Annotated in this window: 55 protein-coding genes (1 of these 55 only partly in view); 26 read left to right on the forward strand and 29 right to left on the reverse strand. The window is 71.1% G+C overall.

Features of this window, described 5'->3' with window-relative positions; all coding sequences use genetic code 11:
* Positions 1-56: 56 nt before the first annotated feature.
* The 5 genes from BIV01_RS00240 to BIV01_RS00260 all read left to right on the forward strand — a co-directional run bounded on the left by BIV01_RS00240 (position 57) and on the right by BIV01_RS00260 (position 6,728).
* Entirely contained in the window at positions 57-1,028 is a 972-nt protein-coding gene (locus tag BIV01_RS00240; RefSeq protein ID WP_071301561.1) for a helix-turn-helix transcriptional regulator, read from the forward strand.
* A gap of 357 nt (positions 1,029-1,385) precedes the next feature.
* Entirely contained in the window at positions 1,386-2,138 is a 753-nt protein-coding gene (tatC, locus tag BIV01_RS00245; RefSeq protein WP_070419009.1) for a twin-arginine translocase subunit TatC, read from the forward strand.
* Complete coding sequence (locus tag BIV01_RS00250; RefSeq protein ID WP_071301562.1) at positions 2,135-4,579, forward strand: DEAD/DEAH box helicase; 2,445 nt, start codon at positions 2,135-2,137, stop codon at positions 4,577-4,579. The genes tatC and BIV01_RS00250 overlap by 4 nt, the downstream gene beginning before the upstream one ends.
* Positions 4,580-4,590: 11 nt before the next feature.
* The gene (gene lnt / locus BIV01_RS00255) at positions 4,591-6,267 is read left to right on the forward strand and encodes an apolipoprotein N-acyltransferase (RefSeq protein ID WP_254791749.1); all 1,677 of its coding nucleotides are present in this window, start codon (positions 4,591-4,593) and stop codon (positions 6,265-6,267) included.
* A 110-nt stretch (positions 6,268-6,377) separates the two neighbouring features.
* Positions 6,378-6,728 (forward strand): RNA polymerase-binding protein RbpA, encoded by a 351-nt coding sequence (locus BIV01_RS00260; RefSeq protein WP_070419007.1) that lies wholly within the window; start codon positions 6,378-6,380, stop codon positions 6,726-6,728.
* A 63-nt stretch (positions 6,729-6,791) separates the two neighbouring features.
* On the opposite strand, the gene BIV01_RS00265 is transcribed toward BIV01_RS00260, so the two are convergent.
* Positions 6,792-8,021, reverse strand: a complete 1,230-nt coding sequence (locus BIV01_RS00265; protein ID WP_070419006.1) for an SPFH domain-containing protein — start codon at positions 8,019-8,021, stop codon at positions 6,792-6,794.
* Positions 8,018-8,491, reverse strand: coding sequence for an NfeD family protein (locus BIV01_RS00270; protein WP_254789583.1), 474 nt, complete (start codon positions 8,489-8,491; stop codon positions 8,018-8,020). Before BIV01_RS00270 ends, BIV01_RS00265 begins: the two co-directional genes overlap by 4 nt.
* 153 nt (positions 8,492-8,644) lie before the next feature.
* Here BIV01_RS00270 and BIV01_RS00275 point away from each other — a divergent pair, with 153 nt between their 5' ends.
* The 5 genes from BIV01_RS00275 (at position 8,645) to BIV01_RS19560 (ending at position 13,171) form a co-directional block, all read left to right on the forward strand.
* Positions 8,645-9,406, forward strand: a complete 762-nt coding sequence (locus tag BIV01_RS00275) for an SDR family oxidoreductase (RefSeq protein WP_071294704.1) — start codon at positions 8,645-8,647, stop codon at positions 9,404-9,406.
* A 10-nt stretch (positions 9,407-9,416) separates the two neighbouring features.
* On the forward strand, positions 9,417-9,872 hold the full coding sequence (locus BIV01_RS00280; protein ID WP_071301564.1) for an NUDIX hydrolase: 456 nt from the start codon (positions 9,417-9,419) through the stop codon (positions 9,870-9,872).
* A 66-nt stretch (positions 9,873-9,938) separates the two neighbouring features.
* Complete coding sequence (locus BIV01_RS00285; RefSeq protein WP_071301565.1) at positions 9,939-12,305, forward strand: ATP-binding cassette domain-containing protein; 2,367 nt, start codon at positions 9,939-9,941, stop codon at positions 12,303-12,305.
* A gap of 138 nt (positions 12,306-12,443) precedes the next feature.
* Positions 12,444-12,749: a hypothetical protein gene (locus BIV01_RS00290; RefSeq protein ID WP_070419002.1), complete on the forward strand. Its 306-nt coding sequence runs from the start codon at positions 12,444-12,446 to the stop codon at positions 12,747-12,749.
* A gap of 260 nt (positions 12,750-13,009) precedes the next feature.
* Positions 13,010-13,171 carry a hypothetical protein gene (locus tag BIV01_RS19560; protein WP_175473600.1) on the forward strand — a complete coding sequence of 54 codons (162 nt, stop codon included), beginning with the start codon at positions 13,010-13,012 and terminating at the stop codon, positions 13,169-13,171.
* Between the two features lie 24 nt (positions 13,172-13,195).
* On the opposite strand, the gene BIV01_RS00295 is transcribed toward BIV01_RS19560, so the two are convergent.
* Positions 13,196-14,182: a D-alanine--D-alanine ligase family protein gene (locus BIV01_RS00295; RefSeq protein WP_071301566.1), complete on the reverse strand. Its 987-nt coding sequence runs from the start codon at positions 14,180-14,182 to the stop codon at positions 13,196-13,198.
* Positions 14,175-15,305, reverse strand: coding sequence for an alanine racemase (gene alr / locus BIV01_RS00300; protein ID WP_071301567.1), 1,131 nt, complete (start codon positions 15,303-15,305; stop codon positions 14,175-14,177). The genes BIV01_RS00295 and alr overlap by 8 nt, the downstream gene beginning before the upstream one ends.
* Positions 15,306-15,660: 355 nt before the next feature.
* On the opposite strand from alr, the gene BIV01_RS00305 reads away from it, so the two are divergent.
* Positions 15,661-16,254, forward strand: a complete 594-nt coding sequence (locus BIV01_RS00305) for a dihydrofolate reductase family protein (protein WP_071301568.1) — start codon at positions 15,661-15,663, stop codon at positions 16,252-16,254.
* Positions 16,255-16,270: 16 nt separating this feature from the next.
* On the opposite strand, the gene BIV01_RS00310 is transcribed toward BIV01_RS00305, so the two are convergent.
* Positions 16,271-17,302 (reverse strand): alcohol dehydrogenase catalytic domain-containing protein, encoded by a 1,032-nt coding sequence (locus tag BIV01_RS00310; protein ID WP_071301569.1) that lies wholly within the window; start codon positions 17,300-17,302, stop codon positions 16,271-16,273.
* Between the two features lie 209 nt (positions 17,303-17,511).
* Positions 17,512-18,192 (reverse strand): SDR family NAD(P)-dependent oxidoreductase, encoded by a 681-nt coding sequence (locus tag BIV01_RS00315; RefSeq protein ID WP_071301570.1) that lies wholly within the window; start codon positions 18,190-18,192, stop codon positions 17,512-17,514.
* 102 nt (positions 18,193-18,294) lie between these two features.
* Between BIV01_RS00315 and BIV01_RS00320 the strand changes: the two genes are divergently transcribed.
* Complete coding sequence (locus tag BIV01_RS00320; protein ID WP_071301571.1) at positions 18,295-19,128, forward strand: helix-turn-helix transcriptional regulator; 834 nt, start codon at positions 18,295-18,297, stop codon at positions 19,126-19,128.
* On the opposite strand, the gene helR is transcribed toward BIV01_RS00320, so the two are convergent.
* The 3 genes from helR to BIV01_RS00335 form a co-directional block, all read right to left on the reverse strand.
* Positions 19,115-21,244, reverse strand: coding sequence for an RNA polymerase recycling motor ATPase HelR (gene helR / locus BIV01_RS00325; protein ID WP_071301572.1), 2,130 nt, complete (start codon positions 21,242-21,244; stop codon positions 19,115-19,117). The two genes, BIV01_RS00320 and helR, sit on opposite strands and share 14 nt — an antisense overlap.
* 103 nt (positions 21,245-21,347) lie before the next feature.
* Positions 21,348-21,863 (reverse strand): AAA family ATPase, encoded by a 516-nt coding sequence (locus tag BIV01_RS00330; RefSeq protein WP_071301573.1) that lies wholly within the window; start codon positions 21,861-21,863, stop codon positions 21,348-21,350.
* 37 nt (positions 21,864-21,900) lie between these two features.
* Positions 21,901-22,407 (reverse strand): hypothetical protein, encoded by a 507-nt coding sequence (locus BIV01_RS00335; RefSeq protein WP_071301574.1) that lies wholly within the window; start codon positions 22,405-22,407, stop codon positions 21,901-21,903.
* A gap of 194 nt (positions 22,408-22,601) precedes the next feature.
* On the opposite strand from BIV01_RS00335, the gene BIV01_RS00340 reads away from it, so the two are divergent.
* Positions 22,602-23,105, forward strand: coding sequence for a GNAT family N-acetyltransferase (locus tag BIV01_RS00340; RefSeq protein ID WP_071301575.1), 504 nt, complete (start codon positions 22,602-22,604; stop codon positions 23,103-23,105).
* On the opposite strand, the gene BIV01_RS00345 is transcribed toward BIV01_RS00340, so the two are convergent.
* Complete coding sequence (locus BIV01_RS00345) at positions 23,092-24,312, reverse strand: beta-ketoacyl-[acyl-carrier-protein] synthase family protein (RefSeq protein WP_071301576.1); 1,221 nt, start codon at positions 24,310-24,312, stop codon at positions 23,092-23,094. The two genes, BIV01_RS00340 and BIV01_RS00345, sit on opposite strands and share 14 nt — an antisense overlap.
* 56 nt (positions 24,313-24,368) lie before the next feature.
* On the opposite strand from BIV01_RS00345, the gene BIV01_RS00350 reads away from it, so the two are divergent.
* Positions 24,369-24,962: a TetR/AcrR family transcriptional regulator C-terminal domain-containing protein gene (locus tag BIV01_RS00350; protein WP_071301577.1), complete on the forward strand. Its 594-nt coding sequence runs from the start codon at positions 24,369-24,371 to the stop codon at positions 24,960-24,962.
* An 18-nt stretch (positions 24,963-24,980) separates the two neighbouring features.
* On the opposite strand, the gene BIV01_RS00355 is transcribed toward BIV01_RS00350, so the two are convergent.
* The 4 genes from BIV01_RS00355 to dhaK are packed head-to-tail and all read right to left on the reverse strand — an operon-like array spanning position 24,981 to position 27,695.
* On the reverse strand, positions 24,981-25,277 hold the full coding sequence (locus BIV01_RS00355) for a hypothetical protein (protein WP_071301578.1): 297 nt from the start codon (positions 25,275-25,277) through the stop codon (positions 24,981-24,983).
* Between the two features lie 13 nt (positions 25,278-25,290).
* Positions 25,291-26,013, reverse strand: coding sequence for a dihydroxyacetone kinase phosphoryl donor subunit DhaM (gene dhaM / locus BIV01_RS00360; RefSeq protein WP_071301579.1), 723 nt, complete (start codon positions 26,011-26,013; stop codon positions 25,291-25,293).
* The gene (gene dhaL, locus BIV01_RS00365; protein ID WP_071301580.1) at positions 26,010-26,636 is read right to left on the reverse strand and encodes a dihydroxyacetone kinase subunit DhaL; all 627 of its coding nucleotides are present in this window, start codon (positions 26,634-26,636) and stop codon (positions 26,010-26,012) included. Before dhaL ends, dhaM begins: the two co-directional genes overlap by 4 nt.
* A gap of 57 nt (positions 26,637-26,693) precedes the next feature.
* Positions 26,694-27,695: a dihydroxyacetone kinase subunit DhaK gene (gene dhaK, locus BIV01_RS00370; RefSeq protein ID WP_070419595.1), complete on the reverse strand. Its 1,002-nt coding sequence runs from the start codon at positions 27,693-27,695 to the stop codon at positions 26,694-26,696.
* 312 nt (positions 27,696-28,007) lie between these two features.
* On the opposite strand from dhaK, the gene BIV01_RS00375 reads away from it, so the two are divergent.
* Positions 28,008-28,730, forward strand: coding sequence for an MIP/aquaporin family protein (locus BIV01_RS00375; protein WP_070418991.1), 723 nt, complete (start codon positions 28,008-28,010; stop codon positions 28,728-28,730).
* Positions 28,731-28,775: 45 nt separating this feature from the next.
* Positions 28,776-30,287, forward strand: a complete 1,512-nt coding sequence (glpK, locus tag BIV01_RS00380) for a glycerol kinase GlpK (RefSeq protein WP_070418990.1) — start codon at positions 28,776-28,778, stop codon at positions 30,285-30,287.
* An 81-nt stretch (positions 30,288-30,368) separates the two neighbouring features.
* Here the strand turns inward: glpK and trpD are convergent, their stop codons facing one another.
* Complete coding sequence (trpD, locus tag BIV01_RS00385; RefSeq protein ID WP_070418989.1) at positions 30,369-31,424, reverse strand: anthranilate phosphoribosyltransferase; 1,056 nt, start codon at positions 31,422-31,424, stop codon at positions 30,369-30,371.
* Between the two features lie 70 nt (positions 31,425-31,494).
* Between trpD and ctaE the strand changes: the two genes are divergently transcribed.
* The 5 genes from ctaE to BIV01_RS00410 all read left to right on the forward strand — a co-directional run bounded on the left by ctaE (position 31,495) and on the right by BIV01_RS00410 (position 36,878).
* On the forward strand, positions 31,495-32,133 hold the full coding sequence (gene ctaE, locus BIV01_RS00390; protein WP_031260857.1) for an aa3-type cytochrome oxidase subunit III: 639 nt from the start codon (positions 31,495-31,497) through the stop codon (positions 32,131-32,133).
* 21 nt (positions 32,134-32,154) lie between these two features.
* A complete protein-coding gene (gene qcrC, locus BIV01_RS00395) occupies positions 32,155-32,964 on the forward strand; it encodes a cytochrome bc1 complex diheme cytochrome c subunit (RefSeq protein WP_071294687.1) in 810 nt (269 codons plus the stop codon).
* 33 nt (positions 32,965-32,997) lie between these two features.
* Entirely contained in the window at positions 32,998-34,065 is a 1,068-nt protein-coding gene (qcrA, locus tag BIV01_RS00400) for a cytochrome bc1 complex Rieske iron-sulfur subunit (RefSeq protein WP_070418987.1), read from the forward strand.
* Positions 34,065-35,750: a cytochrome bc1 complex cytochrome b subunit gene (gene qcrB / locus BIV01_RS00405; protein WP_070418986.1), complete on the forward strand. Its 1,686-nt coding sequence runs from the start codon at positions 34,065-34,067 to the stop codon at positions 35,748-35,750. The genes qcrA and qcrB overlap by 1 nt, the downstream gene beginning before the upstream one ends.
* Before the next feature lie 168 nt (positions 35,751-35,918).
* On the forward strand, positions 35,919-36,878 hold the full coding sequence (locus BIV01_RS00410) for a phosphodiesterase (protein ID WP_071294686.1): 960 nt from the start codon (positions 35,919-35,921) through the stop codon (positions 36,876-36,878).
* 99 nt (positions 36,879-36,977) lie between these two features.
* Here the strand turns inward: BIV01_RS00410 and BIV01_RS00415 are convergent, their stop codons facing one another.
* The 4 genes from BIV01_RS00415 to BIV01_RS00430 all read right to left on the reverse strand — a co-directional run bounded on the left by BIV01_RS00415 (position 36,978) and on the right by BIV01_RS00430 (position 41,193).
* Positions 36,978-38,531 carry a stealth conserved region 3 domain-containing protein gene (locus BIV01_RS00415; protein WP_071301581.1) on the reverse strand — a complete coding sequence of 518 codons (1,554 nt, stop codon included), beginning with the start codon at positions 38,529-38,531 and terminating at the stop codon, positions 36,978-36,980.
* Between the two features lie 93 nt (positions 38,532-38,624).
* Positions 38,625-39,080 (reverse strand): DUF6804 family protein, encoded by a 456-nt coding sequence (locus tag BIV01_RS00420; RefSeq protein WP_175473601.1) that lies wholly within the window; start codon positions 39,078-39,080, stop codon positions 38,625-38,627.
* Positions 39,080-39,664 (reverse strand): GDSL-type esterase/lipase family protein, encoded by a 585-nt coding sequence (locus BIV01_RS00425; protein WP_071294684.1) that lies wholly within the window; start codon positions 39,662-39,664, stop codon positions 39,080-39,082. The genes BIV01_RS00420 and BIV01_RS00425 overlap by 1 nt, the downstream gene beginning before the upstream one ends.
* A complete protein-coding gene (locus BIV01_RS00430) occupies positions 39,661-41,193 on the reverse strand; it encodes an SDR family oxidoreductase (RefSeq protein WP_070418981.1) in 1,533 nt (510 codons plus the stop codon). The genes BIV01_RS00425 and BIV01_RS00430 overlap by 4 nt, the downstream gene beginning before the upstream one ends.
* A gap of 42 nt (positions 41,194-41,235) precedes the next feature.
* Between BIV01_RS00430 and deoC the strand changes: the two genes are divergently transcribed.
* From deoC to BIV01_RS00445, 3 genes are all read left to right on the forward strand, one after another.
* On the forward strand, positions 41,236-41,967 hold the full coding sequence (deoC, locus tag BIV01_RS00435; protein ID WP_071294682.1) for a deoxyribose-phosphate aldolase: 732 nt from the start codon (positions 41,236-41,238) through the stop codon (positions 41,965-41,967).
* A 128-nt stretch (positions 41,968-42,095) separates the two neighbouring features.
* Positions 42,096-43,043: an ROK family protein gene (locus BIV01_RS00440; protein WP_070419594.1), complete on the forward strand. Its 948-nt coding sequence runs from the start codon at positions 42,096-42,098 to the stop codon at positions 43,041-43,043.
* Between the two features lie 156 nt (positions 43,044-43,199).
* A complete protein-coding gene (locus BIV01_RS00445; RefSeq protein ID WP_071301582.1) occupies positions 43,200-43,817 on the forward strand; it encodes a type IV toxin-antitoxin system AbiEi family antitoxin in 618 nt (205 codons plus the stop codon).
* Here the strand turns inward: BIV01_RS00445 and BIV01_RS00450 are convergent.
* The 9 genes from BIV01_RS00450 to BIV01_RS00490 form a co-directional block, all read right to left on the reverse strand.
* Positions 43,804-46,164 (reverse strand): RelA/SpoT family protein, encoded by a 2,361-nt coding sequence (locus tag BIV01_RS00450; RefSeq protein ID WP_229085942.1) that lies wholly within the window; start codon positions 46,162-46,164, stop codon positions 43,804-43,806. The genes BIV01_RS00445 and BIV01_RS00450 overlap by 14 nt on opposite strands.
* Positions 46,165-46,221: 57 nt before the next feature.
* A complete protein-coding gene (locus tag BIV01_RS00455; RefSeq protein ID WP_071301583.1) occupies positions 46,222-46,569 on the reverse strand; it encodes a rhodanese-like domain-containing protein in 348 nt (115 codons plus the stop codon).
* A complete protein-coding gene (secF, locus tag BIV01_RS00460; protein ID WP_070418977.1) occupies positions 46,569-47,570 on the reverse strand; it encodes a protein translocase subunit SecF in 1,002 nt (333 codons plus the stop codon). The genes BIV01_RS00455 and secF overlap by 1 nt, the downstream gene beginning before the upstream one ends.
* Positions 47,570-49,321: a protein translocase subunit SecD gene (gene secD, locus BIV01_RS00465; RefSeq protein ID WP_071294679.1), complete on the reverse strand. Its 1,752-nt coding sequence runs from the start codon at positions 49,319-49,321 to the stop codon at positions 47,570-47,572. Before secD ends, secF begins: the two co-directional genes overlap by 1 nt.
* Before the next feature lie 87 nt (positions 49,322-49,408).
* Complete coding sequence (locus BIV01_RS00470) at positions 49,409-49,816, reverse strand: preprotein translocase subunit YajC (RefSeq protein ID WP_070418975.1); 408 nt, start codon at positions 49,814-49,816, stop codon at positions 49,409-49,411.
* 95 nt (positions 49,817-49,911) lie between these two features.
* Positions 49,912-50,949 (reverse strand): Holliday junction branch migration DNA helicase RuvB, encoded by a 1,038-nt coding sequence (ruvB, locus tag BIV01_RS00475; protein ID WP_071294678.1) that lies wholly within the window; start codon positions 50,947-50,949, stop codon positions 49,912-49,914.
* The gene (gene ruvA / locus BIV01_RS00480; RefSeq protein WP_071301584.1) at positions 50,946-51,563 is read right to left on the reverse strand and encodes a Holliday junction branch migration protein RuvA; all 618 of its coding nucleotides are present in this window, start codon (positions 51,561-51,563) and stop codon (positions 50,946-50,948) included. Before ruvA ends, ruvB begins: the two co-directional genes overlap by 4 nt.
* Entirely contained in the window at positions 51,560-52,207 is a 648-nt protein-coding gene (gene ruvC, locus BIV01_RS00485) for a crossover junction endodeoxyribonuclease RuvC (protein ID WP_175473605.1), read from the reverse strand. The genes ruvA and ruvC overlap by 4 nt, the downstream gene beginning before the upstream one ends.
* 7 nt (positions 52,208-52,214) lie before the next feature.
* Positions 52,215-52,979 carry a YebC/PmpR family DNA-binding transcriptional regulator gene (locus BIV01_RS00490; protein ID WP_070418971.1) on the reverse strand — a complete coding sequence of 255 codons (765 nt, stop codon included), beginning with the start codon at positions 52,977-52,979 and terminating at the stop codon, positions 52,215-52,217.
* Positions 52,980-53,110: 131 nt separating this feature from the next.
* Between BIV01_RS00490 and BIV01_RS00495 the strand changes: the two genes are divergently transcribed.
* Positions 53,111-54,379 (forward strand): AAA family ATPase, encoded by a 1,269-nt coding sequence (locus tag BIV01_RS00495; RefSeq protein WP_071301586.1) that lies wholly within the window; start codon positions 53,111-53,113, stop codon positions 54,377-54,379.
* Positions 54,379-55,836 carry a tetratricopeptide repeat protein gene (locus BIV01_RS00500; RefSeq protein WP_071301587.1) on the forward strand — a complete coding sequence of 486 codons (1,458 nt, stop codon included), beginning with the start codon at positions 54,379-54,381 and terminating at the stop codon, positions 55,834-55,836. The genes BIV01_RS00495 and BIV01_RS00500 overlap by 1 nt, the downstream gene beginning before the upstream one ends.
* Before the next feature lie 27 nt (positions 55,837-55,863).
* Here BIV01_RS00500 and pdxT read toward each other — a convergent pair whose 3' ends face one another.
* Positions 55,864-56,324, reverse strand: partial view of a pyridoxal 5'-phosphate synthase glutaminase subunit PdxT gene (gene pdxT / locus BIV01_RS00505; protein ID WP_071301588.1) — the 3' portion only. Its footprint extends 136 nt past the window's final position; only the last 461 of its 597 coding nucleotides appear in the window; its start codon lies beyond the right edge, outside the window; the stop codon is at positions 55,864-55,866.

Raw genomic sequence — 56,324 nt, forward strand, 5'->3', positions numbered from 1 at the left:
CGCACCGGCACCCGCCGACCACGCCGAGCCCGCCGCCGACCAGGACGGGAGCCCCCGTGGCTGAGCAGCAACCACTCCAGGCGCAGGACAAGCTCGCGTTCCTGCTCGCCCTCGTGCCGTACCTGATCGACCGCGAACGCGTCTCGGTCGCCGAGGCCGCTCGGCACTTCGGCGTCCCCGAGACCCGGATCCGCCGTGCCGTCGAGCTCATCGCGGTGTCCGGCGTCCCCGGCGAGACGATGCAGTACCAGCACGGCGACCTGTTCGACATCGCGTGGGACGACTTCGACCAGAACGACATGATCGTGCTGACGAACCTCGTCGCGATCGACGACTCCCCGCGGCTCTCGGCGCGCGAGGCGTCGGCCCTCATCGCCGGGTTGCAGTACCTGTCCGCCCTGCCCGAGGCCGCCGACCGCGACGCGATCCGCGCGCTCATGGCGAAGCTGTCCCGCGGTGCCGGTGGCGCGGCCGCGAACGTCGCCGTCGGGCAGGACCTGCACGACGTCGCCCTCGCGGTCATCCGCAAGGCGATGGCCGACGGTCGCGGGCTCGCGTTCGAGTACGCCGGTCCGCGCACGCAGGGGAGCACCCGCCGCGTCGACGCGCTGCGCGTGGAGTCGATCGACACCGACTGGTACCTGCGGGCGTGGGACCTCGATCGCCAGGCCCTCCGGACGTTCCGGCTCGACCGGATGTCCGGTGTGCGGGTCGACGACCGCCCGGCGGAGAAGTCGATCGACGACGTGGTGATCCCGGACACGCTGTTCCAGCAGGCAGCCGAGGACGTGATCGTCACCGTCGAGCTCGACTCCTCGTCGCTGCCGCTCGTGGCCGACTTCCTCGCCGACACGGCGGACGCGCCCGACACCGACGGCCGGGTGCGCATCCGGCTGGCGGCGTCGAACGGCTTCGACGGTGTGGTGCGGCTCGTCGCGGGGCTGCCCGGTCGCGCGGTCGTGCTCGACCCGCCGGCTGCACGGGCCGCGGTGCGCGACTTCGCCGCGGCGGCCCTCGCCGCCGACTGAGCCGCGCGACCGCCGGACCGGCGCTGCGTGTCGCGCACGTCGAACCACGAAACCGACGTCGAACCGGCACCGCGACGTGGTTCGACGTCGGTTCCGTGGTTCGAACCGAGTGCGGACGCCGGACCGCGCGCGACCGCCGGACCGGACGCGCGTCGGCCCCGCCGCCGACGTGCCGACCGACGGACGGGAGGCGCGGTGCGGGCCCGCCCCGCGCCTCCAGGCCCGTGACCCTCCTGTGCGAACGCACGCCGCGGTCGACTGTCGGTCCCGACCCCGTAGGATCGACCCATGGCTTCGACGACCGCGCGCGGGCGAGCGAGGCGGACCGGGCGTCCGACGAAGGACGCCGAAGGCCGCATGTCGCTCGGGCAGCACCTCATCGAGCTGCGCAACCGCCTGTTCCGCGCAGTGATCGCGATCGTCGTCGCCGCGGTCGGTGGGTGGTTCCTCACCCCGTTCGTGCTCGACGCGCTCCGGTCCCCGGTCTCCCAGCTCGCCAAGGTCGGCGGGCACACTGCCGAACTGAACTTCCCGATGATCACGGGCGCGTTCGACCTGAAGCTGCAGATCGCCATCACGATCGGCATCGTCATCGCGAGCCCGGTGTGGCTCTACCAGATCTGGGCGTTCATCGTCCCGGCACTGGTGCGACGTGAGAAGCAGTACGTGTGGGGCTTCCTCGGCACCGCGATCCCGCTGTTCTTCGCCGGCTGCTGGTTCGGGTGGTACATCCTGCCGCACGTGGTCGGCATCCTCGGCAGCTTCGTGTCGAGCCAGGACACCTCGATCGTCGACGCCAAGGCCTACTACGACTTCGTCATCAAGCTCATCGTCGCCGTCGGCATCGCGTTCGTCCTGCCGGTGTTCCTCGTGCTGCTCAACTTCGTCGGCGTGCTGTCCGCGTCCTCGATCATCAAGTCCTGGCGCGTGGCGATCCTCTGCATCCTGGTCTTCTGCGCCATCGTGACGCCCAGCGCCGACGTCATCTCGATGTTCCTGCTCGCCGTGCCGATGATCGTGCTCTACGTCGCCGCGTGCGCGGTGGCCTGGCTCCACGACCGCCGGGTGGCGAAGCGCCAGGCGAAGCTCGACGAAGAGTACGGCCTGTGAGCACGACGGAGCCGAGCGCTGCCGAACGATTCCGGGCGGCGAAGGTCCGGAACCGGTCCCGCAACCTCGAACTCTTCCGCGCCGACCTGCGGTTCGACCTCGACCCGTTCCAGTTCGCCGCGTGCGACGCGCTCGACCAGGGGCGCAGCGTGCTCGTGGCTGCGCCGACCGGGGCCGGCAAGACGATCGTGGCCGAGTTCGCGATCTGGTTGGCGATGCGGCAGCCGACGGCGAAGGTGTTCTACACGACACCGATGAAGGCCCTGAGCAACCAGAAGTACGCCGAGCTCGTCGACGTCTACGGCGAGTCCGAGGTCGGGCTGCTGACCGGCGACACGAACGTGAACCCGCGGGCCCGCGTCGTCGTGATGACGACCGAGGTCCTGCGGAACATGATCTACGCGGACTCCGACCTGCTCGACGACCTCGCGTGGGTCGTCCTCGACGAGGTCCACTACCTCGCCGACCGGTTCCGCGGTGCCGTCTGGGAGGAGGTGATCCTGCACCTCCCGACTGAGGTCCGGCTCGTCTCCCTCAGCGCCACGGTCTCCAACGCGGAAGAGTTCGGCGACTGGCTGCAGACCGTCCGCGGCGACACCGACGTCATCGTCTCCGAGGACCGCCCCGTGCCGCTCGAGCAGCACGTGCTCGTCGGCTCGAAGATGGTCGACCTGTTCGACTCAAGCGGTGCCGCGGCGACGAACCGCGTCAACCCGGAGCTGCTCCGGCTCGTCGGCGGTGCCTCGCGCAGCGAACGGCACGGCGGCGGACACCGCGGCGGCCGGGGGCGCGGGGGCTACCACGATCGCCGTGGTCCGCGCACCGAGAAGCTGCACCGCGAGCGCATCGCCCACATGCTCGACGAGCGGATGCTCCTGCCCGCGATCTTCTTCGTGTTCAGCCGGAACGGGTGCGACCAGGGCGTCCGGAACGTCCTCCGGTCGGGGCTGTCGCTGACGACGGCGCAGGAGCGCAACGAGATCCGCGAGACGGCGGAGTACCACTGCCGCACCCTCCTCGACGAGGACCTCGCCGTGCTCGGCTACTGGGAGTGGCTCGAGGGCCTCGAGCGCGGCGTCGCGGCGCACCACGCGGGGCTCCTGCCGGCCTTCAAGGAGGTGGTGGAGGACCTCTTCCAGCGCAAGCTCCTCAAGGTCGTGTTCGCGACGGAGACCCTGGCGCTCGGCGTGAACATGCCGGCCCGCACGGTCGTCCTCGAGAAGCTCGAGAAGTTCAACGGCGAGGCCCGCGTCCCGATCACGCCGGGGGAGTACACGCAGCTCACCGGTCGCGCCGGGCGTCGTGGCATCGACGTCGAGGGGCACTCGGTCATCCAGTGGTCGGACGGCCTCGATCCCCAGGGCGTCGCGTCGCTCGCGAGCCGCCGCACCTACCCGCTGAACTCGTCGTTCAAGCCGACCTACAACATGGCCGTGAACCTCATCGACCAGTTCGGTCGGCAGCGCACGCGCGAGGTCCTCGAGACGTCGTTCGCGCAGTTCCAGGCCGACCGTTCGGTCGTCGACCTCGCGCGGAAGGTCCGGTCGCAGCAGGAGTCCCTCGACGGCTACCAGCAGGCGATGCAGTGCCACCTCGGCGACTTCACCGAGTACGCGGCCCTGCGCCGCGAACTGTCCGACCTCGAGCGGACGAACGTCCCCGGCGGGCGCGAGGCCTCGCACGGCGCCCGGGCCGAACGGCAGGCCGCCATCACGGACGTCCGACGGCGCATGCGGCGGCACCCCTGCCACGCCTGCCCCGATCGAGAGGCCCATGCGCGCTGGTCCGAGCGCTGGTACAAGCTCAAGCGCGCCAACGACAAGCTCCTGCAGCAGATCCGTTCCCGCACGGGTGCGGTCGCGACCACGTTCGACCGGGTCACGAACGTGCTCCTGCAGCTCGGCTACCTGGTCGACACCGGCAACGGCGAGGCCACGGTCGCCGCTGGCGGGCGTCGGCTGCAGCGGATCTACGGTGAGCGCGACCTGCTCGTCGCCGAGTGCCTCGAGGCGGGCGTCTGGAAGGACCTCACCCCGGCGCAGCTCGCCGCGATGGCCGCGACGATCGTCTACCAGCCCCGCCGAGAAGACGCGCCCGGCACCGAGCACGCCCTGCCCCGCGGGGCGTTCCGTCCGGCACTCGACGAGACCCTCACGATCTGGTCCCGACTCGACGACATCGAGCGTGACGCCCGCCTCGCCGGGTCGCAGCCGCCGACCCCGGCCGCCGCGGTCGGCATGTTCCGCTGGGCGTCCGGCTCCGCGCTCGACGACGTGCTGCGCACGCTCGACCTGCCGGCCGGTGACTTCGTGCGCTGGTCCAAGCAGGTCATCGACCTGCTCGACCAGATCCGGAACGCCGGCGACGACGACCTCGCCCAGACCGCACGGCGGGCGACGGACGCGGTGCGCCGCGGCATCGTCGCCTACGCGGCTGTCTGACAGGAGGCACGGTGCCGGTTCCCGAGTCCGACGTGCGCCCGCAGGGCGCCGCCTCCACTGCCTCCGTCGCCTCTGGTCAGGACGCGACCGCTGGGCGTGGGTCCGCGGCGGGCGGTCGCGGCTCCGCCGTGCGCCCGCCGGCGGGCCGCCGGTCCGACTTCGCCGCCCTGCCGCTCGCGCAGGCGTTCCCGCTCGCCGTCATCGGGGGCGTGCTGTTCGCACTCGCCTTCCCGTCGCCGGGCTGGTGGTTCCTCGCCTACCCCGCACTCGCGTGCATGCTGCTCGCCGCGATGGGCCAGCGTGCCCGGCGCGCCGCCTGGCTCGGGTACGTCTCCGGCGCGGCCTTCTGGATCCCCGCGATCTCGTGGGCCGGCCGCTACCTCGGCCCGGTCCCGTGGTTCGCGCTCGCGCTGTTCGAAGCCGCGTTCTTCGCCCTCGGCAGCGTCGCGATCGCCCTCGCGTACCGCTGGGTGGCGCGTGTCGTGCCGTCCACCGCCGGACGCGTGTGGGGCCTCCCGGCCGTCGTCGCCGCGCTCTGGACCGGACGCGAGTGGTTCTCGGGGAGCTGGCCCTACGGCGGCTTCGCCTGGGGGCGGGTCGGTCTCTCGCAGTCGCAGGGCCCGTTCACGCACCTGGCTGCCTACGTGGGCGTGCTCGGGGTGACGTTCGTCGTCGTGTACTGCGTCGCGGTCGTCGTGTCGCTCGCCCTGGTCGTGCCCCGCGGTCCCGGCCGGGCCGTCCTGGTGCCCGTCCGCGTGGCGACGGCGGGACTGCTCGTCGCCGCCGTGCTCGCCGTGCCCGCGTGGCCGACCGCCACCGACGGCACGATCCGGATCGAGTCGGTGCAGGGCGACGGCCCCGCCGGGTACTTCGACCGGGCGGCGCCGGGCGCGGTGCTGAGCGCGCAGGTCGCGGCGACCGACGTCGAGGCGAAGGGGGTCGACCTCGTGGTCTGGCCCGAGGGCTCCGCCGAGTTCGATCCGCGCCAGCAGCCGGTGATCGCGTCGGCCCTTAACCAGGTCGTCGACTCCGTCGGGGCGCCGATCGTCGCCGGCGCCATCACGCAGACGTCCTCGGGGGTCCTGCACAACACCTCGTTCGTGTGGACGAAGGACGGCTGGCAGTCGTCCTACGACAAGAAGCGCCCGGTGCCCTTCGGCGAGTACGTCCCGGACCGCTGGTTCTTCTCGAAGCTCGCGCCGTCGCTCATCGGGCTGCTGCAGCGCGACTACACCCCGGGGACGAAGCCGAACGTGCTGTCGGTCGCCGGCGTCCGGGCGGGCATCGCGATCTGCTTCGACATCGTCGACGACGGCCTCGCCACCGACATGGCGCGCGGGGGAGCGCAGGTCATCCTGGCACAGACGAACAACGCGGACTTCGACGGCACCGACGAGAACCTGCAGCAGCTGGAGATCGCTCGGATGCGGGCGATCGAGACCGGTCGGTCGCTCGTGAACATCTCCACCGTCGGGGCGTCGCAGGTCATCGACCCGACCGGACGGACGATCGACCGGGTGCCGGCGTACACCGCGACCTCGATGATCACGGACGTGCCGCTCGGGACCACCACCACCCCGGCGACCCTGGCGTCCGGATCGATCGCGCTCCTGCTCTCGCTCGGCGGGCTCCTCACGCTGCTCGCCTGCGCGCCCTGGGGCCGCCGCGGGACTGCTCGCCGCGCCTGACCGCCCCGGCCGCGGCTCCGCACTGGGAGAGGACTGTGAATGCGCCGGTCCGGGAGTGCGGGCGCGTGGGACAGTGTTGTGGAGGGCAGACGAGCGAGAGGAGCACACACATGGCTGATCGGAGTCTCCGCGGCATGCGGCTCGGGAGTCAGAGTCTCCAGAGCGAAGAGGGCGTCGAGCTCTCGGACCGCAAGCGTGCGGTCTACCAGACGGAATCAGGGGAGACGTTCGACATCGTCTTCTCGGCGGATGCAGACGTCCCCCAGACGTGGTCGGAGCCCCGCTCCGGTCGCGAAGGACGACTCCTCGGTGACGACGGCATCCCCGTCGAGGTCGCCGAAGAGGACGTCAAGGCCCCTAGGACCCACTGGGACATGCTGCTCGAGCGACGCTCGCGTGAAGAGCTCGAGGAGCTCCTGCAGGAGCGACTGCAGTTCCTGCGCGCACGACGCGGCGCCTGACCCGCACACGACGACGACGCCCGCTCCGGTCTCCCGGGGCGGGCGTCGTCGTCGTGGTGGCGGTCAGCGGCGGCCGGAGCCGTCGCTCGTGCGGTGCCCGGAGGCGTCGGGGCCGGCGTCGGTCGCGCTCCCGTGGTGCTCGTCCTTCGCTGCGTCGCGGAGCTCGTCGGCCGCGGCCTCGTCCGACGCCGCGAGGTGCGCGTCGACGCTCTTGTTCGACTCGGCGAGACGCTGGTCGAGCTCGGACTCGGGGACGATGTCCGCCGCCGTGGCGTCCGGGCGGGGGACCGAACCGGCCGCGGCGTCGGCGGCCGCGCTGTTCGCCAGGCTCTCGTTCGCGAGCTTGGAGATCCGCGACAGGAAGTCGCCCCCGGCGCCGCCGCCGGCGATCGGTCCGCTGCCGGTGCGCCCGGCGGTGAAGCCCTTCGCGATGCCGGACAGTGCCTCGGTGAACTCGCTCGGGATCATCCAGAGCTTGTTCGCGGTGCCCTCGGCGATCTTCGGCAGGGTCTGCAGGTACTGGTAGGACAGGAGCTTGTCGTCCGGGTCACCGGTGTGGATGGCGTCGAACACCGTGGCGATCGCCTGCGCTTCACCCTCGGCGCGGAGGACCTGGGCCTTCGCGTCACCCTCGGCCGCGAGGATGGCGGCCTGCCGCTGCCCCTCGGCCTCGAGGATCTGGGACTGCTTCGTCCCCTCGGCCTGCAGGATGGCGGCACGACGGCTGCGCTCGGCACGCAGCTGCTGCTCCATGGCGTCCTGGATCGACACGGGCGGCTCGATCGCCTTGAGCTCGACGCGGCCGACGCGGATGCCCCACTTGCCGGTCGCCTCGTCGAGCACGACGCGGAGCTGGCCGTTGATGTTGTCGCGGCTGGTCAGGGCCTCTTCGAGGTTGAGGCCACCGACGACGTTGCGGAGCGTGGTGGTCGTGAGCTGCTCGACAGCGCCGAGGTAGTTGGCGATCTCGTAGGTGGCGGCGCGGGCGTCGGTGACCTGGAAGTAGACGACCGTGTCGATCGAGACCACCAGGTTGTCCTCGGTGATGACGGGCTGCGGCGGGAAGGACACGACCTGCTCGCGCATGTCGAGCAGCGGCCGGAGTCGGTCGATGAACGGCACCAGAAGGTTCAACCCGGGGTTGAGGGTCTTGTGGTACTTCCCGAGGCGTTCGACGATCCCCGCGGTCGCCTGCGGCACGATGCGGATCGCGCGGGACAGGACGACGATCACGAAGATGACGACGACGAGGATGAGGACGAGTAGTGCGATCGTCCCGGCTGAGATGGTCACGAGGTGGCCCTTTCTCCGAGGCGGACGACAGCCGTCGACCCCTCGATGGACTCGACGACCACGGGGGTCCCGAGCGGCGGTGTTCGGTCTGTGGCGTCGGCGGAGATGCGGGCGCTCCAGGTCTCGCCGTTGGCCAGGCGGACCTGGCCGGGGGCGGACGCGGTGAAGGCGACGGCGACCGTGCCCGGCAGCCCGATGAGTCCCTCGACGTTGGTGCGGTGCGGGTCGGCGTTCCGACCGAGTGCCGTCAAGAGCCGCGGCCGGACGACCGACAGCAACAGCAGGGCGACGCCCGCGGCGATGATGGCCGACAGCCACCACGGTGCGCCGAGCAGTGCGGCGACCAGCCCGCCGGCAGCACCGGCCGCGAGCATGATGAAGATGAAGTCGAGCGTGAATATCTCGACCACGCCCAGCAGGAGCACCAGTCCGATCCAGATGACGGTCTGGATCCAATCGATCCCGTTCACGCGATCTCCCTCCCTCGGTCGCGCGCGGCTGCTCGCTGCGTCGCGACGGCCGGTCCAACTCCGTTCAACATATCAAGTCCGTGCTGTGTCCGCGCGGTGGTTGGTAGGCTCGTCGGCGGCCGACCCGCCGAACCAGACCTGGAGAACACGACTGTGAGCAACCCCCTCGCCCCCGGATCCCTCGCCGACAAGCGCGCCCTCGTCACGGGTTCGTCCCGCGGCATCGGCGCCGACACCGTCGGGTACCTGGCCGAGGCCGGCGCCAAGGTCGTCGTGAACTACCGCAACAAGGCCAAGCGTGCCGAGCAGATCGCCGAGAAGATCGTCGCCGCGGGCGGGTCGGCACTCGCCGTCGGTGCGGACCTGACCGACCACGACTCCGTCCAGGCGATGGTCGACACCGTCGTGCAGGAGTGGGGCGGCATCGACCTGCTCGTGCTCAACGCCTCCGGTGGCATGGAGTCCGGCCTGGGCGAGGACTACGCGCTGCGCCTGAACCGCGATGCGCAGGTGGACATGCTGCAGACCGCCGTGCCGCACATGCCCGCCGGATCGCGCGTCGTGTTCGTCACGAGCCACCAGGCCCACTTCGTCGAGACCGCCGAGACGATGGACGAGTACGTCCCCGTCGCCAAGAGCAAGCGGGCCGGCGAGCTCGCCCTCCGCGAGCTCGTGCCGCAGCTCGACGCGGCGGGCATCGAGTTCGTGGTCGTCTCCGGCGACATGATCGAGGGCACGATCACCGCCACGCTCCTCAACCGCCTCAACCCGGGCGCGATCGAGGGCCGCCGTGCCGAGGTCGGCAAGCTCTACAGCGTCTCCGAGTTCGCCGCCGAGATCGCCGCGGCCGCGATCGAGCCGATCCCCGCCGACCACACCAAGCTCGTCGGCGACGTCAGCGGCTTCGTCGGCTAACGTCGGACGGGTGACTGCGAAGCCCGGCCTGCGCCGCACCTCCCGGATCATCCTGCTCGACCCCGACGGTCGGGTGTTCCTGATGGACACCAACTCCCCGTCGTCGGACGGAGCGCACCGCTGGATCACGCCCGGCGGCGGTGTCGACCCCGGCGAGGACCACCGCGACGCCGCGATCCGCGAGCTGCGCGAGGAGACCGGCATCGTCATCGACGACCCGGGGGAGCCGGTGTGGTCGTGGGACTTCACCGTCGAGTGGGACCTGGCCGACCACGACCGCGGCCACGCGGAGTTCTACGTCGTCCGGACGCGGGGTTTCACGCTGTCGGACGCCGAGTGGACCGACGACGAGCGCGTGGACATCCTGCGGTCCCGATGGTGGACGGCCGACGAGCTCGACGCCACCGGCGAGCCCTTCGAGCCCGCCGAGCTCCCGGGCCTCGTCCGCACCCACGCGCCGTCCTGACGCGCCGGCTCGTTCCGGTGCGGAACCGTCCTGTGGAACGTCACACGTCACCGCTACCCTGTGGGCATGGAACCGAGTGCCGAGCACGCCGCTGACACCCACGACCGCATCCGGGTGCGTGGTGCACGTGAGAACAACCTGCGCGACGTCGACGTCGAGCTCCCGAAGCGTCGCCTGACCGTCTTCACCGGCGTGTCCGGGTCGGGCAAGAGCTCACTGGTCTTCGCGACCATCGCGGCGGAGTCGCAGCGCATGATCAACGAGACGTACAGCGCGTTCCTGCAGGGCTTCATGCCGTCGCTCGCACGCCCCGACGTCGACGTGCTCGACGGCCTCACCACCGCGATCGTCGTCGACCAGGAACGCATCGGCGCCGATCCCCGCTCGACGGTGGGCACCGTGACGGACGCCAACGCCATGCTCCGCGTGCTGTTCAGCCGCCTCGGGACGCCCCACATCGGTGGCCCGAACGCGTTCTCCTTCAACCTCGCGACGGTCACGGCCGGCGGTGCCATCACCGTGCAGAAGGGCAAGGACGCCAAGGCGGAGAAGGTCTCGTTCTCACGGCTCGGCGGCATGTGCGCCGACTGCGAAGGCCGCGGCACGGTCACCGACATCGACCTCACGCAGCTGTTCGACGACACGAAGTCCCTGTCGGACGGGGCGATCACGATCCCCGGGTACGGCACGGACGGCTGGAACGTCCGGATGTTCGCCGAGTCCGGGTACTTCGACAAGGACACGCCGATCCGTGACTTCACGGACGCCGAGCGCCAGGACTTCCTGTACCGCGAACCGACGAAGCAGAAGATCGCCGGCATCAACATGACGTACGAGGGGCTCGTCCCGCGCGTGCGGCGCTCGTTCCTGCAGAAGGACCGCGAAGCGATGCAGCCCCACATCCGGGCCTTCGTCGACCGCGCGGTCACCTTCACCACCTGTCCGGCCTGCGGTGGCACCCGGCTGAACGACGTCGCACGGTCGTCGACGATCGCCGGCAAGAGCATCGCGGACGTCTGCGCGATGCAGATCACCGACCTCGCCGCCTGGCTACGGGGTATCGACGAACCGACCGTCGGGCCGTTGCTCGACGGCCTGCGGGACGCGGTCGACTCCTTCGTCGAGATCGGCCTCGGGTACCTCTCGCTCGACCGTCCCACTGGGACCCTGTCCGGGGGAGAGGGGCAGCGCGTCAAGATGGTGAAGCACCTCGGGTCGTCCTTGAGCGACGTCACCTACGTCTTCGACGAACCGAGCACCGGGTTGCACCCCCACGACATCGAGCGGATGAACGGGCTCCTGCTCCGCCTCCGCGACAAGGGCAACACGGTGCTCGTCGTCGAGCACAAGCCCGAGGTCATCGCGATCGCGGACCACGTCGTCGACCTCGGGCCGGGTGCGGGGACGAACGGCGGGGCGCTCTGCTACGAGGGGCCGGTCGACGGGCTCCGCACGAGCGACACGGTCACCGGTCGCCACCTCGACGACCGGGTGTCGGTGAAGGACGTCGTGCGCGAACGCACCGGCGTCCTCGAGATCCGCGGCGCCGACGCGCACAACCTGCAGGGTGTGGACGTCGACGTGCCGACCGGGGTGCTCACGGTCGTGACGGGTGTCGCGGGCTCCGGCAAGAGCACGCTCATCCACGGGTCGATGTCACCGCGCGACGGTGTCGTCGCGATCGACCAGGGCGCGATCCGCGGCTCCCGGCGGAGCAACCCGGCGACGTACACGGGGCTGCTCGAGCCGATCCGCAAGGCCTTCGCGAAGGCCAACGGTGTGAAGCCCGCCCTGTTCAGCGCCAACTCCGAGGGTGCGTGCCCGGCCTGCAACGGCGCGGGGGTCATCTACACGGACCTCGGCATGATGGCCGGCATCGCGACCCCGTGCGCAGAGTGCGGCGGGAAGCGATTCGACCAGTCGGTGCTCGAGTACCGGCTCGGGGGGAAGGACATCAGCGAGGTCCTCGCGATGCCCGTGGCCGACGCTGCGGCGTTCTTCGCGACGGGGGAGTCGAGGATCCCCGCGGCGCACGCGATCCTCGCCCGGCTCGTCGACGTCGGACTCGGGTACCTGACGATCGGCCAGCCGCTGACGACCCTGTCCGGCGGCGAGCGGCAGCGGCTCAAGCTCGCGACGCACCTCGGCGACCCCGGCGGGGTGATCGTGCTCGACGAGCCGACGACCGGGCTGCACCTGGCGGACGTCCAACAGCTGCTCGGGCTGCTGGACGGCATGGTCGAGGCCGGGCGCACGGTCGTCGTGATCGAGCACCACCAGGCCGTGATGGCACATGCCGACTGGGTCATCGACCTCGGGCCCGGCGCCGGCCACGACGGCGGCCGCGTCGTGTTCGAGGGCACGCCGGCCGAGCTCGTCGCGGCTCGGTCGACGATCACGGGGGAGCACCTGGCGGCCTACGTCGGAGCCTGAGGCGGGGGACAGGTCCGGAAGGAGTACCTGAACACCAGCTGGCCGAACGGTCTACCGTCCTGACTGACGCTCATGCTTGGGCCACCCCGCCCGCGGCTACCCGGTCGCATGACGAGCGTTCACGACGAAGGAGACCTCATGGCCGACCAGACCGGTGGACCGAACTACCCCGCAGCGAACACGCCCGGTGCAGCACCGGCCGGCACGGGTGGCGGACTCGCCATCGCGAGCCTCGTCCTTGGCATCATCGGTGTCGTCGGTGGCATCTTCCTGGCGATCATCGGTGTGATCGCCGGCATCATCGGGCTCGTCCTCGGCATCCTGGCTCGCCGACGCGCGTCCGGTCGGGGGATCGTCCTCGGCGGCATCATCCTGTCGGCCATCGCGATCGTCATCGGCATCGTCGGCTACATCCTCACCGCGGTCGTGTTGTCCCAGGCCTGAGTCCACATCGCCGCTGGCGTCTGACCGGGGATCACCGTCCCGAGTCGGCGCGCATCGGTACGCCAGCGAGGCGGGTCGGCAGCGATGCCGATCCGCCTCGCTGGCGTTCGGCGTCCGCGCGTCGCATCCCCGTCCCCTCGTCGCGACGCCACGGCGGACGGGAGGCGCGGGTCGGGCCCGCACCGTTCCTCCTGGACCACGCAACGCGTGTTCCGGACCGCCGGACGCGCGCCCAGGTCGGTCCGCGTAGCTTCCGCCACATGAGCTACAGCCAGCCTGACCCTGCCGAGGAGACCACCCACAGCGAGGAGCCGGAGCAGCCGGACACGGACCAGGAGAACCTCGAGGAGCAGGGCGGCGAACACGCCTCGCTCGAGATCGACACAGACGACGTCCCGACGAGCGTCGATCCGCAGTCCTGATCGCACGGCGGCGCGGTTCACCGGTCAGACGGCCCGTTCCGTCGCCTGCAGCAGGGCACGAACGAGCTCGACGTAGTCCAAGCCGACCGCCGCGAACATCCGGGGCACCTGCGACTGCTCGGTGAACCCCGGCGCGGTGTTCACCTCGTTCAGCACGACGCCGTCGTCGGTGAGGAAGAAGTCGAACCGCGCGACGCCCGCGCACCCGAGCGTGTCGTAGAGGATCCGGGCTGCGTGGTCGATCGCTGCCTCGTCGGAGGCAGACAGCGCCGCCGGCACCGTGAACCGTGCGGTCCCGTCGTACTTCTCGGTGCGCCCGAACACGTCTCCGTCGGCGACGCCGATCTCCAGCGTGGCGCCGGTGCGGAGCGCCCCGGCGTCGTCGCGGAACACGGCGATGTCGATCTCGCGCCCGGTGATGAACGTCTCGACGAGCACGTCGGTGCCTGCGGCCCGGGCATGTGCAACGGCAGCCGCGTACGCGTCGGGCGTCCGGACCACCGTCACGCCGTTGCTCGACCCACCGGTCGTCGGCTTCACGACGAAGGGCGGCCGCAGGGGCACCGGGCCGATCTCGTCTCCAGCGCGGATCAGCACACCCGGCGCCGTGCGGACGCCGACGGCCTCGGCCACGGTCTTCGTGACCCACTTGTCCATGCCGAGTGCGCCGGCGCGGACGGGGGAGCCGACCACCGGTACGCCGATCATCGTGAGGAAGCCGGCGACCGCGCCGTCCTCACCGTGGACACCGTGGAGCACCGGGAACGCCGCGCGGCACGACGTCAGCACGGCAACGGCGTCCGCGGGGGACAGCACGGCACCGTCCGTGTGCCGCCAGCCGCCCGTCCGGTCGATCGTCAGGGGCACCGCGTCGAAGCCGAGGGCCCGGACGGCTCGCGTGACCGCGGCCGCGGATGCGAGCGAGACCTCGTGCTCGTCGTTCGCGCCGCCTCCGACGACCGCGATCCGCGTCGGCGCCGTGGGGGTGTGGGAGTCGTGGCGATCAGGCAACGGTGGCCTCCGGGGTGGTGACGGTGCGGTGGACCCGGGCGGCGCGCGTGCCGATGCGGGTGACGATCTCGTGCTCGATGGTGTCGGCCCAGCCCGCCCAGTCGTGGACGGTCGGCTCGCCGTCGAGGCCGCGGCCGAAGAACGTGACGGTCTCGCCGAGCTCCAGCCGGTCGTCGCCGGTGTCCACGACGACCATGTCCATCGAGAACCGGCCGACGAGCGGTCGACGGCGTCCGCGCACCTGGACCTCGGCCCGCTCGGACGCCGCACGGGGGAGTCCGTCGCCGTAGCCCAGGGGGAGCAGCGCGAGGGTGGTCCGACGGTCGACGACGTGGTCGAGGCCGTAGCCGACGCCGGCCCCGGGGCCGATCACCCGGGAACCGACGACCGGAGCCGTCAGGGAGAGCGTCGATTGCAGGTCCGTCGAGGTCCGGGATGGGTCGATCCCGAAGAGCCCCGCACCGATGCGGTGCAGACCATGGCGGCCGCCGACCCCGGTGACGGTCGCTGCCGTGGCGGCGAGGTGCGTGACGAAGCCGGACAGTCCGCGGCGCCGGGCGGTGCGGACGGCGTTGTCGAACAGCAGCCGTTCGCGCGTGTTCTGCGGGTCGTCGGGCTGGTCGGCGCAGGACATGTGGCCCATCACCCCGACGACCCGGACCGTGCCGAGCCGCTCGAGCTCGCGTGCGGCGGTGCACAGCGACGGCCACGACCCGGGATCGGCACCGTCGCGGGCCATCCCGACGTCGACGTGCAGGTGGACCCGGGCACGGCGTCCGGTCCGGACTGCTGCACGGCTGACGGCACTGAGCAGCTCGGCGCTCGGGACGGCGATGTCGACGTCGGCGAGCAGCGCACCGTCGAAGTCCGCGTCGACCGGGTTGAGCCAGCTGAGCACCGGCGCGTCCGTCACGGTTGCCCGGACGGCGATCGCTTCGTCGATGGTGGTCACGCCGATCGACGTCGCCCCGGCGGCGAGGACCGACCGGGCGATCGCCCCGTGGCCGAACCCGTCGGCCTTGAGGACGGCCATGACGCCGCCGTCCGTCCGGTCGGCGAACACGGCGGTGTTCGCGCGGACGGCGTCGTCGTGGACGACGAGCTGTGGGCGCGACGGTGTCATGCCTGCCTCCTGGAGATCGCTACCGAACTGATATGCATGATATCGATGATCACCGACACCACGGAGGAAGTCATCGGTCGTGGGGATGACGTCGCGCGCCGCGCGACCCAAGCGGTCGATGCCGCGCGGATGACGGCCGTCGCTGCTGCACGAGGGACGGGAGGCGTGGCTGGCGTGAGCAGACCAGCTGCGGTGATCCGCGCCTCCTGGCCCCACTCGCCGCGCGCCGATAATGCATATTATGTCAACTCAGAACCATCCGGCCGCGCTGCAGTCGCACTCTGGTGGCCGACGCCACTCCCCTCTAGCATCGCCGTCATGAGCACCGAGCGGTGCTCGGAAGCGGCGGTGTCCGATGCGGAAGCTCGTCCTCAAGATGTCGATGTCCCTCGACGGTTTCGTCGCAGGTGCACGTGCGGAGTCCGACTGGATGTTCCGCGCCGCGAGTCCGGACTCGGCCGCGTGGGTGCTCGACACCGTGTCCGGCGCCGGTGTGCACGCGTTCGGTCGTCGGACATTCGAGTCCATCGCCGGCTTCTGGGCGAACGCGACGACGCCCGTCGCCGGTGCGATGAACACCGTCCCGAAGGTCGTCTTCACCCGCCAGGCCGGGTTCGATCCCGCCACGGTCGACACGGGTGGGGCCGACTCCCCCGCGGCGGCGACCTGGACCGGTGCCCGGGTGGCGAACGGCGACCTCGTGGCGGAGGTCGACCGGCTGCGGGCCGAGGACGGCGCTGACGTCCTCGCACAGGGCGGGACGGACTTCTGCCGGAGCCTGGTGGCTGCGGGCCTCGTCGACGAGTACCGCCTGGTGGTCCTGCCGGTGGTGCTCGGGACGGGTGACGGGATCTTCTCGGGGCTGCAGGACGAACTCGACCTGACGCTGATCAGCTCGACGGTGTTCGACGGTGGCGCGAAGGCGGACGTGTACCGACCGAAGCGCTGAGGGCGGTCTCCGGCGCTCAGAACACCGCGACCGTCATGCCCGCCGACGTCGCCGGCCGGTCCATCGCGAGGATCGCCTCGGGCAGCTCGTCGAACCCGATCGTCCGACCGATCGACTCCGACGGGCGGAGACGACCGGCGACGACGTCGTCGAGCATCGCGGCGTACTCCCCCACCGATATCCCGTGACTGCCGAGCAGCTCGAGCTCGTCGCCGATGACGCGGCCCATCGGGATCGCCGGCACGGCCTCGTCGTCGAGCAGCAGCCCGACCTGGACGTGCCGACCCCGAGGCCGCAGTGCGGCGACCGCGGCGACCGACGTGGCGCGGCTGCCGAAGGCGTCCACGGACACGTTGGCTCCGCCGCCCGTGACGGTCCGGACGGCCTCCCCGACCGCGTCGTCCATCGGCACCGCGACCGCACCGAGGGCTTCCGCACGCGCGAGCGCGGCGGGCGAGACGTCCACCGCGACGACCTTCGCTCCGGCGGCGACCGCGACGATGACGGTCGACAGTCCGACTCCCCCGCAGCCGAAGACGGCCACCCACTCGCCGGCGGCCACCCGTCCCCGGGCGTGCAGTGCGTGGTACGCGGTCCCGAAGCGGCATCCGAGTCCGGCGGCCTCAGCGAACCCGACGGCATCCGGCAGCGCGACGAGGTTGACGTCCGCGTGCGGGACCACCACGGCCTCGGCGTACGAACCGGGCAGCGTGAAGCCGGGCTGCTGCTGCTGGGTGCACACCTGCGTCGCACCGTCCAGGCACTGCTCGCACTCGCCGCACGCGAAGACGAACGGCGCGGTGACCCGGTCCCCCACGGCGAACCCGCGGACGTCGGGGCCGGCGGACGACACCACGCCGGCGAACTCGTGCCCGGGGACGTGCGGCAGGCGCACCGAGTCGTCATGCCCCTTCCACGCGTGCCAGTCGCTCCGGCAGACCCCGGTCGCGGCGACCCGGACGACCACCCCGTCGATCGGGGCGACCGGGTCCGGGACCTCGACGACCGCGGGGACGGAACCGAACTCGTCGTACTGGACTGCGCGCATCCGGCCATCCTGACAGACGGGAGCGCGCTGGCGGGCGCTCTGCGACCCGGCCACGGGACGGAGCGAGCTCGTCCGTCGGACGCGAGCCGTGCCTCCAGGCCGTCGCGCCCGCGGTGGGGACGCACTTGGTGAGTAGAAGGTGTCGGGTCCATCCGGCCGACCCGACATCTTCTGCTCACGAAGCGGCCGCGAGCCCCGCGGCGCCCGCCTCAGTACGCGACGCGCCCGTCGCGGTCGTGGAACTCCCCCGTGGGACCGTCCGCGCCGAGCGTCGCCAGCGCCACCGTGGCGTCCGTCCCCTCGGTCACGGTCTGGTGCCCGCCGAACCCGTTGAACTCTGTCGCCGTGTACCCGGGGTCGCTCGCGTTCACCCGGAACCCGGGCAGGTTCTTCGCGTACTGCACGGTCAGGGCGATGAGCGCCGCCTTCGACGCCGCGTACGGCACCGCCGGCACCGGGTACTCGTCCCGCCCCGGGGTCGTCAGCCACCGCGGGAAGCCCACACCCGAGGCCACGTTCACGATGACCGGGTTCGCCGACTCCCGCAGCAGCGGCAGCGCCGCCTGCGTCACGCGCACGACGCCGGTCACGTTCGTGTCGAGCACGGCTCCGATCGCAGCGGCGTCGAGGTCGTCGACCCCGAACGACGTCCCGAGGATGCCCGCGTTGTTCACGAGCACGTCGAGTCCGGGCAGTCCGGCGACCGCGCGCTCGACCGAGGACTGGTCGGTGACGTCCAGCTGGACGACGTGCGCGCCGAGGGCACGCGCCGCGTCCCCCGTGGCCGGATCGCGCATGCCGGCGTACACGGTGTGCCCGGCGTCGACGAGGCGACGGACGGTCTCGAGCCCGAGACTGCGGTTGGCTCCGGTGATGAGTGTCGTTGTCATGCGCCCAGCCTCCGCCCCCGTGGCCGGGTCCCCCAGGCACCGCTCGACAGTGGGACCACCAGTACCAGGCAGGCCGGGAGGCGCGGGTCGAGGATGGTGGGCATGAGCGAGTTCGCGAGTGTGCTGCGTTCCTGGCGCGACCGGGTCCGTCCCGAAGCGGTCGGCCTGCCGGCCGGGCCCGGTCGACGGACGCCGGGTCTCCGTCGCGAGGAGCTCGCTGCGCTCGCCGGGGTGAGCGTCGACTACGTCGTCCGCCTCGAGCAGGGACGCGCGACGAACCCGTCGCCGCAGTTGCTCGGCGCACTCGCCACCGCGCTCCGTCTCACCGAGGAGGAACGCGACCACCTCTGCCGCGTCGCAGGGGCCGCGCCGCCGTCGCGCCGGGTCGTCCCCCGGCACGTCACCCCGGGCGTGCAGCGCATCGTCGACCGCCTCGGCGACGTCCCCCTCGCCGTGTTCACCGCCGCGCACGACATCGTCCTGTGGAACGACCTCTGGGCAGCGCTCACCGGTGACCCCTCCCGGTACACGGGCATCGACCGGAACCTCGTGTGGCGACACTTCATGCACGGCCACGACGAGGTCGAGTGGGACGACGAGCACCAGGAGGAGTTCTCCAGCGACCTCGCCGCCGACCTCCGCGCCGCCGTCGGACGGTACCCCGCCGACCGGGACCTCGCCGACCTCGTGGCTCGCCTCCGCCGCGAGTCCCCCGAGTTCGAGCGCCGCTGGGACACCGGACGCGTCGCCGAGCACCGGGCGAGCCGCAAGCGCGTGCACTCCCCCGTCGGCCCGATCGAGATCGACTGCGACGTCCTGAGCGTGCCGGGTGGGGACCTCCGCATCGTCGTCTACACGGCCGTCCCCGGCACCGAGGACGCCGCGAAGCTCGACCTCCTGCGCGTCACCGGCCTGCAGGAACTCACGCCGAGCTGAGCACGACCAGTCGTTGGGTCGCCCGGGTCATCGCCACGTAGCGGTCGACCGGGGGCCACCGCTCCGGGTCCACCAGGACGACGAGGTCGAACTCGAGACCCTTCGTCGCCTCCGGGGACAGGGAACGGATCCGGTCCGTCCCCGCGTACCCGGCGTCGCCGACCACGCACGCGATCCCGTCGGCGCTCGCCGCGGCCCACGTGTCCAGGACCACGTCCCGCTCCTCGGCGGACCCGTACTGCACCGGCACGCCGGAGTCGCGGATCGAGGTCGGCACGTTCGCGTCCGGCACGGCTGCGCGGATGACGGGTTCGGCGACCGCCATCACCTCGGACGGCGTGCGGTAGTTTATCCGGAGACGCGCGGTCCGCACGTCCCGGAGCCCGATCCGGACGAGCCGGTCCTCCCACGACTCGGTGAACGGCTCCCGCGCCTGGGTCCGGTCCCCCACGACCGTGAGGCTCCGGCTCGGGCACCGCCGGAGCAGCATCAGCCACTCCGCGTCCGTGAGCTCCTGGGCCTCGTCGACGACGACGTGCGCGAACGGTCCCGCCAGGGCATCGACGTCCGGCGCCGCCGTCACCGCGTCGTCGTCGAGGCTGTTCCGCGCGTCCGCACCGCGCAGCATGCTCATGAGCTGCAGCTCGGAGTCGTCGTTCGCGACGAGGTCCTCGATCACCCGATCCATCCGCTCGCGTTCGGCGGCCCTGGCGGCCGCAGCACGACGCTCCCGGGCCGGAGCGGCCGGGTCCCCGATCCGTCGACGGGCGGCGTCGAGCACGGGCAGGTCGGACCGGGTCCACGCGCGGGCGTCCGGGCGGTGCAGGCGTGCGCGGTCGGCTGCGGTGAGGTCGGGCGCGCACCGCGCCAGGTGCTCGGGCACCGCGAGCAGGTCCGCGACCACACCGTCCGGGTCGAGCACGGGCCACGCCCGGCGGAACGCGTCACGCAGGACGTCGCTGTCGTCCACGGAGGCGCGGATCGCCCTGGGTGGGGCCGCTCCCGCCAGGCGGTTGGTCACGATCTCGAGCAGCGCCTCCCAGACGTCGGAGCGTGCGGCGTTGTGCGGGTCGCCCGGGTCCGCTGCGTCGAACGCGTCGGCCCAGTCGTCGGGCGTGATCGGCACGTCCGCCCAGTCCGTCTCGACGATGACCGTCCGCTCCGGCGGCTGCTCGTACCCGCGGACCGCACGCTCGACCGCCCGGGTCAGCGCCGTACCCGCCTTGATCGCCGCGACGTCCGCATCGGCCTCGTCGGGGACGTCGGCGCCCTCGGGCACCAGGTCCGTCACGGTCGCGAGCTGCACCCCGTCCTCGCCGAGTGCCGGCAGCACGTCCCCGACGTAGTCGAGGTGCCCGTGCGTCGGCCCGACGAACAGCACACCCCCGTGCCGCGGGGACACGCGTGGGTCGGCGTAGAGCAGGTACGCCGCCCGGTGCAGCGCGACGACGGTCTTGCCGGTCCCCGGACCGCCGTCCACCACGAGCGCTCCGGCGGAGTCCGCGCGGATCACGGCGTCCTGGTCGGACTGGATCGTCCCGAGCACGTCCCGCATCCGCGGGCTGCGGCTGGTGCCGAGGCTCGCGACGAACGCCGACTGGTCGTCCAGGGCTGCGGTGTGCAGCAGGCCCTCGTCGGTGAAGGCCTCGTCCCAGTAGTCCACGATCCGACCGCGCTGCCAGCGGTAGCGTCGCCGGCTCACCAGGCCACGGGGATCACCGTGCGACGCCGCGAAGAACGGTTCCGCGGTCGCCGAGCGCCAGTCGACCAGCAGCCGCTCGAGGTCCGCGTCGGTGAGCCCCGAGCGGCCGACGTAGACCGGCTGTGGGCGGTCGGCGAACACCATCCTCCCGATGCACAGGTCGAGCCCGTACCGCCGGAGTGCCGTGAGCTCGCGGGTGACACGGCGCACCTCGGCATCGCGCTCCACCGTGTACTCCCCACCGCCCGCTCGGGTTCGGCGGAGCTCGTCGAGGCGTCGGGTGAGCGTCGTGGTCGAGGCGTCGAGGGTGGCGGCGATCGCGGCGAAGTGCCGCTCGTCGTCGGCGATCAGGGCCGGATCGGCCTTGTCGGCGAGGCGTTCGGGGAGGTCGAAGACGGGGTACGGCGTTGACACGAGGGTCGATTGTGGGGCACGACGGGGGTCTTGCGGCAAGCCCCGGGTCCGGCCGTATCCTGGTCATGGCGGGAGGGGTCCGCCGTCTCGCGGCCGCCTTCCGCTACCGCGACCTGATCGCGTCGACGACGGTAGCGACCGTCGACGCGTCTGCCGTACGAGCACCGTCGACGATCACCGGCTCTTCCGTCTCGGGCGGTTCGAAGCTCGCGGCGTGCTCTGCGAGCACGGCGTCGGTGACGTCGGGTCGTGCCGGCTCGGTCCGGTTCGCGAGGACGCGTCGCCGTTGCAGCTCCGGGGCGATCCGCACCCAGACGAGGGCGAACGGTGCACCGGCGGCGGTCGCGGTGGCACGCCAGGCATCTCGGACGAATCGCGGAGAGCCCGTGTCGTCCACGATCACGTCGCGGCCGGACGCGAGCGATTCGCCCGCCCGCTCGTGCGCGATGGCGTTCGTCGTGGCCCACTCCTCCGGGGGGATGCCCTGGCCGCCGTCGAGGCCGCGCTCCTCGTTGATCCGGTCGAGGCCCAGCAGCGCTCCGTCCAGCGCGTCGGACAACCGGATCGCCAGCGTGCTCTTGCCCGAGAACGAGAGACCGCACATCAGCACCAGTGCCATGCCTGGACCCTACCGAGCCCGGGTGGAGCACTCCACCTCACCGCATGCTCGCAGTCGCCCACGCACGGTGGAGCGCAGCGACCTGGTCGGCTTCGGCCATGTCGGTGACGTCGAGGACGAGGTCCACCGCCGGCGGGACCGCGGTCATCCGGTGGAGCAGTTCGAACTCGTCGTCGGTGATGGACACCGGTCGTGTGGCGGCTCGCGCTCGGGCCCCCTCGAGGGTGATCGCCAGGTGCACGACGAAGCACTCCGGGAGTTCGGCGCGGTACACGGCGAGCGTCTCCGCGGTGAGGACGTCCGACGCGGTGACGGCGAAGCCCGCAGCGAGCAGGTTCCGGGCCAGGGCACTCACGTTGCGGGCGGCGAGTGCGTGCTGGGCACGGCCCTCCGATCCAGACCAGAGCGTCGCATCCCCGGCGATGACGATCTGGCGGACGTCGTCACCGTCGATGTACGCGCCGCGCGGTTCCGCGGCAGCGAGGGCACGACCGCAGGTCGTCTTCCCGACCGCCGGGCCACCCGAGAGGATCAGTGGTCGCATCGTGTCGTCCTTCCGTCCCGGTTGACGCTACCCAGGCCCGTGCGGCGCTGCGGCGGGAACGGTGGGTAGCGTGGTGGCCATGGACTGCTTCGCGAGCTGGCGCACCCGCCACTGAAGGCGACGGCCTCGCCGTCACGTACCGCCACACCGAGCACGGTGTGGCGCCTTCAGACTGCTCAGAGAAGAGGCACACCATGCACATCCGCGCCTGCACGCCCGACGATCTGCCCGCGCTCACCGAGCTGACGATCGAGACGTTCCGCCCGCTCCTCGCCGGCGACCTGGTCCGACTGCGCCCGGAGGTCACGGCACACGACCACGCGCACTGGGAGGACGACTACCGGCACGAGGTACCCGCGCTGCTCGACCCTGCCCAAGACCGGTTCATCACGCTGGCGGAGGACGACGACGGGCCACTCGGGTACGTCGGGTGGCACGTCACGAACGGCGCGTCCGGCCGGCTGGAGATGGTCGCCGTCCACCCGCGTGCCCGACGACGAGGAGTCGCACGGGCACTGTGCACGACCGTCCTCCGCTCACTCGGCGACCGCGGGGTCGAGGTGGTGCACATCGGCACGGGCGGGGACGCCTTCCACGCCCCGGCGCGAGCACTCTACGAGTCACTCGGCTTCACGCCGTACCCCACGGTCGACTACGCCCGCACCCTGCCGACCGGGCGCCCGGTCACGCCGCGGTGAACACCAGCGACGCGTTCTGCCCACCGAAGCCGAACGAGTTGTTCAGCGCCGTCCGGATCGGCACCTCCCGCGCGGACCCGGCGACCACGTCGAGCTCGACCGCCGGGTCGAGGTGCTCCAGGTTCAGCGTCGCCGGCACGAGCCCGGTCTCGATCGCCCGCACGGCCAGGATCGACTCGACGGCCCCGGCTGCCCCGAACATGTGCCCGATGGCCCCCTTCGGCGCGGTCACGACGGCCCCGGTGCCGACGGCGCGAGCGATCGCAGCGGCTTCGCCGACGTCCCCGACGGGCGTGCTGGTCGCGTGCGCGTTGACGTGGTCGATGTCGTCGCCCGTCAACCCGGCCATCCGGATCGCCGCGGTCATCGCCCGCTCCTGCTCGGACCCGTCCGCCAGGGGCGCGGTGATGTGGAAGGCGTCCGAGGTGATGCCCCATCCGGCGAGGGTCCCGTGCGAGCGCTGGGTGCGGGCAGCGGCGTGGTCGGCCCGCTCGAGCACGACGAACCCGGCACCCTCGCCGAGCACGAACCCGCGGCGCGATGCGTCGAAGGGGCGGGAGAGCGTCGTCGGGTCGTCGTCGCCGGGCTTCGCGAGGGCCTGCGACTGCGCGAAGGACGCCATGGTCACCGGCGTCACGGCCGCCTCGGTGCCACCGGCGATGACGACGTCGGCCTCCCCCGTGACGATCAGCCGTGCGGCCGTCGCGATCGCCTCGGCCCCGGAGGCGCAGGCGGACACGGTCGTGTACGCCCCGGCCCGTGCACCGAACGCGATGCTGATCTGCGCCGCGGCGGCGTTCGCCATGAGCATCGGGACGGTGCGGGGCGACACGCGACGGGCGCCAGCGGTGCCGAGCACGTCGTGGGCGTCGAGGAGCGTCTCCACTCCCCCGATCCCGGTGCCGACGACGACGGCGAGCCGGTCCCCCTCGACCGTCGGGGCGCCGGCGTCCGCCCAGGCCTCCTCCGCCGCGACGAGCGCGAGCTGCTGGCTGCGGTCGAGCCGGTTCGCCCGGACCCTACCGAGTGCTCCGTCCGCGTCGAGTGCGGCGGCGGCGGCGACCCGGATCGGGACCTGGTCCCAGTGCGTGCCGGTCCGGTCGAGGTCGTGCACGCCGGAGCGGCCGGCGACCAGGGCGTCCCAGAGCGTGTCGACGCCGTGGCCGAACGGCGACACCGCTCCGTAGCCGGTGATGGAGATGTGCACGGGAGGCTCCTTCTTGTACGTTGAACAAGTTGAGTTGTACCACGTACAATTCCGGCATGGCAACCACGAGCGACGCCCCGGTCACCCCGCGCGGGGCAGCCACCCGGGCGCGGATCCTCGCCGCGACCGCCGGACTGCTCAGCGGGACCGGCGGCCCGGCCGAACACCGGACGGTGACCGTGAGCGAGATCGCCCGGGCCGCGGGCGTGTACCCGAACCAGATCACGCACCACTACGGATCGAAGGACCGACTGGTGCTCGACGCCGCGTTCGCGCTGTTCCTGCGCGACACGACCCGGTTGCAGGCAGCCGGGCGCCGCGCCACGAGCGCGGAGGCGTTCCGGCAGGTCCTCGCCCGCACCGCCCTCGCGATGCCGTCGACGCCGCTCGTCGTGCGGGCCCTCGCGAGCGCGGGCGACGATGCCGCGCAGCGCGACCGGGTGCGACTGCTCCTGCAGGTGCTGTTCCGGCAGTCGGAGCGCTACCTCGAGCGCGTCGTCACCGAACACGGCTGGACGAGCCGGAGCGGCGTCGGACGCGACGCGCGGACGTTCTGGAGCGCGGTGTTCGGCGCCACGCTGCTCGCCGACGCCGGGGTCACCGGCGGACCGTCCGACCTCGACCTGGCTGGCACCGTCTCGATCGCCTGAACGACCGAGCGACCGGCCTCAGCGGTGTGCCGCCCAGAGCTCGCCGGCCCGGTCGGCACCCCGCCGGATCACCTCCGCGAGCTCCGGCCGGTCCGGAACGGGGAACGAGACGTACGCACCGCGTCCACCGGCGACGGGTCGCCCGTACGCCTTCGCCGCGAGGGTCCGGTCTGGCAGCATCCGGACGGTGATGGTCTCGAGTTCGAACTCCTCCCCGCGGCGCTCGTCCCGCCACCGCAGCGCGGGCGGGATGCTCACGGTGATCGCCATCGCGCCCACCACGACCTCGTCCGACGAGTCGATCGGCTGCGCCATCAGCCGCGCCGGATCACTCGCCGAAGCCGGATCGCACGAGGGCCACGAGCGCGTCGACCGCGTCCTGCGCGTCGGCTCCGGTCCCCTCGATGGTCACCGACGCCCCCCTGGGCAGTGCGAGCGCCATGATCGCGAGCAGGCTCTTCGCGTCCACCCCGTTGACCCGGACCTCGGCGTCGAACTTGGCGGCCGTCTTCACGAACTCCGCGGCGGGCCGGGCGTGCAGGCCGCTCTCGTTGACGAGTTCCACCGTCTCGGACGCGGCCACGTCGTCGACGGGGCCGGCCCCGGAGACCGGCGCCGCGCCTCCTGGACCGTCGCCGGACGGACTGGAGGCGCGACTCGCGTCCGCCTCGGAGCCTGCGGCAGACGCGGCAGCGGCCAGGGCCGCGTCGACGTCGCCACCGGTCTGTGCGGCGACGGCCGCGGCGACCGCGCCCTCGACCAGCGGGGCCTGCGAGACGTGCACGCGCGCCCGGACGTCGTCGTCGAGGAAGTCGAGCGCCGTGTCGGTGGTCAGGTAGGCGGAGCCGAGGTCGCACAGGACGACCACTGCCTCGGCGTCGGCGAGTTCCTCGATGCCGGCCGTGATGGCCTCGAACGAGGTGCCGATACCGCCGTCGTCGGTGCCACCGGCGGCCACGAGCGGGACGTCCGCTGCCATCTGCCGGGCGAGCTCGACGGTGCCGGTCGCGATCGCCGCGCTGTGCGAGACGATCAGGATCCCGACGGTCACGCGGCGTCCACGGCCGCGCGGAGGATGTACACGGTGGACTGCGCGCCCGGGTCGCGGTGCCCGACGGCACGTTCGCCGAGGTAGCTCGCGCGGCCCTTGTGGGCGACCAGCGGGTCGGTCGACTCCGCGCCGGTGACGGCGGCGTCTGCGGCGGCGGCGAGCACCTGCTCGGGGCTGTCCCCGGCGGCGGCCGCGGCACCGGCGGCGTCGACCGCGGGCGACCAGGCGTCGACCATGGTCTTGTCGCCGACGGCAGCCTTGCCCCGGGACACGATGCCGTCACGGGCAGCGGTCAGCACCTGGACGAGCGTGTCGGCGTCGAGCTCCGCGACGTCCCCGGCGGCCTGTGCGGCCTTGAGGTACGCGGTCCCGAACAGCGGACCCGCGGCCCCGCCGACCGTCGAGATGAGCTTCGTCGCGACGACCTTGAGCACGGCTCCGGGGGTGTCGAACGAACCGGCGTCCACGGCCTCGAGCACGGCACGGAAGCCGCGGTCGAGATTCTCACCGTGGTCGCCGTCGCCGATCTCCCGGTCGAGCGTCACGAGCTCGGCCCGGTGCTCGTCGATCGTCGCGGCGGTGCGTCGGACCCAGTCGATGGCCCATGCGGTGTCGAGCGCCAATTCGTGTTCCTTCCTGCGTCCGGCTCCGTTCACGGGCCGGGTCGTGGTGCGGTGGGTTCAGCGTCCCCAGCGCAGTGCCGGGGTCTCCACCGGTGCGTCCCAGAGGGCGGTGAGTTCGTCGTCGAGCACCGTGACGGTGAGCGAGAACCCCTGCATCTCGAGGGATGTCACGTAGTCGCCGACCAGGCTACGCGTGACGTCGAACCCGCGGTCGGTGAGGACCTCGGCGGCGCGTCGGTAGGCGATGTAGAGCTCGGAGAGGGGCGTGCCGCCCATGCCGTTCACGAGGAGCAGCAGCTTCGACCCGGCGGGAGCGGCGAGGTCGGTGAGGATCGGTTCGAGCACCCGGTCCACGAGCTCGTCGGCCGGGGCCATCGGGATGCGTTCGCGGCCGGGCTCGCCGTGGATGCCGATGCCGAGCTCGACCTCGTCGTCGGCGAGGGTGAACGACGGCTCGCCGGCGTGCGGGACGGTGCCGGAGGCGAGCGCGAGCCCCATCGAGCGCGTGACGTCGTTCACGTGCCGGGCGACGGCGGCGACGGCGTCGAGGTCGTCACCCCGCTCGGCTGCGGCGCCCGCGCACTTCTCGACGACGACGGTGCCGGCGACCCCGCGTCGGCCGGCCGTGTAGAGCGAGTCCTGCACGGCGACGTCGTCGTCCACCACGACGGACTCGACCCGGACGTCGTCCATGCCGGCGAGTTCGGCGGCGGTCTCGAAGTTGAGGACGTCGCCCGTGTAGTTCTTCACGATGTGGAGCACACCGGCTCCCCCGTCGACGGCCTTCGTCGCGGCGACGATCGGGTCCGGTGTGGGACTCGTGAACACCGGCCCCGGCACCGCGGCGTCGAGCATGCCGTACCCGACGAACCCGGCGTGCAGCGGCTCGTGTCCGCTGCCCCCGCCGCTGACGATCCCGACCTTGCCGGACACCGGGGCGTCCGCGCGGTGGATGTGGATCGGGTCCTCGACCAGCACGACGTGGCCGGCGTGGGCACGGGCGAACCCGCGCACGGTCTCGTCGACCACGGCCTGCGGATCGTTGATGAGCTTCTTCATGCTGACCTCCACGGAGTGCGGGCGATCGCGAGGCAGCACCGCCGTCGTCGACCGGAGTGCCCTCAATCTACATCGCTGCCCCGGGCGAGCGTTCCCCCCGTGTGCACGTTCGTGCACCGACCCGGGGGCGGCCCACCGGCCTCGGATGCGCGGGCGCACACCGACCATGCACGTTCGTGCACAATCGCGCACTTCCCTCACGAATGCATCGCCATCCGCCGATGCCCGTCAGTATGCTCGGCCCCAATCACTCAACGGGGAGTGCCGGCGCTGTACCACCGGACCCCCACCCTCACGCACTGGAGGTCACCGATGGACGGCATCGGCGTCAATTTCCTCTCCGAGCTCGTCGGCACGGCGATGCTCATCATCCTGGGTGGCGGCGTCGTCGCCGCTGTCTCGCTGACGAAGTCCAAGGGCTTCGGAGCCGGCTTCCTCATGGTGACGATCGGTTGGGGCTTCGCGGTCTTCGCCGGTGTCACCGTGTCGTACAAGTCCGGCGGCCAGCTCAACCCCGCGGTGAGCCTCGCGCAGGCCATCCTGGGCAACATCACCATCGGTGAGATGTTCCTCTACTGGCTCGCCCAGCTGATCGGCGCGATCATCGGTGCGGTCATCGTCTGGCTGGCCTACAAGCAGCACTTCGACGAGGAACCCGACGCGGCCGCGAAGCTCGGCGTCTTCTCCACCGGCCCGGCGATCCGCACGTACGGCTGGAACCTCGTCACCGAGATCATCGGCACCTTCGTGCTCGTCTTCGTGGTCATCGCCTTCACCAACGGCAAGACCCCGGCCGAGCTCGGCGCCATCCCGGTCGCCTTCCTCGTGATCGCGATCGGTGTCAGCCTCGGTGGCCCGACCGGCTACGCGATCAACCCTGCACGTGACCTCGGCCCCCGCATCGCGCACGCCTTCCTGCCGATCAAGGGCAAGGGCTCGAGCGACTGGGCCTACGCCTGGGTGCCGGTCGTCGGCCCCCTCGTCGGTGGTGCCCTCGCAGCCGGGCTGTCGTACGCACTCCTGCCCCTCGCCTGATCCACCCTCACCACACCCACCCGAGCAAGACCGTTAGGAGCACCAATGGCCGACTACATCGTCGCCATCGACCAGGGCACGACCTCCACCCGAGCGATCGTCTTCGACCACTCCGGCTCGATCGTGTCCGTCGGACAGAAGGAGCACGAGCAGATCTTCCCGCGTGCCGGGTGGGTCGAGCACGACCCGTCGGAGATCTGGGACAACACCCGTGAGGTCATCGGCCAGGCCCTGTCCCGCGCCGACATCACCCGCCACGACGTCGCGGCGGTCGGCATCACCAACCAGCGCGAGACCGCGGTGGTCTGGGACAAGAACACCGGCAAGCCGGTCTACAACGCGATCGTCTGGCAGGACACCCGCACGCAGTCGATCGTCGACAAGCTCGCCGACGGCGACACCGACCGCTACAAGTCGGTCGTCGGTCTGCCGCTGGCGACGTACTTCGCCGGCACCAAGATCGTCTGGATCCTCGAGAACGTCGAGGGTGCGCGCGAGAAGGCCGAGGCGGGCGACCTGCTCTTCGGCACCACCGACACCTGGGTCCTATGGAACCTGACCGGTGGCGTCGACGGCGGCGTCCACAAGACCGACGTCACGAACGCGTCCCGCACGCTGTTCATGGACCTCGAGACGCTCGAGTGGCGCGACGACATCCTCGCCGACTTCGGTGTGCCGAAGTCGATGCTCCCCGAGATCGTCAGCTCCTCCGAGGTCTACGGCCACGTCGAGTCCTCGAACCTCCTCCGCGAGGTCCCGATCGCCGGCATCCTCGGCGACCAGCAGGCCGCGACGTTCGGCCAGGCGGCGTTCGACCAGGGCGAGTCGAAGAACACCTACGGCACGGGCAACTTCCTCATCTTCAACACGGGCACGGAGATCGTCCGCTCGGAGAACGGGCTGCTCACGACCGTCGGCTACAAGCTCGGCGACCAGGAGACGCACTACGCGCTCGAGGGTTCGATCGCCGTCACGGGCTCGCTCATCCAGTGGCTCCGCGACAACCTCGGCCTGATCGGCAGCGCCCCGGAGGTCGAGGCCCTCGCCAAGACCGTCGAGGACAACGGCGGCGTGTACTTCGTCCCGGCGTTCTCGGGGCTCTTCGCGCCGTACTGGCGTCCGGATGCCCGCGGTGCGATCGTCGGCCTCACCCGCTACGTCAACAAGGGTCACATCGCCCGCGCCGCCCTCGAGGCGACGGCGCTGCAGACCCGCGAGGTCCTCGACGCCGTCAACGCGGACTCCGGTGTGGACCTCACCGAGCTCAAGGTCGACGGCGGCATGACCGCCAACGACGCGCTCATGCAGTTCCAGGCGGACATCCTGAACGTGCCGGTGGTCCGTCCGGTCGTCGCGGAGACGACGGCGCTCGGCGCGGCCTACGCGGCCGGGCTCGCGGTCGGGTTCTGGGCGAACCTCGACGAGCTCCGTGCCAACTGGCAGGAGGACAAGCGCTGGGAGCCGCAGCTCGACGAAGCCGAGCGCGAGCGCACCCTGCGCCTCTGGAAGAAGGCCGTCACGAAGACGTTCGACTGGGTCGACGAGGACGTCCAGTAGTCCTGTCCTGAGGTGACCGCCTGGAGACGCGGTGCCGGTCCCACGGACCGGCACCGCGCCTCCAGTGCGTTGCGTCTGCGCTCACGCGACGGGGGTCGCGCCCACCCAGTCGGCCAGCTTGCGCGCGGCGGCGCCCGAGTCGATCGCGTCGGCCGCGACGACCAGCTGCTCGCGGAAGCGCTGCAGGATCGGGCGGTCGACCTCGGCCGGGTCCTCCGCCAGGCGGAAGGACACCAGGCCGGCAGCGGCGTTGAGCAGGACGATGTCGCGGACGGGGCCGGTCTCCCCCGCGAGGACGCGGTGCACCACGGCGGCGTTGTGCTCCGGGTCGCCGCCGAGCAGGTCCTCGATCCGGGCCCGGGCGATCCCGAGGTCGCGCGGGTCGAGGTCGTGCTCGGTGACGCGGCCGCCGGTGACCTCCCAGATGTGGCTGTGCCCGGTCGTCGTCAGCTCGTCGAGGCCGTCGTCGCCGCGGAACACGAGTGCGGTCGCCCCGCGGGTCTGGAACACGCCCGTGATGATCGGGACGAGCTCGAGCTGCGCCACGCCCACGGCGTTCGCCTCGCACCGTGCGGGGTTGACGAGCGGACCGAGGAAGTTGAACACCGTCGGGACGCCGATCTCGCGGCGGACGGGTCCGGCGTGCGCGAACCCGGGGTGGAAGGCGCTCGCGAACGCGAAGGTCAGTCCGACACGCCGGAACGTGTCCGCGACACGCGCGGCGTCCATCGTCAGGTCGAGTCCGAGTGCGGCGAGGACGTCGCTCGACCCGGACTTCGAGGAGCTCGCCTTGTTGCCGTGCTTCACGACGGGGACACCCGCGGCGGCGATCACGATCGCGCTCATCGTCGAGACGTTCACCGTGCCGACGACGTCGCCGCCGGTGCCCACGATGTCGAGCGCCATCGGGTCGACGTCGAGCGGGACGGCCGCGTCGAGGATCGCGTCGCGGAAACCGACGACCTCGTCGACGGTCTCGCCCTTGGCACGGAGGGCCACGACGAAGGCGGCGATCTGCGCCGGGGTGGCCCGACCTGCCACGATCTCCTGCATGGCCCATGTGGACTGGCTGATCGTCAGGTCTTCGCGCGCCATGAGCGCGCTGATCACGGCAGGCCAGGTGAGAGCGTCGAGCATGCTCTGATCGTAGTGAATTCGAGAGACCCGCCAGTTGGCTGCGAAAACACTGTCCGTGGTTTCGGCCATAATGGAGTCTGTGACTAGCACCCCTCTCTCCAGATCCGCCAGCGGTCCGGTCCTGAACAGGCCGAACGCCGTTGCCGTGGGGACGATCGTGTGGCTGGGCAGCGAGGTCATGTTCTTCGCCGGCCTGTTCGCGATCTACTTCACGTTGCGCAGCACCTCGCCCGAACTCTGGGCGACCGAGACCGCCAAGCTCGAGGTGCCCTTCGCCTCGGTGAACACGATCATCCTGGTGCTGTCCAGCTTCGCCTGCCAGTTCGCGGTCTTCGCGGCCGAGCGCTTCCAGGTGCACCGGACGAGCTGGAACCCCAAGGACTGGGGCATGACGGAGTGGTTCTTCGTCACGTACTGCATGGGCGCGATCTTCGTCTGCGGCCAGATCTTCGAGTACGCGAACCTCTGGCACGAGGGCGTGACGCTCTCCTCCAGCGCCTACGGTTCGGCCTTCTACATGACCACCGGGTTCCACGGTCTGCACGTCACGGGTGGCCTCATCGCCTTCCTGCTGACGCTCGGCCGCGGGTTCGCCGCCAAGAACTTCGGTCACAAGGAAGCGACCACCGCGATCGTCGTGTCGTACTACTGGCACTTCGTCGACGTCGTCTGGATCGGCCTCTTCGCCGTCATCTACCTTCTCAAGTAGGAACTGGATAGCCCCCACCGCATGTTCAACAGAACCAAGTCCAAGAAGGGCCGCCGTTCACCGATGGCGACCGTGTCGCTCATCGTCGTCGGTCTCATGACCACCGGCGGTGCGTACGCGCTGTTCAGCTCCACGGCGAACGCCGACGACAGCACGAGCACCGTGGCGGCCTCGAGCCAGTCGAAGGTGAACGAGGGCCAGAAGCTCTTCGCCTCGAACTGCGCCACCTGCCACGGCCTCTCCGCGCAGGGCACCAGCGAGGGTCCGTCCCTCATCGGTGTCGGTGCCGCGTCGGTCGACTTCCAGGTCGGCACCGGCCGCATGCCGATGGCCGCCCAGGGTCCCCAGGCCGAAGAGAAGCCCGCGCAGTTCACGGACGAGCAGATCGACGCACTCGCCGAGTACGTCGCGTCGCTCGGCCCCGGCCCGGCGGTCCCCTCCGAGAGCCTGACCAACGGCGAGGACGGCGACGCCGCCGAAGGTGCGGAGCTCTTCCGCATCAACTGCGCCATGTGCCACAACGTGGCCGGCGCCGGCGGTGCCCTGACCGAGGGCAAGTACGCGCCGAACCTGCAGTCGGTGTCCGGCAAGCACATCTACGAGGCCATGGTCACTGGCCCGCAGAACATGCCGGTGTTCAACGACCTGAACCTCACCCCCGAGCAGAAGGCCGACATCATCACGTACCTCAAGTACGTGCAGGACAACAAGTCGCCCGGCGGGTTCGCACTCGGCTCCCTCGGCCCGGTGGCAGAGGGTCTGTTCATCTGGATCTTCGGACTCGGCGCGGTCGTCGCGATGACCGTCTGGCTGACCGCGAAGTCCAACTGATCGTCCGTGTCGAACGACACTGAAGGGAACACCATGGCAGAGCACGACGACGAGGCACTGAACTCGTCCTCGGCTGTCGAGAAGCACGGCACGACCACCACCTCGGCCGGGATCGCGGTCCTGCCGACGGACCCGTTCGAGAACCCGGGCGAGCCGCCGCACCGCGCACGCCGCACCGACGTCGACCCGAAGAAGCAGCGCCTGGCCGAGCGTCAGGTCGCCACGTTCTTCTACCTGTCGATCGTGGGCAGTGTCCTCGCGATCGCGGCCTACGTCGCCTTCCCGATCGACTCCGACGACTTCGGGACCGTCCGGACCGCCAACCTCTGGCTCGGCCTCTCGATCGCCCTCGCCCTGCTCGCGCTGGGCCTCGGCGCCGTGTACTGGTCGAAGTCGCTCGTGGTGGACCGCGAGATCACCGAGCTCCGCCACGGCACCCGCGGCACCGACGCGACCCGCGCCAAGGCGGTCGAGGCGTTCCAGCTCGCCGACAAGGAGTCCGGCTTCAGCCGTCGCAAGCTGATCCGCAACTCGATGATCGGCGCCCTGGCGGCCTTCCCCCTCCCGGGCATCGTCCTCGTGCGCGACCTCGCGCCCGCGGCCGACCCGAACGAACTCCTCCGCCACACCATGTGGGCGAAGGGCACGCGCCTGACGAAGGACCCGACGGGTCTGCCGATCAAGGCGTCCGACGTGACCATCGGTTCGGTGTTCCACGTCATCCCGGACGGCATGCTCGACAAGGAGGACATGCTCGAGGAGAAGGCCAAGGCCTCCGTCCTCCTCATGCGCCTCGACCCCAAGGACCTCAACCCCTCCAAGGGCCACGAGAACTGGGGCTACGACGGCATCGTCGCGTACTCGAAGATCTGCACCCACGTCGGATGCCCGGTCGCCCTGTACGAACAGCAGACGCACCACCTGCTCTGCCCGTGCCACCAGTCGACCTTCGATGTCTCGAACAACTGCGAGGTCATCTTCGGGCCGGCGGCACGCCCCCTCCCCCAACTTCCGATCGCGATCGACGACGACGGCTACCTGGTTGCGCAGAGCGACTTCCACGAGCCCGTCGGCCCGTCCTTCTGGGAGCGTGAACGCTGATGAGCAGCACGACCACCAACGCACCCGCGTCGTCGACCACCAAGCCGGCACCGGAGCGCGGATCCCGCATCATCGGCGGGGTCGCCAACTACATCGACGAGCGCACGAGCATCTCGGGCCTCGTGAAGGAGGTCGGGCGCAAGATCTTCCCCGACCACTGGAGCTTCATGCTCGGCGAGGTGGCGCTGTACAGCTTCGTCGTCGTCCTGCTGTCCGGTACCTTCCTCACGTTCTTCTTCCAGGCGTCCATGGCCGAGGTGGTCTACCACGGCTCGTACGTCCCGCTGAAGGGCATCGAGATGTCGACCGCACTGCAGTCGACGCTCAACATCTCGTTCGACATCCGCGGCGGGCTCTTCGTCCGGCAGATCCACCACTGGGCGGCCCTGCTGTTCGTGGCCTCGATCATGCTGCACATGGCCCGCGTGTTCTTCACCGGTGCCTTCCGCAAGCCGCGTGAGCTCAACTGGGTGTTCGGCTTCATCCTGTGGGTCCTGGCCATGGCCGAGGGCTTCACGGGCTACTCGCTCCCCGACGACCTGCTCTCCGGCAACGGTCTGCGCATCATCGTCGGCATGATCGAGGGTGTGCCGGTCATCGGCGTCTGGATCGCCTACCTGCTCTTCGGTGGCGAGTTCCCGGGGACCGACATCGTCGGCCGCCTCTACACGCTGCACATCCTGCTGCTCCCGGCGATCCTCGTCGCGGTGCTCGGCGTCCACCTCGTGCTGGTCGTCATCAACAAGCACACGCAGTTCGCCGGCCCCGGCAAGACGAACGAGAACGTCGTCGGCGTGCCGATCCTCCCGGCGTTCGCGGCGAAGGCCGGTGGGTTCTTCTTCATCGTCGCGGGCATCCTCGCCCTCATCGCGTCGCTGTTCACGATCAACCCGATCTGGAACTACGGCCCGTACGACCCCTCCCCGGTGTCCGCCGGTACGCAGCCCGACTGGTACATCGGCTTCGCTGACGGTGCGCTCCGTCTGGTGCCGCCGCACTGGGAGGTCGTGTGGTTCGGCTACACGGTGTCGTTCAACATCCTCGTGCCGATCGCGGTGCTGGTGTTCCTCATCCTCGCCATCTTCATCTACCCCTTCATCGAGGGTTGGGTCACCGGCGACAAGCGTGAGCACCACATCCTCGACCGCCCGCGCAACGCCCCGACCCGCACGGCGTTCGGTGCCGCCGGCATCACGCTCTACGCGAGCCTCTGGGCCGCCGCGTCGTCGGACATCATCGCGACCCACTTCTACGTGTCGATCGACCACGTCATCCACGTGATCCAGGCCACGACGGTCCTCGGCCCGTTCGTCGCCTTCTGGATCACGAAGCGCGTGTGCCTCGCCCTGCAGAAGAAGGACCGCGAGATCGTCCTGCACGGGTACGAGTCCGGACGCATCGTGCGACTCCCCCACGGCGAGTACATCGAGGTGCACGAGCAGCTCGACGAGTACGAGCGTTGGAAGCTCCTGCAGTTCAACGAGTACAAGCCGCTCATGATCCGTCCGAACGCCCGAGGCAAGATCTCGAGCCTGCAGAAGGCCCGGGCCAGCATGTCGCGCTTCTTCTTCGAGGACCGGATCACCCCGGTGTCCAAGGCCGAGCTCGAGGCTGCGCACGCCGCGCACCACGGCCCGGACCTCGAAGCCGGACACGAAGCGCCCGCGGTCGAGTCGAAGCACTAGGCACCCCGCGCACCGGAACCCCCGTCACCTCGGTGGCGGGGGTTTCGTCGTGCGTGCGGGAACACGCCGTGCCGCGTTCACGTTCGATTCACCGACACGTGCTGGACTCGTCCAGGACGGTGTGGCACTGTGTTGCACCACGCACCCGACCAACGGAATGAGACCCCGATGGACAGCCGGACGGCCGAACACCCCAGGCCGAACCACTTCCTGCTCCACCTCAGCGACACCCATCTCGTGGCGGGTGACGGCGACCTCTACGGTGACGTCGACTCAGCTGCGCGGCTCGGCCAGATCATCGCCGACATCGAGTCGTCGGGGACGCGTCCCGAGGCCATCGTCGTCACGGGCGACGTCGCCGACAAGGGCGAACCCGGCGCGTACGCCCGCATCCGCGACATCGTCGAGCCGGCCGCGCGGCGGATCGGCGCACAGGTCATCTGGGCGATGGGCAACCACGACGAGCGCGGTGCCTTCCGGCAGGAGCTGTTCGGGCTCCAGCCGACCGACCGTCCGGTCGACTTCGTCTACGACGTCAACGGCCTCAGGGTGATCACCCTCGACACGAGCGTGCCCGGCGCCCACCACGGCGAGGTCTCCCCCGAGCAGCTCGACTGGCTGGCCGAGGTGCTGTCGGAGCAGGCGCCGCACGGCACCATCCTGGCGATGCACCACCCGCCGGTGCCGAGCGTGCAGGACCTCGCCGTCCTGGTCGAGCTCCGCGACCAGGACGCCCTGGCCGAGGTCGTCGAGGGCAGTGACGTCATCGCCATCATCGCCGGCCACCTGCACTACTCGACGAGTGCCGTCTTCGCGGGCATCCCCGTGTCGGTCGCGAGTGCCACGTGCTACACGCAGGACCTCACCGAGTACCAGGGCGGTACCCGAGGGCAGGACGGCGCGCAGTCGTTCAACCTCGTGCACGTCTACGGCCACAACGTGGTGCACTCGGTCGTGCCGATCGGGCACTACGCCACGGTCGGCGAGCCGGTGTCGTCGGCCCAGACCGAGGCTCGGCTCGCAGCGGCCGGCGTGACGATCCCGGCGGCGGCGGAGCCCGCGCCGGTGACGTCGAGCATCCCGGTGTTCACGCTCGACTCCGTGCCGGTCTCCCCCGTCCACCGGTAGGCCGCCGCACTTCGTGAGCAGGAATGGTCGGGTCCGAACTGTGGACCCGACCATTCCTGCTCACCATGTGCGGGCGCGGGGCCTGCCCGCGCGCCCGCCTCAGTCCGCGGGGCGCTCCCACGGCGCCGGGAACGGGAAGTACTTCTCGAGGAAGTCCGTCACCCGCTGCGTCCGCTCCTCGTCGCTGACCTCGGGGAAGCTCCCGTCGTTCAGGCAGAAGAAGTCCGCGTTGCGCTTCTTGAGCAGGTCGCCGAGCGCCCGCAGACCGGACTGCATCGTCGTGTCGATGTACCGCACCTCGGCGTTCTCCTGCACGATCGCCCGGCCGGTGAGCAGCGAGTAGTAGTGGTACAGCGAGTTCGTCACCGAGATGTTCTCGGCAGCACGGAACCGTGAGGCCGCGGTGGCCGCGAACTCGTCGGCGAACTCGTGCTCCATCTCGGTCATGATCGAGGCGCGCAGCGGGGTCGGCGCGTGCTCGAGGTGCCGGGTCGTCACCGCGCCGAACCGCTGCTGCAGGAGTCGGCGGTTGACCCGGGCGGAATTCTCGAACCCGCTGCGTGCCGGGTTGTTCGACCCGAGGCCGATCCGCGTCGTCGCGAGGATGAACTTCGTCACCGAGCCCGGGCTGAAGAACACCGAGGGGTCGACCAGGCGGCCGAAGAACATGTCGTCGTTCGAGTAGATGAAGTGCTCGCTGATGCCCGGGATGTGGTGCAGCTGCGACTCGACGGCCTGCGAGTTGTGCGTCGGCAGGACGGAGGGATCGGCGAAGAACTCCTCGGAGCGGACGATGCGCACCTTGGGGTGGTCGGCGAGCCAGGCGGGCGCCGGGGAGTCCGTGGCGATGTAGATCTGCCGGATCCACGGCGCGAACGTGTGCACCGACCGGAGCGCGTACTTCAGCTCGTCGATCTGGCGGAAGCGGGCTGGGGCGTCGTCGCCCTCGCCCAGGACCGCACCGGACTGCGCTGCCTGTCGTGCCCGCTGGTACTCGATGGCGTTGCCGTCGACCCACGAGAACACGATGTCGATCGGGAACCGGATGTCGGACACGTGGTCGTCGAACATGTGCTCGACCGTGCGCCAGGTGCGGCCGTACCGCTCGATGTCGACGAGCACGAACTCGTCGACGGGCAGGCTGCGGCGCATCAGGGCGTTCTCGACCGGCGCGAGGACCTCGGTGTCGGTGACCCGCCAGAACTCGAGCTGCACGCTCGTCTCGGCGCCGTAGCGCAGGCGTCCGAGCGGCTCGAGGCGCGGCCGGAACACGCGTAGGACGGGCTCGTCGACGGAGCCGAGGCCGTCGTCGATGACGAGCACCGCGGGCTTCCCCGGGGGCTTCGCGTAGAAGGGCTCGTTCGCGGCGGCGGCCATCACGGCGCTCTCCGCCCGCTGCCGGTCGCGCTCGTCGAGGGCGATCACCGGCCGCTGGTCGTTGCCGCGGATGAGCAGGTGGTCGACGTCACCGGCGGTGAGGGCGTCGTCGAGGAACAGGAGGTCCTCGATCATCGACTGCTGCGGCGTCAGGTGCCCGTTGACGAGCGTCAGGCGTCCCTTCCGCACGACGACGTCGGAACGTTCGAGACCGCCGGAGGACGGTCGAGGGTTCAGCAGAGGACTCTCGGTCACCGGCTCGGTCTCGTTGCTCATCCACACCCTTCGGATCAGTGCGCCGGACCCGTTTGCCCGGCGACTCATCCTACCGTCCGCGCGGACGCTCGGTCCGCTCGTCGGTCGCCCGGGCTAGGGCCTGGAGGCGCTGCTCGCCTCCGCCTCGCGCGGCACCTTCACGACGATGCCGACGACGATGAACAGTGCGGCCGCGACGAGCTGCAGCGCCGCCCACACCTCGCCGGGGATCGGCACGACCGCCAGCGGGTTCCAGCAGACGGCGATCGCGGCCATCAGGAGCGCCGCCCACCACGTCCGCCCCCGCACGGCGAAGACGAGGACGATGAGGCTGAGCACGGTGACGCCCCAGCGGGCGAACACGAAGCCGGACGAGTCGACGATCGCGACGCAGGCGAGGAGCACGATCGCCGCGATCAGCGACGGGGCGAGGGCGGGCCGGGTGAACGGCGGCAGCTCGCGCCCTGCCCCTCGGCCAGACGCCGAGCCAGACCGCGTCGGCTCCGCCCCGCCCACCGGCACGCCGTGCAGCGACGATCCCGCCGGTGGTCGGCCCTTCCGTCCTGCCATCAGGCGGTGGCCCCGTCGAGGTCGATCGCCTGGATGGACCGGGACATCGGCGGGAGCTCGCGCACCCGTTCGAGCGCGGGCACGAGCTCGGCGACGTACGCCCGGTAGCCGTCCTCGGTGAGGTGCAGGCCGTCGTCGGTGAAGCGGTCGTCGAGGTGGTCGCCGTCGGCGAGGGCCGGCCACGCGTCGAGGTACTGGGCGTGGCAGGTGGCGACGAACTGGCGGAGGTGCCGGTTCGCCTCCTCGATCTTCGCCGTGTACTCCGCCTGCCGCGGCAGGATCGACACGAGGAGCAGCCGGACGCCCGGGAGCTCGCGGCGGAGGGTCACGAGGACGGACTCGACCCCGCGGACGACGTGCTCGACGCTCTTGCGGTGGTTGCCGAAGTCGTTCGTGCCGATGAGCAGGACGATGACCTCGGGCTGCTCGGCCACGACGGCGTCCAAGCGTGCGAGGACCCCGTCGGTCGTGTCACCGCCGATGCCCTGGTTGACGGTCCGCTCGTCGGGCAGCCAGGCGTCCCACGACCCCTGCTCGGTGATGCTGTCGCCCAGGAACAGGACGCTCGTGCGTTCCTCGGTCATGCTGCCTCCTCGTGTGCGGGTTCCGGGTTCCCATTCTGCTGGGTCCAGTTCCGCCCCGTCGACTCGGTGTGCTCGGACTCCCGCTCGGCGGCCGCCGTGATGCGCTCGACCATCCCGGGGAAGATCACGCCGTGGAACGGCAGGATCGAGTACCAGTACAGGCGGCCGGCGAGCCCCTGGGGAAAGTAGATCGCCCGCTGCCGGTAGTCGCTGCCGCCGTCGTCCGCGGGGGTCACGGTCATCTCGAGCCAGGCGCGGCCCGGGGACTTGAACTCGGCGCGCAGTCGCAGGTAGCGCCCGCGTTCGAGCCGCTCCACGCGCCACCAGTCGAGGGCGTCGCCCTGTTCGAGGCGCTTCTGGTCGCGGCGACCGCGGTTCAGGCCGACTCCCCCGGCGAGCTTGTCCATCCACCCGCGGGCCACCCAGGCGAGCGGGAACGAGTACCACCCGTTCTCGCCGCCGATCGACTCGACGACCCGCCAGACGTCGTCCGCCGAGGCGGCCGAGTGGCGCTTGCGGTCGTCGACGTAGACGGTGTGGCCGGCCCAGTCCGGGTCGCTCGGCAGCGGGTCCGCGGGGGTGGCCGCGAGCGTCGCGTTCCGCCAGCTGGTCTCGACCTCGCCGGTGCGCATGCGGCTCAGGGCGAGACGGACCGCGCGGCGGTACCCGGTCAGCCCGCCCTCCGGCCGCGGCACCACGTCGTCGATGTCGTGCTCGCGCTGGACGCACTCGAACTGGAGCGACTCGATGATCGGCTTGGCGAGCTTCCGCGGGATCGGCGTCACGATGTTGAACCAGTGCGCCGCGAGCCCCGGGGTGAGGACGGGCAGGGGCGAGATCGGGCGCTGCGGGAGCTTCGCCTCCACGGCGTACCCGTTGAGCATCTGCCCGTAGCGGAGGACGTCCGGGCCGCCGATGTCGAACGTGCGGTTCACGTCGGCGGGGATGTCGAGCGCCTTGACGAGGTAGTAGAGGACGTCACGGACGGCGATCGGCTGGATGCGGTTCCGGACCCACCGCGGCGCCGGCATCCACGGCAGGACGTCGGTGACGTGGCGGATCATCTCGAACGAGGTGCTGCCGGACCCGATCACCACGCCGGCCTGGTACGCGATCGTCGGGACGCCGGAGTGGAGCAGGACGTCCCCGACCTCCTTGCGGCTGCGGAGGTGCTTCGAGAGCTCGCCGTCGGGGTGCAGGCCGCCGAGGTACACGAACCGCCGCACGCCGGCGGCCGAGGCCTCGCGCGCCATGGTCTCGGCAGCGTCCCGCTCGGCCCGCTCGAAGTCGCCGTCCGCGCCCATCGCGTGGGCGAGGTAGTAGACGGCCTCGATGTCGGCGACGGCCCGGCGCACCGCGTCGGCGTCCTGCAGGTCGCCGGCGGTGATCTCGACGTCGTCGTGCCAGGGAACGTCCTGCAGCTTCCGGGGCGTGCGGACGAAGACGCGGACGGTGTGACCGGCTTCGAGGAGACGTGGGACGAGACGACCGCCGATGTAGCCGGTGGCCCCGGTGACGAGGACGCGCATGCGGGGGACGGTACGCGGCTCGGCTCCGGGTAGGCTTGCCGGGTGGACAAAGCAGCGTTCTCCGTCACCGCCGATGCCGTCCGTGGTCTCATCGACCACGCGATCCTCAAGCCCGAACTCACGCGTTCGGACGTCGACGCCCAGCTCGACGAGGCCGCCGCGTACCGCGTGTTCAGCGTGTGCGTCCGCCCGAGCGACGTCGCGCACGCCGTCGAGCGCCTGACCGGCACCGGCGTCGGCGTCGGCACGGTCATCGGCTTCCCGCACGGCACCACCTCCACCGCGGCCAAGGTCGCCGAGTCGCTGCAGGCCCTCGCCGACGGTGCGTTCGAGCTCGACATGGTGCAGAACATCGGCGCCGCGAAGTCCGGCGACTGGGAGCGCGTCGAGGCCGACGTCCGCGCCGTGGTCGACGCCGCGGGCAGCACCGTCGTCAAGGTCATCCTCGAGACCGCCTTCCTCACCGACGACGAGATCGTCGCCGCATCGCGTGCCGCACGGTCCGCCGGTGCCGCCTTCGTGAAGACCTCCACCGGGTTCGCCGGCGGCGGCGCCACCGCGGAGCACATCGCCCTCATGCGCGCCACGGTCGGCCCCGACACCGGCGTGAAGGCCTCCGGCGGCGTCCGCGGGCTCGACACGCTGCTCGAGATGGTCGAGGCCGGTGCGGACCGCATCGGCACGAGCGCCTCGGCACGCATCCTCGACGAGGTCGCGCACCGCGCCGAGACCGGCACCGCGTCGGCCGTCGGCGACGACACCACGTCCTACTGACGGTCCGGGGCGCGAGCCCCCGCGACCTCCAGCACCACCCGACCCACCACCAGGGGCCGGCGCCCACCGGACGCGACGACGCGTGCGGGACCGGCACCGCGCCTCCAGACCGCCGCATCGGAGCGCGCATGTCCACGACCCAGTCCACCCCCCTCGCCCTCGCCGTCGACCTCGGCGGCACGAAGGTCGAGGCGGCCCTCGTCACCGACGCCGGCGTCGTCCTCCCCGCCACGCGGTTCCGCAGCCCGACCGGCCCCGGCCGGACGTCCGACGAGCTGCAGGCCGCGGTCGACGAGGTCGTGACGGCCGCCCTCGCTGCGCTGCCGACGGACGCCACGCTCGTCGGTGTCGGCATCGGCTCGGCCGGTCCGGTCGACGAGGAGCACGGACTCGTCTCCCCGCTCAACATGCCGGTCTGGCGCGGGTACCCGCTCCGGGACCGCGTCGCCGCGCACGTCCCCGCCGGCGTCCCGGTCACGCTCCGCATGGACGGCCTGGCGATCACGCTCGCCGAGCACTGGGTCGGCGCGGCGCAGGGCTCCGACCACGTGATGGGCATGATCGTGTCGACCGGCGTCGGCGGCGGCCTGATCCTGCACGGCCGGACCGTCAGCGGCCCGACGGGCAACGCCGGGCACATCGGCCACGTCGAGTGCGGCGGCTTCGACGACCACTGCGCGTGCGGCGGCACCGGATGCCTCGAGGCGATCGCCAGCGGCCCGAAGACCGTCGCGTGGGCGCAGCGCCAGGGGTTCACCGGCAGCACCGGCGAGGAGCTCTCCGCGGCCTACGCGGCGGGCGACGAGATCGCCGTCGCGGCCGTCAAGCGCAGCGGTCGCGCCCTCGGGCAAGCCATCGCGGCGGCCACGAGCCTCGTCGACCTCGAGGTCGTGGCCATCGGCGGCGGGTTCTCGCACGTCACGCCCGACCTCTTCGAGTACGCGCGCGAGGCGGTGGCGGAGCGCGTCGAGTTCGGCTTCGTGACCAAGGTGCGGATCGTCCCGACGGGGCTGTCGCAGGACGGTCCCCTCATCGGCGCCGCAGCGCTCGTGCACCGGGCCGACGTGCTGCGCTGACGACGTCGGCTCTCGACGGCACGTGCTGACGGACGGGAGGCGCGGTGCGGGGCCGACCCGCGCCTCCTGGCCCACAGGTGGTCGCGTCGCGGCCGCACGTCCGTCGCTCTCCACAGGGCGCGTCGACGCGCCGTGCGCGTCGGGCAGGATGTCCGGGTGTCCCGAACCCGGCTGCTGACGAGTGACGACTGGCCCGAGGCCGAGCTGCGCGCAGCGGTCCTCGCCGGCGAGCTCGTGGCCGTCGGGGCGTGCTGGGCCTCCCCCGCCGAACCGCAGACCCCGGCGCTCCGGGCGGCAGCCGCGGCGTGGGCGCTCCGGGACGCGCGCCTCATCGCGAGCACCCGGACGGCCGCGTGGGTCTGGGGTGCCGTCTCGCGTGCACCGGCCCCGCTCGAGGCCTGTGTCCCGCTCCGGGTCCGCGTGCACGTCGACGGCGCGCTGCGCGTCCGCGAGGTCGTGATCACGGACGAGGACGTCGTCGTGCTCGGTGGCCTCCGCGTCACCACGCCGCTGCGCACGGTCGTCGACCTGCTGCGCAGCCCCGGGGACCGGCCCGGTGGGTTCGACCCGTCGGACGCCGCGGCCGTGGCCGGACTCCTGGCGATCGGTGCGGTGTCGGTCGCCGCGGTCGCCGGGTCCCTCGCGACGCTCGGGACGATCCCGATGGCCCGGCAGGCGGAGCGGCGGTTGCGGGACGTGCTCGACGCCGCCGGGGAGCCGGTCAGCCGCGCTGACCCGGTCTGGTCGACCGGGTCTCGGGTCAGCCCGCGCTGACCCGGTAGACGTCGTAGACCGCGTCGATCCGTCGCACGGCGTTGAGCACACGGTCGAGGTGGGTCGTGTCGCCCATCTCGAACACGAAGCGGCTCAGCGCGAGCCGGTCGGACGACGTCGAGACCGTCGCGGACAGGATGTTCACGTGGTGGTCCGTCAGCACCCGCGTCACGTCGCTGAGGAGCCCCGACCGATCGAGCGCCTCGATCTGGATCTGCACGAGGAACACCGACTTCGAGGACGGCGCCCACTCCACCTCGATCATCCGGTCGGGCTCGTTCATGAGCGACTTGACGTTCGTGCACGAGGCCTGGTGCACCGAGACACCCTGGCCGCGGGTGATGAACCCGACGATCTGGTCGCCCGGGACCGGCGTGCAGCACTTCGCGAGCTTGACGAGGATGTCCGGCGCGCCACGCACGAGGACGCCGCTGTCGCTGTTGCGCAGCTGCCGGCTCGTGACCTGGCGGGGGAAGCTGAGCTCCGGCTCTTCCGTCTCGGTCTCGGTCTGGACGTTCCCGAGGACCTTCTCGATCACCGACTGCGTGGAGACGTGCCCCTCGCCGACGGCCGCGTACAGCGCGGAGATGTCGTCGTAGCGCATCGACGACGCGACCTCGGAGATCGAGTCCTGGCTCATGATGCGCTGGAGCGGCAGGTTCTGCTTCCGCATCGCCCGCGCGATCGCGTCGCGGCCCTGCTCGATCGCCTCTTCGCGGCGTTCCTTGGTGAACCACTGCTTGATCTTGTTCCGGGCGCGGGGGCTCCGGACGAAGGTCAGCCAGTCCTGGCTGGGGCCGGAGTCGGGGTTCTTCGAGGTGAAGATCTCGACGACGTCGCCGCTCGACAGGGCGCTCTCGAGGGGCACGAGACGCCCGTTGACCTTGGCGCCCATCGTGCGGTGGCCGATCTCGGTGTGCACGGCGTACGCGAAGTCGACGGGGGTCGCACCGGACGGCAGCCCGATGACCTTGCCCTGGGGCGTGAAGACGTAGGTCTCCTTCGCGCCGATCTCGTACCGGAGCGAGTCGAGGAACTCCCCCGGGTCGCTCGTCTCGGCCTGCCAGTCGGTGATGTGCGCCAGCCACGCCATGTCCTGGTCGGTCGCCGACGAGGAGTCGACGTCACGGCCGGCCGCGCGCTGCTTGTACTTCCAGTGGGCGGCGACACCGAACTCGGCCCGCTGGTGCATCTCGTGCGTGCGGATCTGGATCTCGACCGCGCGGCCCTGCGGACCCAGGACGGTGGTGTGCAGCGACTGGTACAGGTTGAACTTCGGCGTCGCGATGTAGTCCTTGAACCGACCCGGCAGCGGCGTCCACCGCGCGTGCACGGAACCGAGCATCGCGTAGCAGTCGCGCACGGTCGGGACGAGGACGCGGATGCCGACCAGGTCGTAGATCTCGTCGAACTCGCGCCCGCGGACGATCATCTTCTGGTAGATCGAGTAGTACTGCTTCGGCCGGCCCATGACCTCGCCGCGGACCTTGGCGGCCTTGAGGTCCTTCTTGAGCGTGCCGATGACGTTCTGGACGAACTGCTCGCGCTTCGGCTGGCGTTCCTTCACCAGGCTGTCGATCTCGACGTACAGCTTGGGGTGGAGCACCGCGAACGAGAGGTCCTCGAGCTCCAGCTTGATCATCTGGATGCCGAGCCGGTGCGCGAGCGGCGCGTAGATCTCGAGGGTCTCCTTCGCCTTCCGCGTGGCGGAGGTCGACTCGACGAAGCCCCACGTGCGGGCGTTGTGCAGCCGGTCGGCGAGCTTGATGACCAGGACGCGGATGTCCTTCGACATCGCGATGACCATCTTGCGGACGGTCTCGGCCTGGGCGCTGTCGCCGTACTTGACCTTGTCGAGCTTCGTGACGCCGTCGACGAGCATGGCGATCTCGTCGCCGAAGTCCTCGCGCAGCTGGTCGAGCTGGTAGTCGGTGTCCTCGACGGTGTCGTGCAGGAGTGCCGCGGCGATGGTGATCGGCCCGATCCCGAGGTCGGCGAGGATCTGCGCCACCGCGACCGGGTGCGTGATGTAGGGCTCGCCCGACTTGCGCTTCTGCCCGTCGTGCGCGCGTTCCGCGACCGAGTAGGCGCGCTCGATGAGCGTCACGTCGGCCTTGGGGTGGTGCGACCGGACGGTGCGGATCAGGGTGTCGACGGCACCGGCGGGCTGGGCGCGCGAGAACAGCCGCGGCAGCAGCGACCGGAGCGAACCGAGGTTGCCGGTCGTGTTCGGCCCGAGCGGACTCGTCGGCCGGGGTGCGGAGCCGGGGCGGCTCGCGGAGCCGGTGTCCTGCCCTGCCCGCGGCGCAGAGGCGTCCTGCGGCGTGGACTCACGCGTGTCCGTCATGCTGCGCCTCCCGGGATGCCCGTCCGAGCTCGATCCGACAAGACTACGCGTGTCCGGTCAGTGCTCGTGACGCGGTTCGCCCTGGGCGTCGCGCACCACGGGGGCGCCCGACTGCTCCCACGCGACCATGCCGCCGACGAGGTTCACCGCGGGGACCCCGGACTGCTCGAGCGCCGCCACGACCCGCGCGGAGCGTCCGCCCGAGTGGCAGACGATGATCGCGGGCTCGTCGCCGCCGTCGATCTCCTTCCACCGGGCGACCAACTGGGACATCGGCACGAGGGTCGCCTCGGGAGCGTGGACCTCGTCCCACTCCCCCTGCTCGCGCACGTCGAACAGGCGCGCGCCGGCGTCGATCCGCCGACGGGCCTCGGCGACGTCGATGTCGACGATCTCCGCCGGCATCAGACGCCCGCCGTCGCGTCGACCTCGCGCTGACGCTTGGCGGCAGCGGCCTGCTTCTTGGCGTCGGCCTGCTTGATCTTCGGCTCGTTCTCACGCAGGTGCGCGTACATCGGCGACGCGATGAAGATCGTCGAGTAGGTGCCGACGATGATGCCGATGAACAGCGCGAGCGAGATGTCGCGGAGCGTTCCGGCGCCGAGGATGTACGACCCGATGAAGAGGATCGCGCCGACCGGCAGCAGAGCGACGACCGAGGTGTTGATCGACCGCACGAGCGTCTGGTTGACCGCGAGGTTCACCGACTGCACGAAGGTGCGGTGGGACTCCTGGCTCGTGTTCTCGCGGACCTTGTCGAACACCACGACGGTGTCGTACAGCGAGTAGCCGAGGATGGTCAGGAAGCCGATCACCGCCGCGGGCGTGACCTCGAGCCCGACGATGCCGTACACGCCCGCCGTGATGAGGAGGTCGTGGAGGAGCGCCACCATCGCGGACACCGACATCTTCCACGTGCGGAAGTACAGCGCCATGAACACCGCCGCGAGGGCGAGGAAGATCACGAGGCCACGGATCGCCTGGTTGAGCACGTCGGCACCCCAGGTCGCACCGATGAAGGTCGCGGCGACCTGGCTGTCCGGGACGTCGTAGGCCTTCGCCAGGGCGTCCTGGACCTCGGAGGTCTCACGGTCGGTGAGCTGGCCGGTCTGCACGCGGATGCCGTGCGTCCCGAGCTGCGAGACACGCGGGACGCCGTCGGGGACGATCGACTCGACGGTCTCGGTGGCGAGGTTCTGGTCGAGCGTCTTCACGTCGGAGAGCGTGAACTCGGACCCGCCGGTGAACTCGATGCCGAGCTGGTACCCGCCACGCAGCCACGGGACCGCCAGCGAGACCACGATCGCGATGATCGCGATGACGTACCAGGTCTTGCGTCGGCCGACGATGTCGTACGAGCGCTTCCCCGTGTAGAGGTCGCTGCCGAACTGGCTGAAGCTGGCCATCAGTCGTCCTTCCCGTCCGGCGTCGTGCCGTTCTCGCCGGAGGCCTGCGCGGCCTTCCGCTCTGCGATCGTCTGTCGACGCTGCGCCTCACCGGCGCTGCGCTGACGCCTGCCGTCGACGACCGGCGCGCGGAACTGCGCGCGACCGCGGTAGACGGCACCGAGGGCCGCGGGATCGAGCCCGCTGAACCGGTGTCCCTCGCCGAAGAAGCGGCTGCGGGCGATGAGCTGCATCATCGGGTGCGTGAACATCACGACCACGACGACGTCGATCAGGGTGGTGAGGAGCAGCGTGAACGCGAAGCCCTTCACGTCGCTCACCGCGAGGATGTAGAGCACCACGGCGGCGAGGAAGTTGATCGAGTCGGACGCCAGGATCGTGCGCAGTGCACGCTTCCACCCGGACTCGACGGCACTCTCGAGGCCCCGGCCGTCACGGAGTTCGTCCCTGATGCGCTCGAAGTACACGATGAACGAGTCCGCCGTGATGCCGATCGCGACGATCAGACCCGCCACACCCGCCAACGACAGGCGGTAGTCGACGCGCCAGGACATGATCGCGATCACGAGGTACGTCAGCGCCGCGGCCACACCGAGCGAGAGGACCGTGACGAACGCGAGCGCCCGGTACTGGATGACCGAGTAGATGATGACCAGGATCAGACCGATCAGACCCGCCACGAGGCCACCGACGAGCTGCGCGGTACCGAGCGTCGCGGAGATGTTCTCGTTCGACTGGACCTGGAAGTTGATCGGCAGCGCGCCGTATTTCAACTGGTCGGCGAGGGTCTTCGCGGAGTCGGCCGTGAACGAGCCGGTGATCTGCGCCTTGCCGTTCGTGATGGCCGCGTTCGACGCCGGCGCCGTGATGACGGAGCCGTCGAGGACGATCGCGAACTGGTTCTGCGGCGGCTGCAGCTTCACGAGCCGGCTGGTGACGTCACGGAAGTCGTCCGAGCTCTTGCCCTTGAACGTCAGGTTGACGGCCCACTGGCCGGTCGACGTGCCCTGCGAGTCGGTCGCGAGGCCGGAGGTGGCGTTGCTGATGCCCGAGCCGGACACCTCGACCGGGCCGAGGATGTACTTCGCGGCACCGTCCTGGTCACAGGTGACGAGGGGCTCGTCGTCCGGCGCCGTCGTGACGTCGTCCGGAGCGTTGCAGTTGTAGTTCGTGTACAGGTCCTGCAGCGCCGGCGTGACCCAGTTCAGGTCGCTGCCGTTGGTCGGCTTGGCGCTCGGCGTCGCGGCGAGCGATGCCGGCGGGGAGTACGGCGTCGCGGAGGCCGACGAGGACCCACTGCCGCCCACCGCGGTGTTGGTCGCCGCCTCGGTGTAGAGGACCGGGCGGAACGTGAGCTTCGCCGCCGCCTCGATGCGGTCGATCGTCGCCTTGTCCGGCTTGCCCGGGATGGAGACGACGATGTTGTTCGTCCCCTGGGTGTTGATCTGCGATTCCGAGACGCCAGTCGCGTTGATGCGCTGCCGGATGATGTTCACGGCCTGGTTGAGCTGCTGGCTCGTCACCGAGCCGCCCTCGGTGTTCTGCGCCGCGAGCGTCAGCTGCGTGCCGCCCTGGAGGTCGAGGGCGAGTTCCGGGACCCAGCTGGCCCCTTCGAACCACTTGCCGCTGTCGTCCTTGGTGTTCCCGGCGAGGACCGACGCGGCGGTGTTCAACCCCGCGAGGACCGCCATGAGGATCACCAACCAGGTCAGCGAGCGGATCGCCTTCTTGACGGGTGTCGATCGTGCCACCGGTCGTCTCGTCTTTCTGTCAGGACCGACGGCGGTTGACCGGCGGCAGGTGTCGCCGCCGGGTCGGTGGACCCGGCGGCCGAGGAGTCAGTCTTCGGTCTTGCGCTTCGCGGCGTCGGTGTCGGCGTCCGTGGACTCGACACGCTCGCCGTAGATCGGCTCCCCGTTGAGCTCGGCGACGGGCTTCGGCGCTGCCGGCTCGTCCTCGGGCGTGGCCGTGGTGGTGATGTCCGACGCGGTGTCGTCGACGACACGCGACAGGGTCTGGCGGTGGACGGTGACGACCGTTCCGGGTGCGATCTCGACGTCGGCCGTGACCTTCTCGTCGTCGACCGACAGGAGCGTGCCGTACAGACCGAAGGACAGCATGACCTTCGCGCCCGGCACCATCTTGGTGGCGAGCTCGCCCTGCTGCTTCTTGCGCTTCCGGCTGTTGTAGAACATGAAGGCCGCGAACGCCACGACGATGACGATGAGGATGACTTCTTGACCCATGATGCGTTGCCTTCTCTGGTTGCTCGGTTTCGGGCCGTAGCAGTCTAGGGCACACGTCTGTGCGTGGCATGTCACCGAGACCGCGGACGGGGACGTCAGTCGGCGTCGTCGTCGAACAGCCCGGGCTGTGCGAGGCCGGTCTGCCCGGGTGTCATGTCGAAGTGCCGCCAGGCCTGCGGGGTGGCGATCCGCCCGCGGGGGCTGCGGGTGACGAGGCCGACCCGGACGAGGAACGGTTCGACGACCGACTCGATGGTCTCGGACTCTTCCCCGACGGACACCGCGAGGGTGTTCAGGCCGACGGGACCGCCGTCGAAGCGCGTCAGCATCGTCTCGACCACGGCGCGGTCGAGACGGTCGAGTCCGAGTTCGTCGACGTCGTAGAGGTCGAGGGCGCCCTGCACGGCGGCCATGCCGTCGGTGGTGCGGTGCACGAGGGCGTAGTCGCGGACACGTCGGAGCAGACGGTTCGCGATGCGTGGTGTGCCCCGGGAGCGCCCGGCGATCTCGCGCAGCGCGGACCGGTCGATGTCGAGTTCGAGCAGGTGTGCTGCCCGGATGAGGACCTGCTCGAGCTCGTCCTTCTCGTAGAACTCGAGGTGGGCGGTGAACCCGAAGCGGTCGCGCAGCGGGTTCGGCAGGAGGCCGGCACGGGTGGTGGCGCCGACGAGGGTGAACGGCGCGAGGTCGAGCGGGATGCTCGTGGCGCCGGCCCCCTTGCCGACCATCACGTCGATGCGGAAGTCCTCCATCGCGAGGTAGAGCATCTCCTCTGCCGAGCGGGCCATCCGGTGGATCTCGTCGATGAACAGGACCTCGCCGGGGACGAGGGACGACAGCACCGCGGCGAGGTCACCGGCGTGCTGGATCGCCGGGCCGCTCGACATCCGCAGGGGCCGACCGGACTCGTGCGCGACGATCATCGCGAGGGTCGTCTTGCCGAGTCCGGGAGGGCCGGCCATCAGGATGTGGTCGGGCGTCCGGTCCTGCAGTGCCGCCGCCTTGAGGAGCAGGTCGAGCTGCCCCCGGACCTTCCGCTGCCCGACGAACTCGTCGAGGGACTTCGGGCGGAGGGCCCCCTCGAACGCGAGTTCTTCTTGTGACTCGGCGCCCGCGGCGGTGATCCCGCTCACCGGCCGGCACCGGCGGGGCGGAGCGCGCCGAGGGCGGCGCGGAGCAGTGCCTGGGTGCCCATCGAGGCGACGCCCGGCTCGGACGCGATGGTCTCGTCGACCGCGCGCTGCGCAGCGTCCTCGCGCCAGCCGAGGCCGACGAGGGCGGCGACGACGTCGGTCGCGGCCGGGTGCGCGGTGCCGCCGCGGGCCGCCACGACGGGGGCCTGCTCGAACGCGGCGAGCTTGCCGGAGAGGGCGACGATGATGAGCTTGGCGGTCTTCGGGCCGATGCCGGAGACCTTGCGGAAGGCGCCGTCGTCGTCGTGTGCGACGGCGTTCGCGACCTGGGCCGGGTCCATGTGGGCGAGGACGCCCATCGCCGACTTCGGGCCGACGCCGGACACGCTGCGGAGGAGGTCGAACACCTGGAGCGCGTCGGTGGACTCGAAGCCGAAGAGGAGGTGCTCGTCCTCGCGCACGATCATCGCGGTCCGGACGAAGACCTCGGACCCGTGGCGCATCGTCAGCGCGTGCGCCGGGGTCACCGTGACCGCGTAGCCCACTCCCCCGACCTCGATCACCACGCCGGAGCCGGCGATGTCGATGCAGGTGCCCCGGAGACTCGCGATCATGCCCCGAGCCTACGGCCGGCCGCCGACGATGCCGACGAGCCACGCTGCGAGCGACCCGCGGCCGCGGCCGCGGCGCGTGCCAGCGGCGAGTCGACCGTGCCGCCCTGTGCGTCCCGCCACGCGCGCTGTGCCGGGGTGAGGTTCGTGGCACGCGTGCCGACCGTGTCGGGTGACCCGAGCCTCCAGGCGTGGCACACCGCCAGGGCGAGCGCGTCCGCGGCGTCGGCGGGCTTGGGGGCCTCGTCGAGGCCGAGCACACGCGCGATCATCGTCTGCACCTGGCGCTTGTCCGCGTTGCCGTACCCGGTCACGGCGGCCTTCACCTCGGACGGGGTGTGCAGCCCGACCGGCAGCCCCCGTGCCGCCGCGGCGTGCAGGGCGAGTCCGGCGGCCTGCGCCGTCCCCATGACCGTCCGGACGTTCGCCTGCGCGAACACCCGCTCGACCGCGACGGCGTCGGGACGGTGCTCGTCGATCTCGGCGGCGATGCCGTCGGCGATGCGGAGCAGCCGCTGCTCGAGTGCCATGTCCGCCGGGGTGCGCACGATCGTCACGTGGACGAGCCGGGCGCGGCGGTTCGATGCGACCTCGACGATGCCGACGCCGCACCGCGTGAGCCCGGGGTCGACCCCGAGCACGCGCAGCATCGGGCTAGTCCTCGTCCTCGTCGAGCTCGGCCTGGACGTCCGCGGGGATGTCGAAGTTCGAGTAGACGTTCTGCACGTCGTCGCTGTCCTCGAGCGCGTCGATCAGGCGGAACACCTTGCGCGCCGTGTCGGCGTCGACCGGCACCTTGAGGCCGGGGACGAACTCGGCGTCGGCGGAGTCGTAGTCGATCCCGGCGTCCTGCAGCGCGGTGCGGGCCGCGACGAGGTCGGTCGCCTCGGTGATGACCTCGAAGCCGCCGCCCTGGTCGATGACGTCCTCGACGCCGGCGTCCAGCACCGCCGTCATGACGGTGTCCTCGTCGAGGCCGTCGGTCTTGGTGACGGAGATGACGCCCTTGCGAGAGAAGTTGTAGGCGACGCTGCCCGGGTCGGCCATCGTCCCGCCGTTCCGCGACATCGCGGTGCGGACCTCGGCAGCGGCACGGTTCTTGTTGTCCGTGAGGCACTCGATGAGCATCGCGACGCCGTTCGGGCCGTAGCCCTCGTACATGATCGTCGTGTACTCGATCGTCTCACCGGTCAGGCCGGCACCGCGCTTGATGGCGCGGTCGATGTTGTCGTTGGGGACCGAGGTCTTCTTGGCCTTCTGCACGGCGTCGACGAGGGTCGGGTTGCCGGAGAGGTCGGCGCCGCCCATCTTGGCGGCGACCTCGATGTTCTTGATGAGCTTCGCGAACGACTTGGCACGTCGCTGGTCGATGACGGCCTTCTTGTGCTTGGTCGTTGCCCACTTGGAATGCCCGGACACGGTGCTCCTTGCGTCTTGCGGAAAGTCCCGTCCAGCTTAGCGGCCTGGAGGCACGGTGCGGCCCCGCCTCGCGGGCGGGCCCGTCGACGCACGTACGATGGGCGGAGCACCGGGACGACCAGGGGGAACGCATGACCGATCCGCTGTCCGCACTCGAGGCCGCCGTCCAGGCGCTCCCCGACGACCGGACCCTCCGGGTCCGCTACGCCGAGCTGCTCGCCGACGCCGGCCGGCACGGCGAGGCGATCGAGCAGGCGAGCGTCGTGCTGCGCGAGGCGCCGGAGGACGAGGCGGCGAAGGCGGTCGTCCGGCGCGCGGCCCTCGCGGCAGCGGCGCCGCCGGAGCCGCCGGTCGCGCCGCCGACACCGGCACCGAGCGACCGGCACGAGGACATCGACTGGTCCGAGCTCGAAGCGTCGATCGCGAACCCGACCGAGCCGCCGTTCGTCGAGCGGGTCGTGGCCGAGCACGACGATGAGCTCGTGGCCGAGGCTGCCGAGACCGCCGAGGACGCCGACCCGGTGGCGGAGCTGCGCCGCGAGACCGTCCGGCTCGCCGACGTCGGCGGGCTCGAGGTCGTGAAGCGGCGGATCGACGAGTCGTTCCTGCAGCCGATGGCGCACCCCGAGATCGCGGCCGCGTTCGGCAAGAAGCTCCGCGGCGGCCTGCTGCTGTACGGTCCGCCCGGCTGCGGCAAGACGTTCCTCGCCCGCGCGATCGCCGGCGAGCTCGGGGCGCACTTCATCTCCGTCACGCTCAGCGACGTGCTCGACCGGTTCATCGGCGAGAGCGAGAAGAACATCCACCGGGTGTTCCGCACGGCCCGCGAGCACGCGCCGGCCGTGCTGTTCTTCGACGAGATGGACGCGATCGGCGCGAAGCGGAGCGGGAACACGTTCTCGTCGTTCCGGAACGTCGTCAACCAGATCCTCGTCGAGATGGACGGGGTCGACTCGCAGAACGACGGCGTCTACGTCCTCGCGGCCACGAACCACCCGTGGGAGGTCGACGCCGCGCTGAAGCGACCGGGACGCTTCGACCGGATGGTCCTCGTCCGTCCGCCGGACGACGATGCCCGCGAGGCGATCCTCCGTGTCCACCTCCGCCGACGGCCGATCGAGGGCATCGACCTCGGCGACCTCGTCCGTCGCACGAAGGGCTTCTCCGGCGCCGACCTGGAGCACCTCGTGACCACCGCGGCGGAGAAGGCGATGACGGAGTCGATCCGGACCGGGTCGGTGCGGCCGATGCGGATGGACGACATGCGCGCCGCCCTCAAGGAGGTCAAGCCGTCGATCGGCCCCTGGGTGCAGACCGCGCGCAACGTCGCGGAGTACTCCAACGCCAGCGGTGAGTACGACGACATGGTCGAGTGGCTCCGCGAGGAGAAGCAGCTCTGATGGCCGACGCGGTCGACGTCGTGGTCGAGCGCGCCGACGCGCTCCTGGGCTTCAAGCGCCCGGACGACGCGCGGGCCGTGCTCACCGCCGCCGTCGCGAGCACACCGGACGACCCCCGGCTGTGGGCGACGCTCGCACGGGCGGAACGTGCACGCCACGACCACGCCGCCAGTCGCACCGCCGCCGAGCGCGCCCTCGCGCTCGACCCCGACAACGCCACCGCACTGTCCGCCCGGGTGAACGCGATGCTCGACGCGAACGAGCGCCAGGCGGCGAAGGCCGCGGCCGAGGAACTGCGCGAGCGCCGGCCGGACTGGGCGACCGCGCACCTGCTGTGGGCGTTCGCACACACACGCTGGTCGCACGCGAAGCGGTCCGCAGCGGAGGAAGCCGCGTGGCCGACGGCGGACGTCGCCCGGTCCGCGGCAGCCCTCGACCGCGCGCTCGAGCTCGCACCCCACGACGCCCGGCTGTTCGCCGACGCGGCGCAGTGCTACCGCGCCCTCTCGTGGACCGACGGGGCCCTCGCGCCACGGGCTCGCGAGGCCATGGACCGAGCACTCGAGCTCGACCCGAACGACGAGTGGGTGATGCTCGCGGCCGGGTCGGTCCTGCAGCTGTCCGAGCGGGTCGCGCAGTCCGCTCGGGTCCTCGCGCAGCACCCGACGTCGTGGGAGGCCCGCCGGCGTGTGGAGGACGGGCTCTGGAGCCTCGTGTCCGTGCCGGTCGGTGTCGTCGCCTGGTCGCTCGTCGTGACGGTGCTCGGCGCCCACATCGCTGCCGGGGGCGGTGCGAACGCCGTCACGAAGACGCTCGGGTGGACCCTGACCGGCATCGCGGCGCTCTGGGTCTGCTTCGTGGAGGTGCACTCGTTCGCGAAGTTCCCGCGCGGACTGCTCCTCCGGACGATGCGGCGGGTCCCGCTCGTGCCGGTCGTGCTCGGCGTCGCCGCACTCACCTGGGTCGCCGGCGCCGCCGGAGCGGTGCTCCTGCTCGCCGGCATCGTCCCACCAGCCGGTGACGGGTACACCACCATCGTCACCGTGCTCGCCGTCGCGCTGCTGCTGCAGTCCGCTGCGCAGGACGTCACCACGATCGTGCAACGCCGACGTCAGGTACGGTCCGGGCTGTGGGACGGGCTCGTCGCCGACCGCGGACGGCGTCGCAAGGAGGAGAACGACCGCGGTGGTGCGTACATCGCCGGCTTCGCCGCGCTCGTGACCTGGGGCATCGTCGCGCTGGCGGCACCGACCACGGGGACGTGGGCCGTGGCCGCCGTCCCGCTGCTGCTCGCCACACGGGTGTTCGTGCTGCAGAGCGCGGCCGAGATCCTGCGTGCGGTGGGCCGGCCGCGGCGCGCTCGGCTCGTCGTGTACGCCGTGATCGCCCTCGGGTTCGCGGCGTTCGCCGTCCGGGCCGTCGTGGTGCAGGTGCTGGTCGCTACCGGCGTGGCCTGACCCCGTCGAGCCACCGGCTGGTCGGCGTCAGGCGGCGCGGACGAGGTCGAGGAAGCGCCGGTGGAAGCGGTCCTCGCCAGCGACCTCGGGGTGGAACGCACTCGCGATGACGGCGCCCTGCTGGACCGCGACGACCTGCCCGTCGGGGAGCGCGCCGAGGACGTCGACCCCGGGGCCGTATCGCTCCACCACGGGCGCGCGGATGAACACCGCGTGCACCGGGGCCTCGCCGAGGGCCGGCATCGGGATGTCGATCTCGAACGAGTCGTTCTGGCTGCCGAAGGCGTTGCGGCGCACCGTCGTGTCGAGCACGTCGAGCGTCTGCTGCCCGGGGATGCCGGCAGCGATGCGCGAGGAGAGCATGATCATGCCCGCGCAGGTACCGTAGGTCGGCAGCCCGCCACGGATCGCCTCGGACAGCGGCTCGGCCACGCCGAAGGCACGCGCGAGCTTGTCCATGACGCTCGACTCCCCGCCCGGGATGACGA

This window comes from Curtobacterium sp. MCBA15_013 (assembly GCF_001865095.1).
In the GTDB taxonomy this organism is placed as follows: domain Bacteria; phylum Actinomycetota; class Actinomycetes; order Actinomycetales; family Microbacteriaceae; genus Curtobacterium.

Bases quoted from the DNA above. Each gene is read 5' to 3' on its own strand.
- tatC (WP_070419009.1), top strand. From the start codon at position 1,386: ATGTCGCTCGGGCAGCACCTCATCGAGCTGCGCAACCGCCTGTTCCGC.
- BIV01_RS00260 (WP_070419007.1), top strand. From the start codon at position 6,378: ATGGCTGATCGGAGTCTCCGCGGCATGCGGCTCGGGAGTCAGAGTCTC.
- BIV01_RS00285 (WP_071301565.1), top strand. From the start codon at position 9,939: ATGGAACCGAGTGCCGAGCACGCCGCTGACACCCACGACCGCATCCGG.
- BIV01_RS00290 (WP_070419002.1), top strand. From the start codon at position 12,444: ATGGCCGACCAGACCGGTGGACCGAACTACCCCGCAGCGAACACGCCC.
- BIV01_RS19560 (WP_175473600.1), top strand. From the start codon at position 13,010: ATGAGCTACAGCCAGCCTGACCCTGCCGAGGAGACCACCCACAGCGAG.
- alr (WP_071301567.1), bottom strand. From the start codon at position 15,305: ATGACACCGTCGCGCCCACAGCTCGTCGTCCACGACGACGCCGTCCGC.
- BIV01_RS00305 (WP_071301568.1), top strand. From the start codon at position 15,661: ATGCGGAAGCTCGTCCTCAAGATGTCGATGTCCCTCGACGGTTTCGTC.
- BIV01_RS00310 (WP_071301569.1), bottom strand. From the start codon at position 17,302: ATGCGCGCAGTCCAGTACGACGAGTTCGGTTCCGTCCCCGCGGTCGTC.
- BIV01_RS00315 (WP_071301570.1), bottom strand. From the start codon at position 18,192: ATGACAACGACACTCATCACCGGAGCCAACCGCAGTCTCGGGCTCGAG.
- BIV01_RS00320 (WP_071301571.1), top strand. From the start codon at position 18,295: ATGAGCGAGTTCGCGAGTGTGCTGCGTTCCTGGCGCGACCGGGTCCGT.
- BIV01_RS00330 (WP_071301573.1), bottom strand. From the start codon at position 21,863: ATGGCACTGGTGCTGATGTGCGGTCTCTCGTTCTCGGGCAAGAGCACG.
- BIV01_RS00335 (WP_071301574.1), bottom strand. From the start codon at position 22,407: ATGCGACCACTGATCCTCTCGGGTGGCCCGGCGGTCGGGAAGACGACC.
- BIV01_RS00340 (WP_071301575.1), top strand. From the start codon at position 22,602: ATGCACATCCGCGCCTGCACGCCCGACGATCTGCCCGCGCTCACCGAG.
- BIV01_RS00350 (WP_071301577.1), top strand. From the start codon at position 24,369: ATGGCAACCACGAGCGACGCCCCGGTCACCCCGCGCGGGGCAGCCACC.
- BIV01_RS00355 (WP_071301578.1), bottom strand. From the start codon at position 25,277: ATGGCGCAGCCGATCGACTCGTCGGACGAGGTCGTGGTGGGCGCGATG.
- dhaK (WP_070419595.1), bottom strand. From the start codon at position 27,695: ATGAAGAAGCTCATCAACGATCCGCAGGCCGTGGTCGACGAGACCGTG.
- BIV01_RS00375 (WP_070418991.1), top strand. From the start codon at position 28,008: ATGGACGGCATCGGCGTCAATTTCCTCTCCGAGCTCGTCGGCACGGCG.
- glpK (WP_070418990.1), top strand. From the start codon at position 28,776: ATGGCCGACTACATCGTCGCCATCGACCAGGGCACGACCTCCACCCGA.
- trpD (WP_070418989.1), bottom strand. From the start codon at position 31,424: ATGCTCGACGCTCTCACCTGGCCTGCCGTGATCAGCGCGCTCATGGCG.
- ctaE (WP_031260857.1), top strand. From the start codon at position 31,495: ATGGAGTCTGTGACTAGCACCCCTCTCTCCAGATCCGCCAGCGGTCCG.
- qcrC (WP_071294687.1), top strand. From the start codon at position 32,155: ATGTTCAACAGAACCAAGTCCAAGAAGGGCCGCCGTTCACCGATGGCG.
- qcrA (WP_070418987.1), top strand. From the start codon at position 32,998: ATGGCAGAGCACGACGACGAGGCACTGAACTCGTCCTCGGCTGTCGAG.
- qcrB (WP_070418986.1), top strand. From the start codon at position 34,065: ATGAGCAGCACGACCACCAACGCACCCGCGTCGTCGACCACCAAGCCG.
- BIV01_RS00410 (WP_071294686.1), top strand. From the start codon at position 35,919: ATGGACAGCCGGACGGCCGAACACCCCAGGCCGAACCACTTCCTGCTC.
- BIV01_RS00415 (WP_071301581.1), bottom strand. From the start codon at position 38,531: ATGAGCAACGAGACCGAGCCGGTGACCGAGAGTCCTCTGCTGAACCCT.
- BIV01_RS00420 (WP_175473601.1), bottom strand. From the start codon at position 39,080: ATGGCAGGACGGAAGGGCCGACCACCGGCGGGATCGTCGCTGCACGGC.
- BIV01_RS00425 (WP_071294684.1), bottom strand. From the start codon at position 39,664: ATGACCGAGGAACGCACGAGCGTCCTGTTCCTGGGCGACAGCATCACC.
- BIV01_RS00430 (WP_070418981.1), bottom strand. From the start codon at position 41,193: ATGCGCGTCCTCGTCACCGGGGCCACCGGCTACATCGGCGGTCGTCTC.
- BIV01_RS00440 (WP_070419594.1), top strand. From the start codon at position 42,096: ATGTCCACGACCCAGTCCACCCCCCTCGCCCTCGCCGTCGACCTCGGC.
- BIV01_RS00450 (WP_229085942.1), bottom strand. From the start codon at position 46,164: ATGACGGACACGCGTGAGTCCACGCCGCAGGACGCCTCTGCGCCGCGG.
- BIV01_RS00455 (WP_071301583.1), bottom strand. From the start codon at position 46,569: ATGCCGGCGGAGATCGTCGACATCGACGTCGCCGAGGCCCGTCGGCGG.
- secF (WP_070418977.1), bottom strand. From the start codon at position 47,570: ATGGCCAGCTTCAGCCAGTTCGGCAGCGACCTCTACACGGGGAAGCGC.
- BIV01_RS00470 (WP_070418975.1), bottom strand. From the start codon at position 49,816: ATGGGTCAAGAAGTCATCCTCATCGTCATCGTCGTGGCGTTCGCGGCC.
- ruvA (WP_071301584.1), bottom strand. From the start codon at position 51,563: ATGATCGCGAGTCTCCGGGGCACCTGCATCGACATCGCCGGCTCCGGC.
- BIV01_RS00495 (WP_071301586.1), top strand. From the start codon at position 53,111: ATGACCGATCCGCTGTCCGCACTCGAGGCCGCCGTCCAGGCGCTCCCC.
- BIV01_RS00500 (WP_071301587.1), top strand. From the start codon at position 54,379: ATGGCCGACGCGGTCGACGTCGTGGTCGAGCGCGCCGACGCGCTCCTG.